At 53.0% G+C, this 57,671-nt stretch carries 48 protein-coding genes and 2 pseudogenes (1 of these 50 running past the window's edge); 32 read left to right on the top strand and 18 right to left on the bottom strand.

Translation table 11 applies throughout. The features are described from left to right. From atpG to glmS, 6 genes are all read left to right on the top strand, one after another. A protein-coding gene (gene atpG, locus ACLJQD_RS21930) for a F0F1 ATP synthase subunit gamma (RefSeq protein ID WP_000896506.1) crosses the window boundary here: on the top strand, positions 1-332 show its end. It extends 532 nt beyond the left edge of the window; the window shows 332 of its 864 coding nt (coding positions 533-864); the start codon falls outside the window, past its left edge; its stop codon occupies positions 330-332. A 26-nt stretch (positions 333-358) separates the two neighbouring features. Then, the gene (atpD, locus tag ACLJQD_RS21925; protein ID WP_000190499.1) at positions 359-1,741 is read left to right on the top strand and encodes a F0F1 ATP synthase subunit beta; all 1,383 of its coding nucleotides are present in this window, start codon (positions 359-361) and stop codon (positions 1,739-1,741) included. Positions 1,742-1,761: 20 nt separating this feature from the next. After that, positions 1,762-2,181 (top strand): F0F1 ATP synthase subunit epsilon, encoded by a 420-nt coding sequence (locus ACLJQD_RS21920; protein WP_001251971.1) that lies wholly within the window; start codon positions 1,762-1,764, stop codon positions 2,179-2,181. A gap of 229 nt (positions 2,182-2,410) precedes the next feature. Next, positions 2,411-3,109, top strand: a complete 699-nt coding sequence (locus tag ACLJQD_RS21915; RefSeq protein ID WP_000009908.1) for a Bax inhibitor-1 family protein — start codon at positions 2,411-2,413, stop codon at positions 3,107-3,109. A 319-nt stretch (positions 3,110-3,428) separates the two neighbouring features. Next, positions 3,429-4,799, top strand: coding sequence for a bifunctional UDP-N-acetylglucosamine diphosphorylase/glucosamine-1-phosphate N-acetyltransferase GlmU (glmU, locus tag ACLJQD_RS21910; RefSeq protein ID WP_001525665.1), 1,371 nt, complete (start codon positions 3,429-3,431; stop codon positions 4,797-4,799). A 188-nt stretch (positions 4,800-4,987) separates the two neighbouring features. Then, complete coding sequence (gene glmS / locus ACLJQD_RS21905) at positions 4,988-6,817, top strand: glutamine--fructose-6-phosphate transaminase (isomerizing) (protein WP_000334059.1); 1,830 nt, start codon at positions 4,988-4,990, stop codon at positions 6,815-6,817. A 149-nt stretch (positions 6,818-6,966) separates the two neighbouring features. On the opposite strand, the gene ACLJQD_RS21900 is transcribed toward glmS, so the two are convergent. Continuing rightward, on the bottom strand, positions 6,967-8,724 hold the full coding sequence (locus ACLJQD_RS21900; protein WP_017442061.1) for an SgrR family transcriptional regulator: 1,758 nt from the start codon (positions 8,722-8,724) through the stop codon (positions 6,967-6,969). 94 nt (positions 8,725-8,818) lie between these two features. Between ACLJQD_RS21900 and ACLJQD_RS21895 the strand changes: the two genes are divergently transcribed. The 7 genes from ACLJQD_RS21895 (at position 8,819) to phoU (ending at position 15,850) form a co-directional block, all read left to right on the top strand. Then, complete coding sequence (locus tag ACLJQD_RS21895) at positions 8,819-9,637, top strand: shikimate 5-dehydrogenase (RefSeq protein ID WP_000166709.1); 819 nt, start codon at positions 8,819-8,821, stop codon at positions 9,635-9,637. A 48-nt stretch (positions 9,638-9,685) separates the two neighbouring features. Then, positions 9,686-11,059: a fructose-specific PTS transporter subunit EIIC gene (locus ACLJQD_RS21890; RefSeq protein ID WP_000162550.1), complete on the top strand. Its 1,374-nt coding sequence runs from the start codon at positions 9,686-9,688 to the stop codon at positions 11,057-11,059. Between the two features lie 165 nt (positions 11,060-11,224). After that, on the top strand, positions 11,225-12,265 hold the full coding sequence (pstS, locus tag ACLJQD_RS21885) for a phosphate ABC transporter substrate-binding protein PstS (protein WP_000867131.1): 1,041 nt from the start codon (positions 11,225-11,227) through the stop codon (positions 12,263-12,265). Positions 12,266-12,400: 135 nt separating this feature from the next. Further along, positions 12,401-13,360 carry a phosphate ABC transporter permease PstC gene (gene pstC / locus ACLJQD_RS21880; protein ID WP_000741630.1) on the top strand — a complete coding sequence of 320 codons (960 nt, stop codon included), beginning with the start codon at positions 12,401-12,403 and terminating at the stop codon, positions 13,358-13,360. Then, positions 13,360-14,250, top strand: coding sequence for a phosphate ABC transporter permease PstA (gene pstA, locus ACLJQD_RS21875; RefSeq protein WP_000212197.1), 891 nt, complete (start codon positions 13,360-13,362; stop codon positions 14,248-14,250). The genes pstC and pstA overlap by 1 nt, the downstream gene beginning before the upstream one ends. A gap of 86 nt (positions 14,251-14,336) precedes the next feature. Beyond that, positions 14,337-15,110, top strand: coding sequence for a phosphate ABC transporter ATP-binding protein PstB (gene pstB / locus ACLJQD_RS21870; protein ID WP_000063118.1), 774 nt, complete (start codon positions 14,337-14,339; stop codon positions 15,108-15,110). A gap of 14 nt (positions 15,111-15,124) precedes the next feature. Then, a complete protein-coding gene (gene phoU / locus ACLJQD_RS21865; protein ID WP_000377800.1) occupies positions 15,125-15,850 on the top strand; it encodes a phosphate signaling complex protein PhoU in 726 nt (241 codons plus the stop codon). A gap of 94 nt (positions 15,851-15,944) precedes the next feature. Here the strand turns inward: phoU and yieH are convergent, their stop codons facing one another. Continuing rightward, positions 15,945-16,610 carry a 6-phosphogluconate phosphatase gene (gene yieH / locus ACLJQD_RS21860; protein ID WP_410967630.1) on the bottom strand — a complete coding sequence of 222 codons (666 nt, stop codon included), beginning with the start codon at positions 16,608-16,610 and terminating at the stop codon, positions 15,945-15,947. A gap of 12 nt (positions 16,611-16,622) precedes the next feature. Further along, a complete protein-coding gene (locus ACLJQD_RS21855) occupies positions 16,623-17,432 on the bottom strand; it encodes a WG repeat-containing protein (protein WP_001805485.1) in 810 nt (269 codons plus the stop codon). Between the two features lie 205 nt (positions 17,433-17,637). Here ACLJQD_RS21855 and adeP point away from each other — a divergent pair, with 205 nt between their 5' ends. Further along, a complete protein-coding gene (gene adeP, locus ACLJQD_RS21850; RefSeq protein WP_001519317.1) occupies positions 17,638-18,975 on the top strand; it encodes an adenine permease AdeP in 1,338 nt (445 codons plus the stop codon). A gap of 44 nt (positions 18,976-19,019) precedes the next feature. Here adeP and ACLJQD_RS21845 read toward each other — a convergent pair whose 3' ends face one another. The 4 genes from ACLJQD_RS21845 to ACLJQD_RS21830 form a co-directional block, all read right to left on the bottom strand. Further along, positions 19,020-19,604: an NADPH-dependent FMN reductase gene (locus ACLJQD_RS21845; RefSeq protein ID WP_077907255.1), complete on the bottom strand. Its 585-nt coding sequence runs from the start codon at positions 19,602-19,604 to the stop codon at positions 19,020-19,022. Beyond that, positions 19,604-20,359: a 4'-phosphopantetheinyl transferase family protein gene (locus ACLJQD_RS21840; protein WP_000190678.1), complete on the bottom strand. Its 756-nt coding sequence runs from the start codon at positions 20,357-20,359 to the stop codon at positions 19,604-19,606. The genes ACLJQD_RS21845 and ACLJQD_RS21840 overlap by 1 nt, the downstream gene beginning before the upstream one ends. Before the next feature lie 157 nt (positions 20,360-20,516). Continuing rightward, positions 20,517-21,476 carry an HTH-type transcriptional regulator YidZ gene (gene yidZ, locus ACLJQD_RS21835; protein WP_017442059.1) on the bottom strand — a complete coding sequence of 320 codons (960 nt, stop codon included), beginning with the start codon at positions 21,474-21,476 and terminating at the stop codon, positions 20,517-20,519. Then, positions 21,445-22,632 (bottom strand): MFS transporter, encoded by a 1,188-nt coding sequence (locus ACLJQD_RS21830; protein WP_017442058.1) that lies wholly within the window; start codon positions 22,630-22,632, stop codon positions 21,445-21,447. Before ACLJQD_RS21830 ends, yidZ begins: the two co-directional genes overlap by 32 nt. Positions 22,633-23,825: 1,193 nt before the next feature. Between ACLJQD_RS21830 and ACLJQD_RS21825 the strand changes: the two genes are divergently transcribed. Together ACLJQD_RS21825 and ACLJQD_RS21820 are read left to right on the top strand one after the other, a co-directional pair. After that, complete coding sequence (locus ACLJQD_RS21825; RefSeq protein WP_000896275.1) at positions 23,826-24,236, top strand: hypothetical protein; 411 nt, start codon at positions 23,826-23,828, stop codon at positions 24,234-24,236. Positions 24,237-24,480: 244 nt separating this feature from the next. Then, a complete protein-coding gene (locus tag ACLJQD_RS21820) occupies positions 24,481-25,044 on the top strand; it encodes a hypothetical protein (protein WP_000400698.1) in 564 nt (187 codons plus the stop codon). Between the two features lie 84 nt (positions 25,045-25,128). Here the strand turns inward: ACLJQD_RS21820 and ACLJQD_RS21815 are convergent. From ACLJQD_RS21815 to rpmH, 6 genes and pseudogenes are all read right to left on the bottom strand, one after another. After that, positions 25,129-26,352 (bottom strand): annotated as a pseudogene (locus ACLJQD_RS21815) (tyrosine-type recombinase/integrase). Positions 26,353-26,607: 255 nt separating this feature from the next. Then, a complete protein-coding gene (mnmE, locus tag ACLJQD_RS21810) occupies positions 26,608-27,972 on the bottom strand; it encodes a tRNA uridine-5-carboxymethylaminomethyl(34) synthesis GTPase MnmE (protein ID WP_000019079.1) in 1,365 nt (454 codons plus the stop codon). A 140-nt stretch (positions 27,973-28,112) separates the two neighbouring features. Beyond that, the gene (yidC, locus tag ACLJQD_RS21805) at positions 28,113-29,759 is read right to left on the bottom strand and encodes a membrane protein insertase YidC (protein ID WP_000378283.1); all 1,647 of its coding nucleotides are present in this window, start codon (positions 29,757-29,759) and stop codon (positions 28,113-28,115) included. A gap of 2 nt (positions 29,760-29,761) precedes the next feature. Next, positions 29,762-30,019 (bottom strand): membrane protein insertion efficiency factor YidD, encoded by a 258-nt coding sequence (gene yidD / locus ACLJQD_RS21800; RefSeq protein ID WP_001307474.1) that lies wholly within the window; start codon positions 30,017-30,019, stop codon positions 29,762-29,764. Continuing rightward, positions 29,983-30,342: a ribonuclease P protein component gene (gene rnpA, locus ACLJQD_RS21795; protein WP_000239725.1), complete on the bottom strand. Its 360-nt coding sequence runs from the start codon at positions 30,340-30,342 to the stop codon at positions 29,983-29,985. The genes yidD and rnpA overlap by 37 nt, the downstream gene beginning before the upstream one ends. 16 nt (positions 30,343-30,358) lie before the next feature. Then, entirely contained in the window at positions 30,359-30,499 is a 141-nt protein-coding gene (rpmH, locus tag ACLJQD_RS21790; protein WP_000831330.1) for a 50S ribosomal protein L34, read from the bottom strand. A 660-nt stretch (positions 30,500-31,159) separates the two neighbouring features. Between rpmH and dnaA the strand changes: the two genes are divergently transcribed. From dnaA to gyrB, 4 genes are all read left to right on the top strand, one after another. Further along, positions 31,160-32,560, top strand: coding sequence for a chromosomal replication initiator protein DnaA (gene dnaA, locus ACLJQD_RS21785; RefSeq protein ID WP_000059093.1), 1,401 nt, complete (start codon positions 31,160-31,162; stop codon positions 32,558-32,560). A gap of 4 nt (positions 32,561-32,564) precedes the next feature. Next, positions 32,565-33,665, top strand: coding sequence for a DNA polymerase III subunit beta (dnaN, locus tag ACLJQD_RS21780; RefSeq protein WP_000673474.1), 1,101 nt, complete (start codon positions 32,565-32,567; stop codon positions 33,663-33,665). Positions 33,666-33,812: 147 nt separating this feature from the next. Beyond that, complete coding sequence (gene recF / locus ACLJQD_RS21775; RefSeq protein WP_000060079.1) at positions 33,813-34,886, top strand: DNA replication/repair protein RecF; 1,074 nt, start codon at positions 33,813-33,815, stop codon at positions 34,884-34,886. A 28-nt stretch (positions 34,887-34,914) separates the two neighbouring features. Then, the gene (gyrB, locus tag ACLJQD_RS21770) at positions 34,915-37,329 is read left to right on the top strand and encodes a DNA topoisomerase (ATP-hydrolyzing) subunit B (protein WP_000072047.1); all 2,415 of its coding nucleotides are present in this window, start codon (positions 34,915-34,917) and stop codon (positions 37,327-37,329) included. Between the two features lie 18 nt (positions 37,330-37,347). Here gyrB and ACLJQD_RS21765 read toward each other — a convergent pair whose 3' ends face one another. From ACLJQD_RS21765 to ACLJQD_RS21755, 3 genes are all read right to left on the bottom strand, one after another. Next, entirely contained in the window at positions 37,348-38,244 is an 897-nt protein-coding gene (locus ACLJQD_RS21765) for a LysR family transcriptional regulator (RefSeq protein ID WP_017442055.1), read from the bottom strand. A gap of 114 nt (positions 38,245-38,358) precedes the next feature. Further along, entirely contained in the window at positions 38,359-39,552 is a 1,194-nt protein-coding gene (locus ACLJQD_RS21760; protein WP_000975837.1) for a mandelate racemase/muconate lactonizing enzyme family protein, read from the bottom strand. Between the two features lie 13 nt (positions 39,553-39,565). Then, positions 39,566-40,828, bottom strand: coding sequence for an MFS transporter (locus ACLJQD_RS21755; RefSeq protein ID WP_017442054.1), 1,263 nt, complete (start codon positions 40,826-40,828; stop codon positions 39,566-39,568). A gap of 305 nt (positions 40,829-41,133) precedes the next feature. Here ACLJQD_RS21755 and yidA point away from each other — a divergent pair, with 305 nt between their 5' ends. From yidA to ACLJQD_RS21725, 6 genes are all read left to right on the top strand, one after another. Next, complete coding sequence (gene yidA / locus ACLJQD_RS21750; RefSeq protein WP_000985570.1) at positions 41,134-41,979, top strand: sugar-phosphatase; 846 nt, start codon at positions 41,134-41,136, stop codon at positions 41,977-41,979. Between the two features lie 260 nt (positions 41,980-42,239). Continuing rightward, the gene (gene dgoR / locus ACLJQD_RS21745; protein ID WP_000174317.1) at positions 42,240-42,929 is read left to right on the top strand and encodes a D-galactonate utilization transcriptional regulator DgoR; all 690 of its coding nucleotides are present in this window, start codon (positions 42,240-42,242) and stop codon (positions 42,927-42,929) included. Next, positions 42,926-43,804, top strand: a complete 879-nt coding sequence (locus ACLJQD_RS21740) for a 2-dehydro-3-deoxygalactonokinase (protein WP_000127129.1) — start codon at positions 42,926-42,928, stop codon at positions 43,802-43,804. The genes dgoR and ACLJQD_RS21740 overlap by 4 nt, the downstream gene beginning before the upstream one ends. Beyond that, positions 43,788-44,405 carry a 2-dehydro-3-deoxy-6-phosphogalactonate aldolase gene (locus tag ACLJQD_RS21735; protein ID WP_001198742.1) on the top strand — a complete coding sequence of 206 codons (618 nt, stop codon included), beginning with the start codon at positions 43,788-43,790 and terminating at the stop codon, positions 44,403-44,405. Before ACLJQD_RS21740 ends, ACLJQD_RS21735 begins: the two co-directional genes overlap by 17 nt. Then, positions 44,402-45,550: a galactonate dehydratase gene (gene dgoD, locus ACLJQD_RS21730; RefSeq protein WP_000704735.1), complete on the top strand. Its 1,149-nt coding sequence runs from the start codon at positions 44,402-44,404 to the stop codon at positions 45,548-45,550. The genes ACLJQD_RS21735 and dgoD overlap by 4 nt, the downstream gene beginning before the upstream one ends. 84 nt (positions 45,551-45,634) lie before the next feature. Continuing rightward, positions 45,635-46,972: an MFS transporter gene (locus tag ACLJQD_RS21725; protein WP_000253524.1), complete on the top strand. Its 1,338-nt coding sequence runs from the start codon at positions 45,635-45,637 to the stop codon at positions 46,970-46,972. A 25-nt stretch (positions 46,973-46,997) separates the two neighbouring features. Here ACLJQD_RS21725 and torS read toward each other — a convergent pair whose 3' ends face one another. Beyond that, positions 46,998-49,733: a TMAO reductase system sensor histidine kinase/response regulator TorS gene (gene torS, locus ACLJQD_RS21720; RefSeq protein ID WP_017442053.1), complete on the bottom strand. Its 2,736-nt coding sequence runs from the start codon at positions 49,731-49,733 to the stop codon at positions 46,998-47,000. Between the two features lie 79 nt (positions 49,734-49,812). Here torS and torT point away from each other — a divergent pair, with 79 nt between their 5' ends. Further along, the gene (gene torT, locus ACLJQD_RS21715; protein ID WP_017442052.1) at positions 49,813-50,853 is read left to right on the top strand and encodes a TMAO reductase system periplasmic protein TorT; all 1,041 of its coding nucleotides are present in this window, start codon (positions 49,813-49,815) and stop codon (positions 50,851-50,853) included. Here torT and torR read toward each other — a convergent pair. Beyond that, positions 50,826-51,518, bottom strand: a complete 693-nt coding sequence (gene torR, locus ACLJQD_RS21710) for a two-component system response regulator TorR (protein WP_001747553.1) — start codon at positions 51,516-51,518, stop codon at positions 50,826-50,828. The genes torT and torR overlap by 28 nt on opposite strands. A gap of 129 nt (positions 51,519-51,647) precedes the next feature. On the opposite strand from torR, the gene torC reads away from it, so the two are divergent. From torC to ACLJQD_RS21685, 5 genes and pseudogenes are all read left to right on the top strand, one after another. Further along, a complete protein-coding gene (gene torC, locus ACLJQD_RS21705) occupies positions 51,648-52,832 on the top strand; it encodes a pentaheme c-type cytochrome TorC (RefSeq protein WP_017442051.1) in 1,185 nt (394 codons plus the stop codon). Then, positions 52,822-55,374, top strand: a complete 2,553-nt coding sequence (gene torA, locus ACLJQD_RS21700) for a trimethylamine-N-oxide reductase TorA (protein ID WP_017442050.1) — start codon at positions 52,822-52,824, stop codon at positions 55,372-55,374. Before torC ends, torA begins: the two co-directional genes overlap by 11 nt. Further along, positions 55,367-55,999 (top strand): molecular chaperone TorD, encoded by a 633-nt coding sequence (gene torD / locus ACLJQD_RS21695; RefSeq protein WP_000595421.1) that lies wholly within the window; start codon positions 55,367-55,369, stop codon positions 55,997-55,999. The genes torA and torD overlap by 8 nt, the downstream gene beginning before the upstream one ends. Before the next feature lie 189 nt (positions 56,000-56,188). Further along, positions 56,189-57,589 carry a cytochrome-c peroxidase gene (locus ACLJQD_RS21690; RefSeq protein WP_000724476.1) on the top strand — a complete coding sequence of 467 codons (1,401 nt, stop codon included), beginning with the start codon at positions 56,189-56,191 and terminating at the stop codon, positions 57,587-57,589. A 5-nt stretch (positions 57,590-57,594) separates the two neighbouring features. Then, positions 57,595-57,671: pseudogene (locus ACLJQD_RS21685) on the top strand (heme ABC transporter ATP-binding protein CcmA); the annotation flags it as partial.

Below are 57,671 nucleotides of genomic sequence, written 5' to 3'. Positions count from 1 at the left end.
CCATGTCTCAGGTGCCGACGATCACTCAACTGCTGCCGCTGCCGGCGTCAGAAGATGATGATCTGAAGCGTAAAGCCTGGGATTACCTGTATGAACCAGACCCGAAAGCGCTGCTGGATACTCTCCTGCGTCGTTATGTGGAGTCTCAGGTTTATCAGGGCGTGGTAGAAAACCTGGCCAGCGAGCAGGCCGCACGAATGGTGGCGATGAAAGCCGCAACCGATAATGGCGGCAGCCTGATTAAAGAGCTGCAGTTGGTATACAACAAAGCTCGTCAGGCCAGCATTACTCAGGAACTCACCGAGATCGTCTCGGGGGCCGCCGCGGTTTAACCAGGTTATTTCGTAGAGGATTTAAGATGGCTACTGGAAAGATTGTCCAGGTAATCGGCGCCGTGGTCGACGTCGAGTTCCCTCAGGATGCCGTACCACGCGTGTACGATGCTCTTGAGGTGCAGAATGGTAATGAGAAGCTGGTGCTGGAAGTTCAGCAGCAGCTTGGCGGCGGTATTGTGCGTACCATCGCGATGGGGTCTTCTGACGGTCTGCGTCGCGGTCTGGATGTAAAAGATCTCGAACACCCGATCGAAGTCCCGGTAGGTAAAGCCACGCTGGGTCGTATCATGAACGTCCTGGGCGAACCGGTCGACATGAAAGGCGAGATCGGCGAAGAAGAGCGTTGGGCGATTCACCGCGCAGCGCCTTCCTACGAAGAGTTGTCAAACTCTCAGGAACTGCTGGAAACCGGTATCAAAGTTATCGACCTGATGTGTCCGTTCGCGAAGGGCGGTAAAGTCGGTCTGTTCGGTGGTGCGGGTGTAGGTAAAACCGTAAACATGATGGAGCTTATCCGTAACATCGCGATCGAGCACTCCGGTTACTCTGTGTTTGCGGGCGTAGGTGAACGTACTCGTGAGGGTAACGACTTCTACCACGAAATGACCGACTCCAACGTTATCGATAAAGTATCCCTGGTGTATGGCCAGATGAACGAGCCGCCGGGAAACCGTCTGCGCGTTGCACTGACCGGCCTGACCATGGCGGAGAAATTCCGTGACGAAGGTCGTGACGTACTGCTGTTCGTCGATAACATCTATCGTTACACCCTGGCCGGTACGGAAGTATCCGCACTGCTGGGCCGTATGCCTTCCGCGGTAGGTTATCAGCCGACTCTGGCGGAAGAGATGGGCGTTCTGCAGGAACGTATCACCTCCACCAAAACCGGTTCTATCACCTCCGTACAGGCGGTATACGTACCGGCGGATGACTTGACTGACCCGTCTCCAGCCACCACCTTTGCGCACTTAGATGCAACCGTGGTACTGAGCCGTCAGATCGCATCCCTGGGTATCTACCCGGCCGTTGACCCGCTGGACTCCACCAGCCGTCAGCTGGATCCGCTGGTTGTTGGTCAGGAACACTACGACACCGCGCGTGGCGTTCAGTCCATCCTGCAGCGTTATCAGGAACTGAAAGACATCATCGCCATCCTCGGTATGGATGAACTGTCTGAAGAAGATAAACTGGTGGTAGCACGCGCGCGTAAAATTCAGCGCTTCCTGTCCCAGCCGTTCTTCGTGGCGGAAGTATTTACCGGTTCTCCGGGCAAATACGTTTCCCTGAAAGACACCATCCGTGGCTTTAAAGGCATCATGGAAGGCGAATACGATCACCTGCCGGAGCAGGCGTTCTACATGGTCGGTTCCATCGACGAAGCCGTGGAAAAAGCCAAAAAACTTTAACGCCTTAATCGGAGGGTGATATGGCAATGACTTACCACCTGGATGTCGTCAGCGCGGAGCAACAAATGTTCTCCGGTCTGGTCGAGAAAATCCAGGTTACGGGTAGCGAAGGCGAACTGGGGATTTACCCGGGGCACGCGCCGCTGCTCACCGCCATTAAGCCTGGTATGATTCGCATCGTTAAGCAGCACGGTCATGAAGAGTTTATCTATCTGTCCGGCGGCATTCTGGAAGTGCAGCCTGGCAGCGTGACCGTTCTGGCGGATACCGCGATTCGCGGTCAGGATCTCGACGAAGCGCGAGCCCTGGAAGCGAAGCGTAAAGCCGAAGAGCACATTAAGAGCTCGCACGGTGACGTGGATTACGCTCAGGCGTCTGCGGAACTGGCCAAAGCGATCGCTAAACTGCGCGTTATCGAGTTGACCAAAAAAGCGATGTAACACCGGCTTGAAAGCATAAAACCAGTCTGATTGCGGACTGGTTTTTTTTTATCCTCTCAATTTTTATTCGATAAACTAGCAACGACAAAAACAAGCGGCTGAAGGCGACGCGTTTTCAGCGACAGCGCTGTTTTCATTAAATCTTTCTTTCTGTCATTGGCATCTGCACATTGTGCGAAGAAGGAAGGAATGGATGCGTTTTTATTGCATAAAATGAGGGATTATTACTATGTCATTTCAGCCATCCTTTGCGGGTCCACAACCCGACTCAAGGATTGATCGTACTACCTTTATTCGTCGCGCTTATCTTCATCTCGCCGTCGCCATCGTCGGTTTTATCGTATTGAGCGCGGCGTGGAGTTTTATAGGGGTCGGGGAGTATGCGCTTGATGTGCTGCTGGCTGGTGGAAGATATAGCTGGTTGGTTGTTCTCGGCGCTTTTATGCTGGTGGGAATGCTGGCAACCCGTCTGGCGGATAATGCGGGGACTAATCAAACGCAACTTATCGGGCTGGGGATTTATGTGTTGGCAGAATCCCTGATTTTTGCCCCCCTGTTAACGGTGGCGGCGTATATTAACCCGTCGAGTATTGGCGCGGCGGCAATAACGACCCTGTTGCTGGTCGGCGGCCTGACGTTTACCGCTTTTTCCATAAAAAAAGACTTTTCTTTTCTGCGCTCGTTTCTGACTATGGCTGGGTTCATTGCTTTTGGCGCGATTATTGCCAGCGTCATCTGCGGCTTCTCGCTGGGCGTCTGGTTTTCTGCGCTAATGGTACTGCTGTGCGCCGGGTTTATACTTTACGATACTTCTAACATTATTCACCATTACCCTACCGATCGCCCTGCTGGCGCGGCATTACATCTGTTTGCTTCTATCGCGACCATGTTCTGGTATATTTTGCGGATTTTTATGTCGCGTAATTAAGTAAAAAATACGCGCAACGGAAAACCAGCGGCCTCTGTCGCTGGTTTTTGCTTTTCTGACTCCCCTGCGCTTTATTACGTTATCTTCTTTATTTATGGAGTAAAAAAACAGCAAAAACATCGGACTACGTTGCCAATACGCGGGTGTTTTTACTTTTCAGGAGACAAGAGGCGCGGTAATGAACGAAAATGATTCATTAGCAGGCGGGGTTTTTATCCCGGTGAGCGTTTTATCCTTCTTCCATTTTACGATGAAAAAAATGTAGTATTTTCAACGTGAAACAGTATAAATTCGTTCTCAAATTACAGTCAGGACGCGTATGTTAAATAGTGCTATGAGCGTAGTGATCCTTGCCGCAGGTAAAGGCACGCGCATGTATTCCGATATTCCTAAAGTGCTGCACACGCTGGCGGGTAAACCCATGGTGCAGCATGTCATTGATGCAGCTACTAAATTAGGGGCCGCACAGGTTCATCTGGTCTATGGCCACGGTGGCGAGTTGTTAAAACAGACCCTGAAAGATGACAAGCTGAACTGGGTGCTTCAGGCGGAACAGTTGGGTACAGGTCACGCAATGCAGCAGGCCGCGCCCTTCTTTAGCGATGATGAAGATATTTTAATGCTTTACGGCGACGTGCCGCTGATTTCGGTTGAAACCTTACAGCGCCTGCGCGATGCCAAACCGCAGGGTGGTATTGGGTTATTAACCGTGAAGCTGGACGATCCGAGCGGCTATGGCCGTATTACGCGTGTAAACGGTAAAGTGACCGGCATCGTTGAACATAAAGACGCCACTGATGAACAGCGTCAGATTCAGGAAATTAACACCGGTATTCTGATCGCCAACGGCGCGGACCTGAAACGCTGGCTGTCTAAGCTGACTAACAATAATGCGCAGGGTGAATATTACATCACAGATATCATCGCGCTGGCTTATCAGGAAGGACGGGAAATCGCCGCGGTGCATCCGGCTCGCATCAGCGAAACGGACGGCGTGAATAACCGTCTACAGCTTTCTCGTCTGGAGCGTATTTACCAGGCCGAACAGGCGGAGAAACTGCTGTTATCCGGTGTTATGTTGCGCGATCCGGCACGTTTTGATCTCCGCGGCACCCTTCATTGTGGAATGGATGTCGAAATTGACGCTAACGTTATCATCGAAGGTTATGTAACGCTCGGTCACCGCGTGAAGATCGGCGCGGGCTGCATTATTAAAAACAGCGTTATTGGCGATGACTGCGAAATTAGCCCATACAGCGTGGTGGAAGATGCGCATCTGGAAGCGGCCTGCACCATCGGCCCGTTTGCTCGCCTGCGTCCCGGCGCGGAGCTGTTAGCGGGCGCTCACGTCGGCAATTTCGTTGAAATGAAAAAAGCGCGTCTCGGTAAAGGTTCTAAAGCCGGCCATCTGACCTACCTGGGAGATGCGGAAATTGGCGACAACGTGAATATCGGCGCGGGGACCATCACCTGTAACTATGATGGCGCGAACAAATTCAAAACGGTTATTGGCGACGATGTGTTTGTCGGCTCCGATACCCAACTGGTGGCGCCGGTTACTGTTGGTAAAGGGGCCACCATCGCCGCAGGGACTACCGTCACCCGTAACGTAGCTGACAATGAACTGGTATTAAGCCGCGTGCCGCAGGTGCATAAGCAAGGCTGGCAGCGTCCGGTGAAGAAAAAGTGATTTTGTAAGCCGGATAAGCGTCAGCGCCATCCGGCAGACCGGAGATGAGAGGATAAAATAATCCTCCGCTCCATGAGCAGTACTTATAAAAATAACCCCACTCTCTACAAGGCTCGGGGCGCCCGCAACGACGGGCATACAGGTCAGCGACAACGCATGGCGTAATGCCATAATCAGGAAATAAAACTATGTGTGGAATTGTTGGCGCTATCGCGCAGCGTGATGTAGCTGAAATCCTTCTCGAAGGTTTACGTCGTCTGGAATACCGCGGATATGACTCTGCCGGTCTGGCCGTGGTGGATGCAGAAGGTCATATGACCCGCCTGCGTCGCCTCGGTAAAGTCCAGATGCTGGCTCAGGCAGCGGAAGAACATCCTCTGCATGGCGGCACTGGTATTGCTCACACTCGCTGGGCGACGCACGGTGAACCTTCAGAAGCTAACGCGCATCCGCATGTTTCTGAACACATTGTGGTGGTGCATAACGGCATCATCGAAAACCATGAACCGCTGCGTGAAGCGTTAAAAGCGCGTGGCTATACCTTCGTTTCTGAAACCGACACCGAAGTGATTGCACACCTGGTAAACTGGGAACTGAAACAGGGCGGTACTCTGCGTGAGGCTGTTCTGCGTGCTATCCCGCAACTGCGTGGTGCGTACGGTACAGTGATCATGGATACCCGTCACCCGGATACCCTACTGGCGGCACGTTCTGGTAGCCCGCTGGTGATTGGCCTGGGTATGGGCGAAAACTTTATCGCTTCTGACCAACTGGCGCTGTTGCCAGTGACTCGTCGCTTTATCTTCCTTGAAGAGGGCGATATCGCTGAAATCACTCGCCGTTCGGTAAATATCTTCGATAACACCGGCGCGGAAGTAAAACGTCAGGATATCGAATCCAATCTGCAATATGACGCGGGCGATAAAGGTATTTACCGCCACTACATGCAGAAAGAGATCTACGAACAGCCGAACGCGATCAAAAACACCCTTACCGGGCGTATCAGCCACGGTCAGGTGGATTTAAGCGAGCTGGGACCGAACGCCGATGAACTGCTGTCGAAGGTTGAGCATATTCAGATCCTCGCCTGCGGTACGTCTTACAACTCCGGTATGGTTTCCCGTTACTGGTTTGAATCGCTGGCAGGTATTCCGTGCGACGTTGAAATCGCCTCTGAATTCCGCTATCGCAAATCTGCCGTGCGCCGTAACAGCCTGATGATCACCCTGTCACAGTCTGGCGAAACGGCAGATACCCTGGCTGGCCTGCGTCTGTCGAAAGAGCTGGGATATTTGGGCTCTCTGGCAATTTGTAACGTGCCGGGATCTTCGCTGGTGCGTGAATCCGATCTGGCGCTGATGACCAACGCGGGTACGGAAATTGGCGTAGCATCTACCAAAGCCTTCACCACCCAGTTAACCGTGCTGTTGATGCTGGTGGCGAAACTGGCGCGTCTGAAAGGTCTGGATGCGTCCATTGAGCATGATATCGTTCATGGCCTACAGGCGCTGCCGAGCCGTATTGAGCAGATGCTGTCGCAGGACAAACGTATCGAAGCCCTGGCGGAAGATTTCTCTGACAAACACCATGCGCTGTTCCTGGGGCGTGGCGATCAATATCCGATTGCGCTCGAAGGCGCGCTGAAGCTGAAAGAGATCTCTTACATTCACGCGGAAGCCTATGCTGCAGGCGAGCTGAAACACGGGCCGTTGGCGCTGATTGACGCCGATATGCCGGTGATTGTGGTGGCGCCGAACAACGAACTGCTGGAGAAACTGAAATCCAACATCGAAGAAGTTCGCGCGCGTGGCGGTCAGTTGTACGTCTTCGCCGACCAGGATGCGGGTTTCGTCAGCAGCGACAACATGCACATCATTGAGATGCCGCATGTAGAAGAAGTGATCGCGCCTATCTTCTACACCGTTCCGCTGCAACTGCTGGCGTATCACGTGGCGCTGATTAAAGGCACCGACGTTGACCAGCCGCGTAACCTGGCGAAATCGGTTACCGTAGAGTAAGTCAAATGTAGTACCAGGCAGAAGGCCGTCGATAGACGGCCTTTTTTTGTGCACCGTGACAGGCGCTGTTCTTTCTCTATGGTGGCTGAAGAGCGACTAAGAGGTGCTACGCCGGCCTGCGCTACGGGCACCCGGTCACATTCTCTTCTTTAAGGTCCTGGCTCAATCCAGGTGTATCGGAAATCAAACCACCCCAGGTTATTCAGGTGGATCCCCCTGGCCCGGTCGGGGCTTTTGAGTCGCATCCAGTGGTGAAAAAGCGGCTGTAGCCAGCCTGAACGGGTGGTTTCCCTGACCAGTTGTTCCGCGCTGATGGTTTCGGCATGCCACTGGGTTTCCCATTGGGCCAGCAGCGCATCATCCCCACCGCTGATGGCGTGGCGCAGTAAAGGGGAGCCCAGTAGCCATGTACCGACGTTCCACTCTTCGGGAATGGGGAAATTGACTGTCCCCAGCCAGAGATCCACATTGGCTTTGCCATTCGCCCAGTCATCATAATTCAGCTCAACGCCCTCAAGTAAAATGCCCTGCTGGCGCATGATCTCTTGCATGATATCCAGGAGCATTGGAAATTCAGGGTGCTGATCGTGATAGGCCAGACGCAGTTTTGCGTAGGGCGACGACGAGATAAAAGGTGAACAGGCCGGGCCCGCCTCAATAGTATGAAACCAGGAGGACAGCAGGCTGCCGCCCGGTACCCAGAAGGGGCGAATTGCCTCACTCAGATGCTGGAGTATGGCGTAAGGGCTGAGTGTTTCCCGCAGCCAGCGGCGATGTTCGGCGGTATGCCAGTGCGGGGAGCGGCTGTCGCATAATAAAAAATAGCCTCCACGCTCAAGAAACATCTCGCGCAGGTTGTCAGAAGGTTTGCCTGATACCTGGCTAAGCCGTCCGGAAACGTAATCCTCATCGCTCAGGCTAGAGCTGAGCCAGGCTGCCGTGTCGTTATCCGACAGCGATTCCGCCAGGTTGTCTGTCTCCGTTAAGTTCGGCCAGATAAAGACCTCCACTTCATCCAGCAGCCCGCGCAGACCAAAGTAGTGGTCAAAGGCCTTCATTTGCAGATGAAAGCCATTGTTTTCCACCACCTCATAAGGGCCAGTTCCCACGGGATGTGCCGGGAAATCAGCGCGTTGTGTATGGTCAGGCGGTAGGATCATGGCATCAATATGGCTGAGCAGTAGCGGCAGTCGGTTATCCGGGTGCGCCAGCGTAATTTCAAGGCTCAGCGGCCCGGTGGCCTGAATGGTCTGCAAGTGCGAGAACAACGGCAGCTTAGCGCTGCGGGTCAGTGAAGCGATAACCGCGTCGATCGTCAGCTCCTGACCATCATGCCAGAGGACGGCGGGGCGCAGATAAAAACGCCAGCGCAGTGGATCAATCTGCCGCCAGTGGTGGGCAAGATCGGCTTCGACTTCACCTTTTTCCTCATTTATGCGCGTCAGGCCGCTAAAAATCTGCCTGACCAGATGCTGTTCAGAGCGGCGCAACGGCGTGCCGGGGCACAGCGACGGCATTGTCCGGTAATAGGGGATGCACAGCCGCTGATAGTCTGCCCGCACGCTATAGCCCAGTTTTGAGCGCAGCAGTTGCGCCACCTGGTGCTTATTTTTACCCAGCAGCTGAATGGCCTGATCAACATGACCAGACTCCAGCAACTGCTCCGCCTTTTCGCTTAACAGCTGTTCTGGTTTATAGCGCAGGTGAAGCCGGGCGCGATGCCCACGCCCGGCCTGTGATTGCCAGATGAGCCACTTTGCCTCCTGCATCTGAAGCAACAGATTACGCATATGCCGCCGGGTGCAGAACAACACATCCGCCAGCTCCTGTAGCGTCACGCTAACAGGCTTGTCGCCATAGTGCTGGAGTAGCTTTAAGTATTTTTGTTCAGTGTGCCGGGTTGCCATAAAAGGTGAAATTTCCCTAACGGGAATGAGCAATTTTTAATATCCCCTTTTTAGCCGATGATTTTCTCTATCGCAACTTCTATGAGGATTCATCATGACAAAGCGCATTAATAAAGATACTCAGGTCTGCATGTCCCTGGCGGCACGCCCGAGTAACTTCGGTACACGCTTTCACAACTATCTGTACGAAGCGCTGGATCTCAATTATCTCTACAAAGCCTTTTCGCCGACCGATCTTACGCAGGCCATTAGCGGCGTGCGCGGTCTGGGGATCCGTGGGTGCGCGATCTCTATGCCATTTAAGGAAGCCTGCATTCCGCTGGTGGATGAACTGGATGCTTCCGCTCAGGCCATTCACTCAGTTAATACCATTGTGAATACCAATGGCCATCTGAAGGCGTACAACACCGATTACATTGCAATAGCTCGCTTGCTGGCGAATTACAAGGTCTCTCCCGACCTGGTGTTTGCTTTGCGTGGCAGCGGTGGTATGGCAAAGGCGGTGGCTTGCGCGCTGAAGGATGCGGGGTTTACCCGTGGTTATATTGTCGCGATTGATGAAGCGTCAGGTAAACAACTGGCCGAACTCTATGGCTATGAATGGCGCCCGGATACCGACGGTATTGAAGCCGATTTGTTAATTAACGCCACGCCTATCGGAATGGCTGGCGGTAATGATGCCGACAAACTCTCTTATTCCGAACAGGAAGTGGATAAGGCGAGCGTTATCTTTGATGTGGTGGCGCTACCGCCCGTCACGCCGCTAATCCGCTACGCCCGTGAACGCGGTAAAACCGTGATTACCGGTTCCGAAGTGTTTGCTATTCAGGCCGTGGAGCAATTTGTCCTTTATACCGGGATTCGCCCGGACGACGCGCTGTTCCAGAAAGCCGCGGCCTGGTCACGTCTGTAACATTTTTTCCCGCTTTTTCTTTAAATTAAAAGAACAGGGTACCCTACTATGACTAAAAAAATTGTTGCTGTGACGGCCTGTCCGACGGGCGTCGCCCATACCTTTATGGCGGCAGAAGCGTTGGAAATTGAAGCCCGCAAGCGTGGTGACTGGATCAAGGTTGAAACCCGCGGTTCCGTCGGGGCGAAGAACACGCTGACCGCGGAAGAGATAGCGCAGGCGGATGTGGTGATTATCGCGGCGGATATTGAACTGGATCTGTCAGGCTTTGTTGGCAAAAGACTCTATCGCACCAGTACCGGCGCGGCGCTAAAAAAGAGTGCGCAGGAAATGGATAATGCTTTCAATAGCGCCGAGGTCTATCAGGGGAGTGCCGGGCGCTCTTCTTCAGCTGGTAAAACAGAGCTACCTGGCGTTTATAAGCATTTAATGACCGGCGTATCCCATATGCTTCCCCTGGTGGTTGCGGGAGGATTGTGTATCGCGCTCTCTTTTGTCTTCGGTATCCAGGCCTTCAATGAGCCGGGCACGCTGGCGGCTGCGCTATTTCAAATTGGTGGTAAGGCGGCCTTTGCGCTGATGGTGCCGGTACTGGCTGGGTTTATTGCCTTTTCAATTGCCGATCGTCCGGGTCTGGCCCCGGGGCTTATTGGCGGGATGTTGGCCAGCCTGTGCGGCGCTGGTTTCCTGGGAGGGATTGTGGCCGGTTTTCTGGCCGGTTACAGCGTACGGTTTCTGGCGCAAAATATTAAGCTGCCGGCGTCAATGGAAGCGCTTAAGCCTGTGCTGGTTTTGCCGCTACTGTCTACGCTGGTTACCGGCCTAATCATGATTTACGTGGTGGGTGGCCCCGTTTCTGCGGTGATGGAAGGGCTGACGACGTTCCTGGGGAATATGACCTCTACGAATGCTATCTTGCTGGGAATGTTGCTGGGCGCAATGCAAGGTTTTGACCTTGGCGGGCCGGTGAATAAAGCTGCGTATACCTTCGGCGTCGGTTTACTGGCTTCTCATTCTTATATGCCAATGGCGGCCATTATGGCGGCAGGGATGGTACCGGCATTAGGAATGGGCGTCGCAACCTGGGCAGCCAGAGCGAAATTCAATGCCGCTGAGCATGAAGCGGGTAATGCATCTTTTATCCTGGGGCTGTGCTTTATCTCTGAAGGGGCGATTCCCTTCGCCGCGCGTGACCCGATGCGCGTCATCCCTTCCACGATGGTCGGTGGCGCAATCGCCGGGGGACTATCCATGTATTTCGGTTGTACGTTGATGGCGCCACACGGTGGCCTCTTTGTCCTGGCGATCCCGCATGCGGTAGAACATGTGATGCAGTACCTGCTCTCGATTGCCCTGGGCACGATTGTCTGCGGCCTGATGTACGCGCTGTTGAAACCGTCTGCGGTTGCGCAAACAGTCTAATTCATCTCCCCCTGCAGGCTGGTCTGGTGTCTCCCCGGGCCAGCTTTTTTATTTCCATTGTCATCAAACCGTCATAATCAAGACATATAACTGTCATCAATTTGTCCTATTTTGCTCATCGTAGCAACTCAAACAACGATTTACCGAAACCGTGCAGGAGACATTATGAAAGTTATGCGTACCACTGTCGCAACTGTTGTCGCCGCGACCTTATCGATGAGCGCGTTCTCTGCCTTTGCAGCAGCAAGCCTGACAGGTGCCGGTGCAACGTTTCCTGCGCCGGTGTATGCCAAATGGGCGGATACCTACCAGAAAGAAACCGGTAACAAAGTCAATTACCAGGGGATAGGCTCTTCCGGCGGCGTGAAACAAATCACCGCGAATACCGTTGATTTTGGCGCTTCCGATGCGCCGCTGTCTGACGAAAAACTGAATCAGGAAGGCCTGTTCCAGTTCCCGACGGTGATCGGCGGCGTGGTGCTGGCGGTGAATATTCCAGGCCTCAAATCCGGCGAACTGGTGCTGGATGGTAAAACGCTGGGTGACATCTACCTCGGTAAAATCAAGAAGTGGGATGATGAAGCCATCACCAAACTGAACCCAGGCGTGAAGCTGCCTTCTCAGAACATCGCTGTGGTGCGTCGCGCTGACGGTTCCGGTACTTCCTTCGTGTTCACCAGTTACCTGGCGAAAGTCAACGACGAGTGGAAATCGAAAGTGGGCGCGGGTTCTACCGTGAACTGGCCAACCGGTCTGGGCGGTAAAGGTAACGACGGCATCGCGGCATTTGTACAGCGTCTGCCAGGCGCTATTGGCTACGTTGAATACGCTTACGCTAAGCAGAACAACCTGGCCTACACCAAACTGGTGTCTGCCGACGGTAAACCGGTAAGCCCGACGGAAGAGAGCTTCTCTAATGCGGCGAAAGGCGCAGACTGGAGCAAAACCTTCGCGCAGGATCTGACCAACCAGAAAGGTGACGATGTGTGGCCAATCACCTCCACCACCTTTATCCTGGTCCACAAAGCGCAGAAGAAACCTGAGCAGGGTGCTGAAGTGTTGAAGTTCTTCGACTGGGCCTACAAAAATGGCGCTAAACAGGCGAATGATCTGGACTACGCCAGCCTGCCGGATAACGTCGTTGAGCAGGTTCGTACTGCCTGGAAGACCAGTATAAAAGACAGCAACGGTAAGGCGCTGTATTAATTAACGAATTGGCGGATGGCGCTACGCTTATCCGCCCTACGGTTTCGACCGCAGGCCCACGTTGTAGGCCGGATAAGCGTAGCGCCATCCGGCAGGGGCAACGTCGTAAAACGCGTTTAATGGAAAGAGTAATTTATGGCTGCAACCAAGCCTGCTTTTAACCCGCCGGGTAAAAAAGGCGACATGATTTTCAGCGCGCTGGTAAAACTGGCTGCGCTGATTGTGCTATTGATGTTGGGCGGTATTATCGTCTCATTGATCATCTCCTCCTGGCCAAGTATTCAGAAATTTGGTTTCTCATTTCTTTGGACTAAGGAATGGGACGCGCCAAACGATATCTACGGCGCTCTGGTGCCCATTTATGGCACGCTGGTGACCTCCTTTATCGCACTGCTGATCGCCGTTCCGGTCAGTTTCGGCATTGCCCTGTTTTTAACCGAGCTGGCGCCAGGCTGGCTAAAGCGTCCGCTCGGCATCGCCATTGAGCTGCTGGCGGCGATCCCCAGTATCGTGTACGGCATGTGGGGGCTGTTTATCTTCGCGCCGCTGTTTGCGACGTACTTCCAGGAGCCGGTCGGCAATATTCTTTCCAACATTCCGTTTGTCGGCGCGCTGTTCTCCGGCCCGGCGTTTGGTATCGGCATTCTGGCGGCGGGCGTCATCCTCGCCATCATGATCATCCCCTACATTGCGGCGGTTATGCGCGACGTCTTCGAGCAAACGCCGGTAATGATGAAAGAGTCCGCTTACGGTATCGGCTGCACTACCTGGGAAGTTATCTGGCGCATCGTGCTACCGTTCACCAAAAATGGCGTGATCGGCGGCATTATGCTGGGACTGGGCCGTGCTCTGGGTGAAACGATGGCGGTCACTTTTATCATCGGCAACACCTACCAGCTCGACAGCGCGTCGCTGTATATGCCGGGCAACAGCATCACTTCCGCGCTGGCGAACGAATTCGCTGAGGCGGAATCGGGTCTGCACGTGGCAGCGTTGATGGAGCTGGGGCTGATCCTGTTTGTGATCACTTTTATCGTCCTGGCGGCGTCTAAGTTCATGATTATGCGTCTGGCGAAGAACGAGGGAGCACGTTAATGGCTACGCTTGATATGCAGAACACCGCGCAGCTCGCGGAATCCCGTCGCAAGATGCAGGCGCGTCGCCGCATGAAGAACCGTATCGCACTAACGCTCTCAATGGCGACGATGGCATTTGGTCTGTTCTGGCTGATCTGGATTTTGATGTCCACCATCACGCGCGGTATTGATGGTATGTCGCTGGCGCTGTTTACCGAAATGACGCCGCCGCCGAATACGGCGGGCGGCGGGCTGGCGAACGCCCTGGCGGGGAGTGGATTGTTGATTCTCTGGGCTACCGTATTGGGTACGCCGCTGGGGATTATGGCCGGGATCTATCTGGCGGAATATGGACGTAAATCCTGGCTGGCGGAAATCATTCGCTTTATTAACGACATTCTGCTTTCCGCGCCGTCAATTGTTGTGGGGCTGTTTGTTTACACCATCGTGGTGGCGCAGATGCAGCACTTCTCCGGCTGGGCAGGGGTGATTGCGCTGGCGCTGTTGCAGGTACCGATCGTTATCCGTACCACTGAAAACATGCTCAAATTGGTGCCGGATAGCCTGCGTGAAGCCGCTTATGCGCTGGGTACGCCGAAGTGGAAGATGATTTCCGCGATTACGCTGAAAGCCTCTATCTCCGGCATTATGACCGGTATCCTGCTGGCTATTGCGCGTATTGCCGGCGAAACGGCGCCATTGTTGTTTACCGCGCTCTCCAACCAGTTCTGGAGCACCGACATGATGCAGCCGATCGCCAACCTGCCGGTGACCATTTTTAAATTCGCGATGAGCCCGTTTGCCGAATGGCAACAATTAGCCTGGGCGGGCGTGCTGATTATTACCCTGTGCGTACTGTTGCTGAATATTCTGGCGCGTGTTGTTTTCGCGAAGAAAAAACACGGTTAAAGACATTGTAGGCCTGATAAGCGTAGCGCCATCAGGCATTATTTTACGGCGTGGCGGATGCGGCGCTGGATGAGGAAAAGAGTGAAATGAGTATGGTTGAAACTGCCCCGAGTAAGATTCAGGTTCGTGATTTGAACTTCTACTACGGCAAATTCCATGCCCTGAAGAACATTAATCTGGATATCGCGAAGAATCAGGTAACGGCATTTATCGGGCCATCCGGCTGTGGTAAATCAACGCTACTGCGTACCTTCAATAAAATGTATTCGCTTTATCCGGAGCAGCGCGCGGAAGGTGAAATTCTGCTGGATGGCGACAATATTCTCACCAACACCCAGGATATCGCGCTGCTGCGCGCAAAAGTGGGGATGGTATTCCAGAAGCCGACGCCGTTCCCGATGTCCATCTATGACAATATCGCCTTTGGCGTGCGTCTGTTTGAGAAGCTGTCTCGTGCCGATATGGACGAACGCGTGCAGTGGGCGTTGACCAAAGCCGCATTATGGAACGAAACCAAAGATAAATTGCACCAGAGCGGGTACTCTCTCTCCGGTGGTCAGCAGCAGCGTCTGTGCATTGCGCGCGGTATCGCCATTCGCCCGGAAGTGTTGCTGCTGGATGAGCCATGTTCAGCTCTGGACCCGATCTCTACCGGGCGTATTGAAGAGCTGATCACCGAGCTGAAACAGGATTACACCGTGGTGATCGTGACCCACAACATGCAGCAGGCGGCACGTTGTTCCGATCATACGGCGTTTATGTACCTGGGCGAGTTGATTGAGTTCAGCAACACGGACGATCTGTTCACCAAGCCCGCGAAGAAACAAACAGAAGACTATATCACCGGTCGTTACGGTTAATTCAGGAGTGCGTAATGGACAGTCTGAACCTTAATAAACATATTTCCGGCCAGTTCAACGCCGAACTGGAAAGCATCCGCACTCAGGTAATGACCATGGGCGGCATGGTGGAGCAGCAGCTTTCTGACGCTATCACCGCCATGCACAACCAGGACAGTGAGCTGGCGAAGCGCGTGGTAGAAGGCGATCATCAGGTTAATATGATGGAAGTCGCCATCGATGAAGCCTGCGTGCGTATTATCGCCAAGCGCCAGCCGACGGCGAGCGATCTGCGTCTGGTAATGGCGATTATCAAAACCATCGCCGAACTGGAGCGCATTGGCGACGTGGCGGATAAAATCTGCCGTACCGCGCTGGAGAAATTCTCCCAGCAGCACCAGCCGCTGTTGGTGAGTCTGGAGTCACTGGGCCGCCACACCGTGCAGATGCTGCACGACGTGCTGGATGCGTTCGCGCGCATGGATCTCGACGAAGCGGTGCGTATCTACCGTGAAGACAAGAAAGTTGACCAGGAGTACGAAGGTATCGTGCGTCAGCTGATGACCTACATGATGGAAGACTCGCGCACGATTCCCAGCGTGCTGACCGCGTTATTCTGCGCGCGCTCTATCGAGCGTATCGGTGACCGTTGCCAGAATATCTGTGAATACATCTTCTACTTCGTGAAGGGGCAAGACTTCCGTCACGTCGGCGGCGATGAGCTGGATAAGCTGCTGGCGGGGAAAGATCCGAAAGAGTAAATCTCATTCTTTTGCCCGGTGGAGCTGCGCTTACCGGGCCTACAGGTACAGATGCTGTAGGCCGGATAAGCGTTAGCGCTATCCGGCATTTCAGTTAACGCGTAATCTCCCACCCGCGCGCTTTCCACAATCCCGGCAACTGCGCCAAATCGGTAAATGTCGTCACGTTAGGGTGATCGATCGGCTTGTTATGCGGATCGGCGCAGAAATAAAACACTTCCATTCCCGCCGCAATTCCTGACTGCGCGCCTGCGCTGGAATCAACCACCAGAATACACTTCTCAACATTGACCTTCATGGCGTTCGCCGCGTGGAGCATCAGCGCCGGATCGGGCTTCCAGCGTTGAATATCGTAACCGCTAAACAGCAAATCGGGAAAATGATGCAACATGCCCAGTTTACCCAGCGAATGCTGCATCTTACTGACCGGCCCGTTGGATACCACGCACATGGGCGTCTTAATGCTCTCCAGCAGGGTATTTGCGCCCGCGATCGCTTCCAGTTCGGTATCGAACAGACGCGCCACTTCCGCGCGGTACACCGGCTCCAGAACGTCGCGTCTTAGTGTAACACCGTACTCCTTGCTGATAGTTTCGATAATTTCGTAGAGTTTTACGCCCTTAAAGCGTTTAAATACCGTTTCGAGATCGAGCGTGATGCCAAATTCCTGAAACATTGCGACATAGGCACGCGAGCAAATCACTTCACTATCGACCAGCGTACCGTCGCAATCGAAAAATACCGCTTCTATCATGGACATGATGTTTCCTGTTTAGTCGCCAAACCGTGGACGCGCGCCGCGTTGCGTTAACCATTTTTCTGTGTCATCCCGGCTGTAGCGCAGCGGCCTGACCAGGTTGCCTGTTTTATCGATCACTCCCCAGCGCCCGTTTTTAGCAACGGCGATGAAGTTGATATTGTACCGATAATCTGTATTAGAGACAGTATCGTAGCGAAAGGGAATAATGATGTTTCCTGAAAAATCAAGAAGGCCGTATAAAATCTTGTCGTTCATCCGCTTTCCCGCGACAAACGCATCGGGTCGCTGGTTTATCATCTGTATCGACGAAAATTGCGGCGCAATAATCACATTGCCGTAAGCATCGCCCATGCCGCTTAGCTGAGCGCTATTCTGGTAAGTCGAGAGAAAAACTATGGCGCTGCTTTCGGCTAACTCAATGCTGGAATAGACGGGCGGGTAGATAAATTGCTGCTGGCGGGCGCTATACAAACCGGTATGGTTACCGGTGAACGATGTTGAGACGTAAAACAGATCTGTTTCGCTGTCATAATGCTCAATATAGATTTTTTGCCACGGAATGATTGCCTGCCCAGCGGCGTTGTAGAGTCCACAAAACTCATCCTGACAGATGACGTAAAAGCGCGTTACTGGCAGTCTTAAGCCGTCGGCGCTAAAAGAAACGTCAGATATTTCTACCTGGTCAGGTTTTAGCGGTAACGGTACAGGTGCGTTCAGATAAGTTTTTGGTTGAATAGTGTTGATAAGACTCAGAATGGATGAGCCTGCCGCCCCGGATGTTGAAGAAACCAACGCGAGTAAGAAAAACAGACGGGTAAACATAAAAATCCTTTTCATATCCTGGTCGCTGCCTCAGTATTTCCTGTCTCATATCGCTAGTTTAACGTTTACGTAATGCTGAATGAGGGGACGCAATCGTTGCCGTACTAACAAATTGAGTGAAAAAAATTACCACACAACTGCGCCAGGTGTCGCATTTTGGTATAGGATAACGGCGAATTTTCCCTCCTTTCTCCGGAAATTGATAATGAGTCAACAACACACCACCCAGGCTTCTGGTCAGGGTATGCTGGAACGCGTGTTTAAACTGCGCGAACATGGCACGACGGCACGAACCGAAGTGATCGCCGGTTTTACCACTTTCCTGACGATGGTTTATATCGTTTTTGTTAACCCGCAAATTCTGGGCGTAGCTGGCATGGACACCAGCGCCGTCTTTGTGACCACCTGTCTGATTGCGGCCTTTGGCAGTATTCTGATGGGCCTGTTCGCTAACCTGCCGGTGGCGTTGGCGCCCGCGATGGGGCTGAATGCGTTCTTTGCCTTCGTGGTTGTGCAGGCAATGGGACTGCCGTGGCAGGTAGGCATGGGCGCCATTTTCTGGGGCGCTGTTGGTCTTTTATTGCTGACTATCTTCCGCGTGCGTTACTGGATGATCGCCAACATTCCGGTCAGCCTGCGCGTGGGCATCACCAGCGGCATCGGCCTGTTTATCGGCATGATGGGGCTGAAAAACGCCGGAGTGATCGTCGCTAACCCGGAAACGCTGGTCAGCATCGGCAACCTGACCTCGCACAGCGTGCTGCTGGGGGTTCTCGGATTCTTTATTATTGCGATTCTCGCTTCGCGCAACATTCATGCGGCGGTGCTGGTGTCCATTATCGTCACGACGCTGCTTGGCTGGATGATGGGTGATGTGCACTACAACGGCATTGTCTCCGCGCCGCCAAGCGTCACCAGCGTGGTAGGGCATGTCGATTTGGCAGGCTCGTTCAATCTTGGCCTGGCAGGGGTTATTTTCTCCTTCATGCTGGTAAACCTGTTTGACTCCTCCGGTACGCTGATTGGCGTGACCGATAAAGCCGGGCTGGCGGATGAGAAAGGTAAGTTCCCGCGCATGAAGCAGGCGCTGTTTGTTGATAGTATCTCTTCCGTCACTGGCGCATTTGTCGGAACGTCTTCTGTGACCGCTTATATTGAATCCTCTTCCGGCGTTTCGGTGGGCGGTCGCACCGGTTTGACGGCGGTGGTGGTCGGTATTTTGTTCCTGCTGGTTATCTTCCTGTCGCCGCTGGCGGGCATGGTGCCGCCTTACGCGGCGGCGGGCGCGCTGATTTATGTCGGCGTGCTGATGACCTCCAGCCTGGCGCGGGTAAACTGGCAGGATTTAACCGAATCGGTCCCGGCGTTTATTACGGCGGTAATGATGCCGTTTAGCTTCTCGATCACCGAAGGTATCGCGCTGGGCTTTATCTCTTACTGCGTGATGAAGATTGGTACCGGTCGCCTGCGCGACCTTAGCCCGTGCGTAGTGATTGTCGCGCTGTTATTTGTGCTGAAGATTGTGTTTATTGACGCCCACTGATGAAATGAACCCTCGCCCCATCGGGGGGAGGGTTTTTAACGAACTTACGCTTTAACCCGCTGAATATACTCGCCAAATGCGGTCAGCTGACCGGTCAAATGATCTAACGTTCCCTGATCCACCACTTCTCCAGTCTGCGGATCGACTTTATTCTGAATCACGCCGCCCATAAATTCCGGTTTATTCATCACCATCGCATCAAGGAACACCAGAATCTGGCGCAGATGATACTGGCAGCGCGCGCCGCCAATCGCCCCCATTGAGCTGGTCTGGATAAGAACGGGCTTACCCGCCAGCGGCTGCTCAGGCAGACGGGATAGCCAGTCGATGGCATTCTTCAGGCCGCCGGGAACGGAATAGTTATATTCCGGCGTCACAATGACGACGCCGTCAGCGTTGCGAATCTGCTCCGCCAGCGCCTCTACGCTGGCTGGAAATCCCTCTTCCTGCTGGATATCGGCGTCATACAGCGGAATATCCCCGATTGAAGGCAGCGGCGATATCGTCATTCCTGCCGGCGCGACTTTAGGCAGCGTACGCGCCACCATCCCGTTAAAGGAACCTTTGCGTAAACTTCCCAGCAATGTAACCACATTCAGCGTTTCAGACATACGTGCCCCTTTTTTCATTATGAACGATTAAGCGTATACGATTTGGCGGCGGGGAGTTGGGCGAATCGCATCAGACGCCCGGTTGGCTCATTGGCGCGCGTCTGGATATCGGGCAGGCTTTTCCAGCCCAGTTTGCCATCGAACTCCCACACTTTTAATTTTTCTATCGCTGGCGTAACGGTTACGGACCATACCAGCACATCTTCCGCATCGCATACGGCTTCAAGCTGCGTGACATGCGCGCACTTCAGGCGTCCGGCAACGGGTAAAAGTTGCAGCTCCCGCGGATCGTCATTCATGACATCGCCGGTGAGTTTTAACACGCTCTGGCGCAATGTGATGAGTTGCGCTCGCGCTTCGTTGGGATCGTTTTGATTGGCTACCCATAAGTTTTCATTACGGGAGAAAGGGTGGCGTTCGAGCGAATGCGGATGGTGAAAGCCGCGGGAGGTGCGCTGTAATTCCATATCCAGCCCGCACTCTCCTTCGGTGGTCAACGCCACGCCAACCATATTTCCAGCGTAGGAGATAGAAAAACCTGGCAGATTTTTGTCACGAAACGCGGGTTTACCTTTCGCCTGAATAATGATTTCCGGCAGCTCGCTAATTCCGTACAGCATAAACATCAGTTCGGCAAGAAGGCCTCTGGAGGCGAGAAAACGCGTTCGTCGGTGAGCAGGCAGGTTTCTGGCTTCAATATGGCAAGACGAAGAGAGACGAATTGAAACCAACTGTCCTTCCGTAAGTATCCCTCTGGCAAAGTGAGTCGCCATTTTTCGCTCCGTGATTAATGGGCCGTGATAATGACGAGAGTAACATTAACGTAAATTATGGACAGGTTTTACGCGCTAAAAATTCAATTTCAGAAGGTTCTTTAATCAGACGGTGACATTTCTGGTAAGAGGAAGGTTAATTTATCAACGCAGGTGGTCAGATAAGGCGACGGCAGAGCGTGTTGATAGCCTGTCGTAGCCACACAATCTTGGGATTATGACTATTACGTTTGTGCCATAATAGGGTAAACGGCACCATCAGCTTTTCCTGCTGTTGCGCATCAAAAGGCAGGGGGCGCGCCACTAGCGGTAGCTGGTGGAGCTGATTGTAGTGCTGGCAATAGCGCGGCGCGGTTGCTATTAGGGTGTGATCCGGCTGGGCGGCCATAAAGAGCGACTGCTCGAACCCCGGCAGGCTCAACGCGATATGGCGTTTGCGTCCCATTTCTTGCAGGACATCATCCAGCGCCCAGGTATCGCTTTGCTCCCAGCAAATACTGATATGCGGGTAGCGCAGAAAAGTGTCCAGATCCCACGTTTCGCGCAGCGCCGGATGATCTTCCCGCAGCCAGACCCACGGTAAATCGCTAAACAACACCTCAAAATCAATCGCGAGCGGCAACAGACTGAGCAATTCTCGCGAGCGGGGATGGCTTTCGCGTCCGGTAAATCCGATATCGACTTCCCCGCGCGTAATCGCCTCCAGCGAGTCATAATCCCAGTTGCGAACCTTAATGGTAGCCTGCGGATAGCGCTGATAAATCTGCTGCGACAGTGAATTAAACATAATCATCATCAGCGGCGACTCTGCCGCCAACTCAAATTTTAAACCGCGCGGCGTTTGATGATGTGGCTTATCAAGCAGTTGATTCCCCATCTGCATCCAGTCCGCCAGACTTTGCTCCATACTGACCATCAGCGGCGTCGGCGCCAGGCCCAGCGGCGTATTGACGAACAGCGGATCGTCAAACCATGCCCGGAGTTTCGCCAGCGATTTGCTGACCGCCGAGGGCGTTACGTTCATCCGTTTTGCAGCTTTAGTGACGCTGCGCTCCTGCATGAGTAACTGTAGGCATAACAGCAAATTAAGGTCGAGATTGGTAAGGAATTTCTTCATGCTCGGCTACGGACCTGTTGGGCGTGACGGAGAAGATCAGCAGAATACTCACTATGCTACAACCAATCAGAATCCCGATCAGCATATTCATCGCGCTGATACCGAGTATTGCCGCCAGCCAAATCCACAGTGATGAACCGCAAACCTGCGCGATACCCAGCGTGGAACTGGCCACTCCGGCGCGCAGCGAAAACGGCCCCAGCGCCTGGCTCATCGCGACGCCAAAACCAACCGAGAATCCGGCGCAGATAAGCGTCAGGCCAAAGAGCGTGACGGTATTGGTATGAGCAAGGCTTAACGTCATGCCAGCCGTCAAAAACAGCCCCTGTGAGACGAGCATTAAGGTTCGCGGCTTAAATAACCCAAGCGCAAAAGGGGTAGAAAAAGAGACGACCATGCTGACGCCTGCGGTGAGCGCCATGGTAATGGCATAGTCGCCACGGCTAAATCCCATCACCTCCATCAGCAGCACTGGAGAGGCATTGACGAAGGTCAGGATCACCGACACGCTAAGGGTGGTGATCGCCAGTCGACTAACGAAAAAACGGTTAACCAGCGACTCGGCGGCGGGCGACGATCGTGATAAATTGCGTGGAGCCAGCCTTGCCGGGCGCGTCTCGCGCAGGATAAACAGTGATAACAGGCCCACAATAATGCCCATCGCGGACATCGTATAGAACAGACTTTGCCAGGGGAAACGAAGCATAATCAAATGCCCCATCACCGGGGCGAGTACCGGCACAATACAGGTAATCCCATTCAATAATGACAGCACTTTCGCCCGACGATGCTCGTCGAGCGTGTCGCGCAGAATGGCTAACGCCACCACATAGCAGCCGCCTGCTCCTACCCCCTGAAGAAAACGCCCACTCAGAAATAGCGAGCCTTCCGACGCCCGTGAACAAAGCAGTGAGGCCATCATAAAGACGAGCGCGCCGACGATCGCGACCGGCTTGCGGCCTGACTGGTCGGCTATCTTCCCGGCAAACAGCATGGCCGTCGCCATTCCGGCCAGGTAAACGGAGAAGGCGATATGCAACTGCGCCTCGCTGGCGTTCAGATCGGCGGCTATACGCGGTAAACCGACCAGATACATATCAATACCGGCAGGATAGAGTAAAACCAGGGCAAAACTACACAGTAGAAAACGTTTCATAGCGGCCTCACGAAAAGTGTGGCGCTAAGAATACGGGGCGACGTTGCGCGAGACGAGTTGCCATTTGGACAACAGTGATTTCCTATGAGGCAATGAGATATCACCCCGGCAGTGACGTAAGCCGGATGGCGTCACCCGACACCAATACAGAAACTGGAAAATCTAGATAATTCGTTGATATATAATCTATAATTTGCCTTGAAAACATGGCTATGGGCACATTAAAGGACACAAAAACCAAGTAGCTGGTGAAACTGTAAATAGACCCGTTTTAGTTCCATGCATTTTTTGAGATCCCGGCCAGATTGACCCTGGTAAGTGAATTTCTGACATCTGTTTGAGTGTCAGCCAGTTTGTTGCAGTGGATTTGCAGGCAGTAGCCGGGTTGAAGCTGATCTGCGCGCTGGCGTCACTTTCACTCTCTTACGCTCTTAAAAGTGACGCCGCGTTTTGCACATTCAGCAGGAAGTACGGACGGAAAACCTTCGGCAATGCCGTCCGACTTCTCTACAGCGTTCTGTCTGCCGCTACGCTTGCAACAGGGTAGCGATAAAGGGTGTGGTCACCTGCATCGAGACAGGAGGTCAGTTTCGGGTCACGCTTCGTTCCCTGGGTGACCGGGGGCTGACCGCCAAAGGCGCTTCTTACAGGTTGCAGTTCGTCTTAGAACAGGAAGCTTTTAGGGGTACTGCTATGAGTTGGGGGTAGGATAGAACGGGGGAGGAGGGAAAGCTGCGGGAAATTGTTTGTGGGATTTGAAAATTTTTCCTAGTTGAGCCAAGAAGTAACTTTGTTATGAAAATGAAGTTCAACTCTAACGGTTACAGGGATGCTTCTTTAAGTTGGAGTAAATCTTATGATACCACCAACTAAAAATGTTGGTAAGTGTCCACTTACAATATGTGTATAACAAAAGTTAAGTTATCTCACTTTCAACAAAAATTTTGCCGTCAGGGGATTCCATCATTTTTTGCTAGATAGAGAAAATTTTTAGTATCTTCCGGATTCAGGAAACTAACGCATAAAACTGTGTGTTATGATATGCCGCGAAACGAAGAACAATAATAATTGAGTCATCTAAATTTTTTGGTTATTGGTTGTGATTTAAGGGAGCAAAAACAAATAAAAAATTATTGTGATTGCAACCTGATCGATCGTACAATGCGATAACTTGAATATCTCAGGAGGTTGTTATGGCTTTCGTATCTCTATCAACGATGGCTGCGAAAACTGGCCGTATGGTACAAAGCAACCACGTTACTGTTACTCAAACTAAACGCGCCACTGGTGCTGTGGAACTGGGATTCAGAATTGGTCGCACTGCTATGGATGCAACTGGTATCGAAACAGGTGACCGTGTTGATATCCTTTACGACAGTGAATCATCATTGTGGATGATAAAAAAAATCCCAGAGGGTGGTTTTGGAGTTGCAGGACAAAAGAATAAAGCAGGTGAGTATTCATCCTGTGCAATCAGAATCACACTACGGCCAGGGTTTCCTCGCCTGTCTGATGATGATGATGCATCGGTGAAACAGTTTTCACAGGATTCAGACACTCAGATGGAGAAAGGACAAATTATCTTCAAGTTGGGTGATGAGTAGGAAGGCAGCAAAAGGAAAAGGCGAAGATCAGATCTAAAGTTTGGCGACTCTTTCTGATCTCCGCCTACAGTAACCAGTGTTGCACTGTTTGGCGTGCAATTGGCTGTGCATAATATTATGCATATCCGCGCACCGTATCCAGCTTTTTTGGTTTTTTTGACCGAACGTAGCTGCTACCAATAGTGTTTCCTGTGGTTCCCTTCTGCGTCTTATTGTTTATATATCAATAGATAAGGTGCTTTTTATGGAACACTTGACCATTCCTCCAGCAGTCGCTCGTAATGAGCTTGCGTTAAAATTTTCGGCTCATCCAGCAGTTTTGGTGATGCTCAATCGTATGAAGAATTCACAGATTGTTGTTTTGTGCTCACTTCTTCGGGGTGACCGTTTGACTTCTGCTGGAAACAATATCACGGCTGATTTTGAAGTAACTCGGCTCCCTGCGATCATTGAGATTCTTGAGAAGAAATACTTCATCCCTGTTCAGCACTGTAATGTCATTACGACATCGGTTACAGCGCGGAGTGCAACAACTCAAACATTCTATGTAATGGACAAGGACACTATCTCTCAGATTGTTTCTGAGCCTGAAGCAGTTTTTCAGGAGAAGCGGAGAGCCTTGGTTAAAACCGAAGCCTTGAAAGCTCAGAAAAAATTAGATGGCTTAATTAAGAAACATGGCGGAGTCACCGAAACCTTACTGTATCTCACTCATCATGCTTACAAGGATAAAATGTTAAGTAATGAAGAGTGGAGGGAGCTAGATGAGAAGTTCATTGAGATTCTGAATGAACTGAACGCTGCGTAGGTATTGATTATATCATCGATAGTTCCGGCATTTGCCGGAACTATTCTTTATATATTACTAAGCTGTTAATTTGATTTTGATGCGTCAATTGGTATTGATTTCATAAGCCTTCCCAAACTTCCCGATAACCACCTTCCGCTCCTCCTCAATCTGCGCATCAACAAAATCAGCCTAGGACTGAAGCATCTTCCGACGCTGATTCAGGTATTCCGCATGATTGTAGACACCGCGAACGCCGCCGATTTTATGCGCCAGGCATTTCTCCACCCAGTCTGAGTTGTAGCCCTGCTCATGTAGCAATGTGCTGGCAGTACGCCGGAAGTCATGAATAACAAAATCCCTGACGTTCAGATCCAGCGTACGCACCGCACAGTTCAGCGTTGTTTTGGAGATCGGGCGTCGGTGGTCGTTTCGGCTGGGGAAGACGTAAGGGGAATCTCCGGCCAGAAATTTTAGCTCTTCGAACATCGCCAGCGCCTGCTTTGACAGCGGAACAATATGTGGATTATCCATCTTCATTCTTTCGCCGGGGATACGCCATTCCAGCGCGTTGAAGTTAACTTCACTCCATGTTGCTTCAATCAATTCCGATTTACGCACCATGCAGATGATCAGCAGGTGCAGGGCCAGCTTGTGGCGTCGGTTCATGTTAGAGGTGTAGATCCCCCGTAACAGGATGCCGATCTCTTCTGCGGTCAGCGCCACATCACGACTTGTTGCTTGTGCGATATAACGAGCCTCGATAGCCGCTGCCGGGTTGTTGAAGATGATTCCCCTGGAAATTGCATAGGCCAGCATGCGTTTAAGCACGTTTCACGTCAGTAATGCGACGTGATCCGAACCTCGTTGCTTGATGCGGTCGAGCACGACCTGAATGTGGGCAGTAGTGAGTTCTTCGAGTTCCAGCTTCCCGATGATGGGAATGATGTCCTTCTCGATAACGCGAGTGATGTTGCGCGGATCGCGGTTACTTTTTTCAAGGATATCGGTCAGCCAGCGTTTGGCGAATGTTTTGACTGTCGTTGGGTCTTTCTGTTTAAGCTTTTCTTCCTGCTTTTTCTGCGCGGGATTGATGCCATGGGCAACCAGTGAGCGGCACTTTTCACGCCAGAGCCGCGCTTCTGCAAGTGAGAAAGCTGGGTATTCGCCCAGCGTGATCTGTTGCGATTTGTTGTCAAAGCGGTAGCGGAAACGCCAGATTTTTCGTCCGGTGGGAAGAACTTCAATCACCAACCCGTCATGATCGGCAAGTTGCCAGGGGCGGTTTCTGGGAGCAAGTGTGCGTAATTTGGTATCTGAAAGTGCCATATCTCACCTCTATAGTGTGTCCATGAGAAGGGATATTTGAGCGTTTTTTATACCGTTTTTGGTGTTCATTTGATGTAATTTTTAGATCAAAAAGTAAACAATGGTACACGAGGGATTTAAAGATGGGGACAATTCAGGACACAAAAATCGCGGATGAACCCGCACGACTATGGACGAGTATGGAAAGTAAAAACCCGCATTAACAGGCAGTTAATGCGGGTTAGTGAACGTTCACGGACGAGGATGGACTAAAACTTACTTACCAATACAGAAGCTGGAGAAAATCCGTCCCAGCAGGTCGTCGGAGGTAAACTCGCCGGTAATCTCGCTTAAGCTTTGCTGCGCCAGGCGCAACTCTTCCGCCAGCAGTTCCCCCGCCCATGCGCCTAATAGCTGCGCTTTGCCCTGTTCAAGATGGTCAGCGGCTTCCGCCAGCGCCTGTAGGTGACGGCGGCGGGCCAGGAAGCCGCCTTCCATATTGGTATCAAACCCCATGCTCTGCTTGAGGTGGTTACGCAACACGTCGACGCCTTCGCCGGTACGCGCCGAGAGGCGAACCAGTGAGTGACCGTTTACTTCACTAATACCCAACGTTTCGCCGGTGATATCCGCCTTGTTACGTACCACGGTAATCGGTAGATTTTTGGGCAGACGGGCGATAAAGTCCGGCCAGATGTCGGCAGGGTCAACGGCGTCCGTCGTGGTGCCATCCACCATAAACAGCACGCGATCGGCCTGTTCAATCTCCTGCCAGGCGCGTTCGATGCCGATACGCTCAACTTCGTCGCTGGCGTCGCGCAGTCCGGCGGTATCGATGATATGCAGCGGCATCCCGTCGATGTGAATATGCTCGCGCAACACGTCGCGCGTGGTACCGGCGATATCGGTAACAATGGCCGCTTCACGGCCTGCCAGCGCATTCAGCAGGCTGGATTTCCCGGCATTCGGGCGTCCGGCAATCACTACCTTCATCCCTTCGCGCAGCAGGCTGCCCTGGCGCGCTTCGGTTCGCACGGCGTCAAGATCGGCGATGACGCCATTGAGCTGCGCTTCAATTTTGCCGTCAGAGAGAAAGTCGATCTCCTCATCCGGAAAATCGATAGCCGCTTCGACGTAGATTCGCAGGTGAGTAAGTGCTTCCACAAGGTGGTTAACGCGGGCGGAAAATGCCCCCTGTAACGAGTTTAGCGCCGAACGCGCCGCCTGTTCGGAACTGGCATCGATCAGGTCGGCAATGGCTTCCGCCTGGGCTAAATCGAGCTTATCGTTGAGGAACGCTCGCTCGGAGAACTCGCCAGGTCGGGCAATGCGCACGCCTGGAAGCGTCAGGATACGTTTTAACAGCAGGTCCAGGATCACCGGACCGCCGTGCCCTTGTAGCTCCAGCACATCTTCACCGGTGAAGGAGTTCGGGCCGGGGAACCACAGCGCAATACCCTGATCCAGCGCGCTGCCGTCAACGTCTTTAAACGGCAGGTAGTCGGCATAGCGCGGCTTCGGCAGCTTGCCCAGCACCTCTTGCGCAACGTCGCGCGCTTTCAGACCAGAGATACGCAGGATACCCACGCCACCGCGTCCCGGTGGGGTTGCCTGGGCGACGATAGTGTCGTTATGGCTCATGGTTAGTCTCAACTTTGTTGCAATAAAAAAGGCGGTCATATGACCGCCTTTTGATTGTAGGCCTGATAAGCGTTAGCGCCATCAGGCTGACCGGCGCGCCTTGCCGGATGGCGGCTTCGCCTTATCCGGCCTACACCGAATCAGGATTTTTTCTTCTCGCGGCTATGCAGGCCACGCTTCTCCAGACCACGGTAAATCAGCTGCTGCTGAATGATGGTGACCAGGTTGCTGACGATATAGTACAGCACCAGACCTGACGGGAACCACAGGAAGAACACCGTAAAGATGACCGGCATAAAGGTCATGATCTTCTGCTGCATCGGGTCGGTCACGGTGGTCGGCGACATCTTCTGAATGAAGAACATCGTTACGCCCATCAGGATCGGCAGAATGTAGTACGGGTCCTGTGCGGACAGGTCATGAATCCACAGCGCGAACGGCGCATGACGCAGTTCAATGGAACCCATCAGCATGTAGTACAACGCCAGGAAGATAGGCATCTGGATGATCAGCGGGAAGCAGCCGCCCAGCGGGTTAACCTTCTCCGCTTTGTACAGGGCCATCATCTCCTGGCTTTGGCGCTGTTTATCATCGCCAAGACGTTCGCGCATCGCCTGAATTTTCGGCTGCAGCATACGCATCTTCGCCATTGACGTGTACTGCGCTTTGGTCAGCGGGTACATGATACCGCGAACGATAAAGGTAATGATGATAATGGAGAAGCCCCAGTTGCCCACAAAGCTGTGGATCCACTTCAGCAACTTGAACAGTGGCTGAGAGATGAACCACAACCAGCCGTAGTCCACGGTCAAATCCAGGTGCGGTGCAACAGCCGCCATTTTATCCTGAATTTCCGGGCCGACCCACAGGGTGCTGGTCATCGCGCCAGTCTGGCCTGGCTGTACCAGTACCGGCTGCGCTTTATAGCCGATAGCGACAATGCCGTTACCCAGATTGGCGGTGTAGAAATTGTTGGTGCCGTCGTTACGCGGAATCCATGCGGTGGCGAAATACTGCTGCAACATTGCCACCCAACCGCCTTTGGAGCTGACGTTGAGGTTTTCGTTATCGGCAATGGTGTCGAATTTGTATTTCTCATACTTCTCATCCGGCGTGGAGTACGCTGCGCCGCGGAACGTATGCAGCGCAAAGTTGCTGCTGCCGGTGTCGCGATGAGGAGGCAGGTTGACGGATTGTTTTAACTGACCAAAGGTGGAGACTTCCAGCGGTTTTTCGCCGGTGTTCTGCACGCTATAGTTCACGTTAACCGCATAATCGCCACGCTTAAAGACAAACGTTTTGGTAAACGTGTTGCCTGCGGCGTCAGTATAAGTCATCGGAACCTGCAGTTCGTTCTGACCGTCGGCCAGTACAAACGCCTCTTTCTCGACGTTGTACAGCGGACGCGGGCCGTTCGCCGGGTTATCCGGGCCGTCGCGGCCTGTCAGGCCGCTTTGCGCCTGATAGATAAACTGCGGGGTGGTTTCCAGCAGCTGGAACGGTTCGTTGGAACCCAGTTCTTTCGGGTAAGCCGGGAGCAAGGCCTGCTCGACATCACCACCACGGGTGTTGATAGTCAAATCAAGCACATCGGTTTTCACCGTAATCATTTTCCCCTGGCCACTGGCTGGTACGCCCTGGTCGGCGGCGCTACCCGCTGCGGTGGTCGTTGTCTGCGTGGTCTGTTGAGTCTGAGGTTGCGGATTTTTATCCTGCTCCCAGGCTTGCCAGATCATGAAAGACACGAACAGCAAAGCGATGACTAAAAGATTGCGTTGCGAATCCATCGTTAGTGTTCTCTGGTATCAAATGGTCCGGGCGGGACGGGATCGTCACCACCAGGGTGTAAAGGGTGGCATTTTAATACGCGTTTCACCGTCAACCAACTGCCTTTTATCACTCCAAACCTGCGCAATGCCTCAATTCCGTAGCTTGAGCACGTTGGCGTGAAACGACAATGCGGCCCAAGCAGCGGACTGATCAGGCGTTGATAGACCCGAATAAGGGCTATCAGGACCCGCGAGCCAGGCGACAGTGGCGGCGCCATAATTTTTCCAACGCTTCCGAGAGAGCACGGTTATCGAGGTCGGCAACCCCTTTTTTCGCCACCACCACGAAATCCATTGCAGGAAGTTCATGCTGGCGCAGACGGAAGCTTTCACGCGTCAGACGTTTAATCCGGTTGCGTTCATGCGCACGTCGAACATTTTTCTTGGCGACGGTAAGACCGATACGGGGATGCCCCAGCGAATTCAGGCGGCCGAGGATGGTGATTTGCGGCGTGCCAGCCCGTTGAGGTTGCTGGAAGACGAATGTGAAATGAGCGGGAGTTAACAAACGTAACTCCCTGGGAAATGCGAGCTTAACCACTCAGGGGTTAGCTTTATTACTTGGAAACGGTCAGACGAGCGCGGCCTTTAGCACGACGACGTGCCAGAACCTGACGACCATTTTTAGTAGCCATACGAGCACGGAAGCCGTGAGAACGGTTGCGCTTCAGTACAGACGGTTGAAAAGTGCGTTTCATGGCGATTTCTACCTAAACTTGAATAAATTCACTGACTTTTGCGTATACCCGAACAAACTTTGAACGACTTACGCCACAGTGTGGGTGATTAAAGAGGCCGGATTGTAATAATTGTACACTCCGGAGTCAATTCTCTTTCCTTATTTTCCCGCGATTTTCCACGCCTTTTTGTGCGGAAAATAAGCAGCGTTGACGCCATATGACGGGCATTGCGCGACGGGTGGAGAATTATACGGACTGCCAGGTAAAGCGCAAGGATCGCCCTGGATCTTTATGCGATCTTTTAGGCGTCTGCTCACCTTTACCTATTAATTTTTTCAATATGCGCGCGAAAGCGTACAGGAGTTCCCCAGGATCGATTACACTTATACTTTCCTGGAAAGTCCTGTGGATAAATCGGGAAGAATCTGTGAGAAACAGAAGATCTCTTGCTCAGTTTAGGCTATGATCCGCGGTCCTGATCGTTTCAAACGATCCTGGTCAGGCATGAACACGAAATCTTTCAGACTGCGTGAAGTCGCGATCGTTTGAAAGATCCGTGAAAACCGCAGACAGCGGTTCGTGCGTCACCCTTCATGCAGGGTCTTATCGACGTGCGCCAACAATCATTAATGTATCAGCCTTTGTCATTTATCGACTTTTGTTCGAGTGGAGTCCGCCGTGTCACTTTCGCTTTGGCAGCAGTGTCTTGCCCGATTGCAGGATGAGTTACCAGCCACAGAATTCAGTATGTGGATACGCCCGTTGCAGGCGGAACTGAGCGATAACACGCTGGCTTTGTATGCGCCAAACCGTTTTGTGCTCGATTGGGTAAGAGATAAGTACCTCAACAATATCAATGGATTACTCAACACATTCTGCGGCGCGGATGCCCCACAACTGCGTTTTGAAGTGGGAACAAAGCCCGTTACGCAAACGCTAAAAACGCCTGTGCATAACGTTGTCGCGCCTGCGCAGACAACGACGGCGCAGCCGCAGCGCGTAGCGCCTGCGGCCCGTTCGGGCTGGGACAACGTACCAGCGCCGGCGGAGCCGACCTACCGCTCCAACGTCAATGTTAAACATACATTTGATAACTTCGTCGAAGGTAAATCCAACCAACTGGCGCGCGCGGCGGCACGTCAGGTGGCGGATAATCCTGGCGGCGCCTATAACCCGTTATTCCTCTATGGCGGCACCGGTCTGGGTAAAACTCACCTGCTGCACGCGGTGGGTAACGGCATTATGGCGCGCAAACCCAATGCGAAAGTCGTGTATATGCACTCCGAGCGCTTTGTGCAGGACATGGTAAAAGCCCTGCAAAATAACGCCATCGAAGAGTTTAAACGCTACTACCGCTCCGTTGACGCATTGCTGATCGACGATATTCAATTCTTCGCCAATAAAGAACGATCCCAGGAAGAGTTTTTCCATACCTTTAACGCTCTGCTGGAAGGCAATCAGCAGATCATTTTGACGTCGGATCGCTATCCGAAAGAGATCAACGGCGTTGAGGATCGTCTCAAGTCCCGCTTTGGTTGGGGGCTAACAGTGGCGATCGAACCGCCAGAACTGGAAACCCGCGTGGCGATCCTGATGAAAAAAGCGGACGAAAATGATATTCGTCTGCCAGGCGAGGTCGCGTTCTTTATCGCCAAGCGTCTACGCTCTAACGTACGTGAACTGGAAGGCGCGCTGAACCGGGTGATCGCCAATGCCAACTTTACCGGCCGGGCGATTACTATCGACTTTGTGCGCGAAGCGCTGCGCGATTTACTGGCGTTGCAGGAAAAACTGGTCACCATCGACAATATTCAGAAGACGGTGGCCGAGTATTACAAAATCAAAATTGCGGATCTGCTTTCTAAGCGTCGATCTCGCTCGGTAGCACGTCCGCGCCAGATGGCTATGGCGCTGGCAAAAGAGCTCACCAACCACAGTCTGCCGGAAATCGGCGATGCGTTTGGCGGGCGCGACCACACTACCGTACTTCATGCCTGTCGTAAAATTGAGCAACTGCGTGAAGAAAGCCACGATATCAAAGAAGATTTTTCGAATTTAATCAGAACATTGTCGTCGTGATCCTATGAAATTTACCGTTGAACGTGAACATTTATTAAAACCGCTTCAGCAGGTCAGCGGCCCGCTGGGCGGTCGTCCTACGCTGCCGATTCTCGGTAACCTGCTCCTCCAGGTAGCGGACGGTACGCTTTCTCTGACCGGCACCGATCTTGAAATGGAGATGGTCGCGCGCGTTACGCTTTCTCAGCCGCATGAGCCGGGCGCCACTACCGTGCCGGCGCGGAAATTCTTTGATATCTGCCGCGGCCTGCCGGAGGGCGCGGAGATTGCCGTTCAGTTGGAAGGCGATCGGATGCTGGTGCGTTCTGGCCGTAGCCGCTTCTCGCTGTCTACACTGCCTGCCGCCGATTTCCCGAATCTTGACGACTGGCAAAGCGAAGTTGAATTTACGCTGCCGCAGGCCACGATGAAGCGCCTGATTGAAGCGACCCAGTTTTCGATGGCCCATCAGGATGTGCGCTACTACTTAAACGGTATGCTGTTTGAAACGGAAGGTAGCGAACTGCGCACTGTCGCGACCGACGGCCACCGTCTGGCGGTGTGCTCAATGCCGCTGGAAGCGTCCTTACCCAGCCACTCGGTGATTGTGCCGCGTAAAGGCGTGATTGAACTGATGCGTATGCTCGACGGCGGCGAAAACCCGCTGCGCGTGCAGATCGGCAGTAATAATATCCGCGCGCACGTCGGCGACTTTATCTTTACCTCGAAGCTGGTGGATGGTCGCTTCCCGGACTACCGTCGCGTTCTGCCAAAGAATCCGGATAAGCATCTGGAAGCGGGCTGCGATATCCTCAAGCAGGCGTTTGCCCGGGCGGCAATCCTCTCGAATGAGAAATTCCGCGGCGTGCGTCTGTACGTCAGTGAGAATCAGCTCAAAATCACCGCCAATAACCCGGAACAGGAAGAAGCGGAAGAGATTCTGGACGTGAGCTACGGCGGGACGGAGATGGAAATCGGCTTTAACGTCAGTTATGTGCTGGACGTGCTCAATGCGCTGAAGTGCGAAACCGTGCGCATTATGCTGACGGATTCCGTATCCAGCGTACAGATTGAGGATGCGGCGTCACAGAGTGCTGCCTACGTTGTTATGCCAATGAGGCTGTAGAATCTGAAAAGGGGCTGGTTTACTTGCCATTTCGCCTCCCGGCAGTGCTCGAAATGCTCACGTACTTCGTGTACGCTCCGCTTTCTGCGCGCTGGCGGTAGACGAACTGGCTGCGACACACACGCCCCTGGACGAATGTACTAATATATGTCACTGACGCGCCTTTTAATCAAAGACTTCCGCAACATAGAAAATGCGGATCTCGCTTTATCCCCCGGCTTTAACTTCCTGGTTGGCGCCAACGGTAGCGGCAAAACCAGCGTGCTGGAAGCTATCTATACGCTTGGCCACGGTCGGGCGTTTCGCAGTTTGCAGCCTGGCCGCGTGATTCGTCATGAGCAGGAAGCGTTTGTTCTCCACGGGCGATTACAGGGCGAAGAGCGTGAGACGTCGATTGGCTTAACCAAAGATAAGCAGGGCGACAGCAAAGTCCGTATCGACGGTACCGACGGTCACAAGATCGCGGAGCTGGCGCATTTAATGCCGATGCAGTTGATTACGCCGGAGGGGTTTACTTTACTCAACGGCGGCCCCAAATACAGAAGAGCGTTCCTTGACTGGGGATGCTTTCACAACGAAGCCGGATTCTTCACCGCCTGGAGTAACCTGAAACGATTGCTGAAACAGCGTAATGCTGCGCTGCGCCAGGTGAGTCGTTATGAGCAATTGCGCCCGTGGGATAAAGAGCTGATCCCGTTGGCGGAACAAATTAGTACCTGGCGGGCGGAGTACAGCATCGCTATCGCACAGGACATGGCGGATACCTGTCAGCAGTTTTTACCTGAATTTTCCCTGACGTTCTCTTTCCAGCGCGGCTGGGAGAAAGAGACAGACTATGCGGACGTGCTGGAGCGAAGCTTTGAGCGTGACCGTATGTTGACCTACACCGCGCACGGGCCGCATAAAGCGGACTTTCGCATTCGCGCTGACGGCGCGCCGGTGGAAGATACCCTGTCGCGCGGGCAGCTAAAGTTATTGATGTGCGCCTTACGTCTGGCGCAGGGCGAGTTCCTCACCCGCGAAAGCGGGCGGCGCTGCCTGTACCTGATAGATGATTTTGCCTCTGAACTTGACGATGCGCGTCGCGGACTGCTGGCCAGCCGCTTAAAAGCCACGCAATCGCAGGTCTTTGTCAGCGCAATTAGCGCTGAACACGTTATAGACATGTCGGATGAAAATTCGAAGATGTTTACCGTGGAAAAGGGTAAAATAACGGATTAACCCAAGATTAAATGAGCGAGAAACGTTGATGTCGAATTCTTATGACTCCTCCAGTATCAAAGTCCTGAAAGGGCTGGATGCGGTGCGTAAGCGCCCGGGTATGTATATCGGCGACACGGATGACGGCACCGGTCTGCACCACATGGTATTCGAGGTGGTAGATAACGCTATCGACGAAGCGCTCGCAGGTCACTGTAAAGATATCGTCGTGACTATTCACGCCGATAACTCCGTGTCCGTAACGGATGATGGCCGTGGCATTCCGACCGGGATTCACCCGGAAGAAGGCGTCTCGGCGGCGGAAGTGATCATGACCGTTCTGCACGCGGGCGGTAAATTTGACGATAACTCCTATAAAGTCTCCGGTGGTCTGCACGGCGTGGGCGTCTCGGTAGTCAACGCTCTGTCGCAAAAACTGGAACTGGTTATCCAGCGAGATGGCAAAATTCACCGTCAGATCTACGAGCACGGCGTGCCGCAGGCACCCCTGGCCGTCACTGGCGATACCGATAAAACCGGTACGATGGTACGTTTCTGGCCGAGCCACGAAACCTTCACCAACGTCACTGAATTTGAATATGAGATCCTGGCGAAACGCCTGCGTGAACTGTCATTCCTGAACTCAGGCGTCTCCATCCGTCTGCGCGACAAGCGCGATGGCAAAGAAGATCATTTCCACTACGAAGGCGGCATCAAGGCGTTTGTTGAATATCTGAACAAGAATAAAACGCCGATCCACCCGAATATCTTCTACTTCTCCACCGAAAAAGACGGTATCGGCGTGGAAGTAGCGCTGCAGTGGAACGACGGTTTCCAGGAAAACATCTACTGCTTTACCAACAACATTCCGCAGCGCGACGGCGGTACCCACCTGGCAGGCTTCCGTGCGGCGATGACCCGTACGCTGAACGCCTATATGGACAAAGAAGGTTACAGCAAAAAAGCTAAAGTCAGCGCTACCGGCGATGATGCCCGTGAAGGTCTGATTGCGGTGGTTTCCGTAAAAGTACCGGACCCGAAATTCTCCTCACAGACCAAAGATAAGCTGGTCTCTTCCGAGGTGAAATCGGCGGTAGAACAGCAGATGAACGAACTGCTGAGCGAATACCTGCTGGAAAACCCATCTGACGCGAAAATCGTCGTCGGCAAAATTATCGACGCCGCGCGTGCGCGTGAAGCGGCGCGTCGCGCCCGTGAAATGACCCGTCGTAAAGGCGCGCTGGATTTAGCCGGTCTGCCGGGCAAACTGGCGGACTGCCAGGAACGCGACCCGGCGCTGTCCGAACTGTACCTGGTGGAAGGGGACTCCGCGGGCGGCTCTGCGAAGCAGGGGCGTAACCGCAAGAACCAGGCGATTCTGCCGCTGAAAGGTAAAATCCTCAACGTCGAGAAAGCGCGCTTCGACAAGATGCTCTCCTCTCAGGAAGTGGCGACGCTGATCACCGCGCTGGGCTGCGGTATCGGTCGCGACGAGTACAACCCGGACAAGCTGCGCTATCACAGCATCATCATCATGACCGATGCGGACGTCGACGGCTCGCACATCCGTACGCTGCTGTTGACCTTCTTCTATCGTCAGATGCCGGAAATCGTCGAGCGCGGCCACGTTTACATTGCCCAGCCGCCGCTGTACAAAGTGAAGAAAGGCAAGCAGGAACAGTACATTAAAGACGATGAAGCGATGGATCAGTACCAGATTTCCATCGCGCTTGACGGTGCGACTCTGCACGCGAACGCTCATGCGCCGGCGCTATCCGGCGAAGCGTTAGAAAAACTGGTCTCTGAATATAACGCCACGCAGAAAATGATTGGTCGTATGGAGCGTCGCTTCCCGAAAGCGCTGCTCAAAGAGCTGGTGTATCAGCCAACTCTGACCGAAGCCGATCTTTCTGATGAGCAGACTGTAACGCGCTGGGTGAATGCGCTGATTACCGAGCTGAATGAGAAAGAGCAGCACGGCAGTCAGTGGAAGTTCGATGTTCATACTAATACGGAACAGAATCTGTTCGAGCCGATTGTTCGCGTGCGTACGCATGGCGTGGATACCGATTATCCGTTGGATCACGAGTTTGTGACCGGCGCGGAATATCGTCGTATCTGCACGCTGGGCGAGAAGCTGCGCGGTCTGATTGAAGAGGATGCGTTTATTGAACGCGGCGAGCGTCGCCAGCCGGTAACCAGCTTCGAGCAGGCGCTGGAGTGGCTGGTGAAAGAATCACGTCGCGGTCTGGCTATCCAGCGTTATAAAGGTCTGGGTGAAATGAACCCGGATCAGCTGTGGGAAACCACCATGGACCCGGAAAGCCGCCGTATGCTGCGCGTGACCGTTAAAGATGCGATTGCTGCCGACCAGCTGTTCACCACGCTGATGGGTGATGCCGTTGAGCCGCGTCGTGCCTTTATCGAAGAGAACGCCCTGAAAGCAGCGAATATCGATATTTAACCTGCCTTAATCCCCGGCCTACCGCTGGTTGGCCGGGGCATCATGATGTTCATCGACATAGCTGAATAAAAAATCTCTAAAGCGCTGAGTGGCGGGCGTTTGTGCGCGCCACGCATGGAAATAAAGGTTCATATTGCGCCGCAGCGGAGGCGTGAGCGAACAGGTCGCTAATTGGTAGCTTTTGGCGTAATGGCGGGAAAAGGTTCCGGCGATCACCACGCCTTCACACTGCGCCGCCAGCGACATGGCGGTCGCCATATGCTCCACCGTCATTTTGGGCTTAATGCGCACACCAGCGGTCGCGGAGATCATCGGAATGGATTCGTTGCCAACGGCGATCAGCTCTTCGCTTTGAATCTCTTCCCAGCGAACCGTTTTTTTATGCAGCCGATAGTCCGGATGGCAGTACAGGGCGATTTCCGTTGTGAACAGCGTTTGTTTGTCGATTTCCGGTTCCAGCGGCCGCTCCGGGCCGATACCAAAATCGGCTTCTCCCAACATAATGCTTTTTTGTAATTGCGACATGGGCTTATCAATAAGCTGTACATGGGTATGCGGGTGCTGCCGCTTAAAGGCATGGATAATTTTCGGCAAAAAGGCACAGGCTATTAATGGTGCGCCAACAACCCGCACCAGGGATTTTTTGATCTCTTTCAGGTCGCGGGCATAATTTTCGGCCCGTTGAAACTCTTCAACAACCCGCATGGCGGCGGGTAAAAACTTTTCGCCGTCGGGCGACAGCTTCACCACGCGCGAAGTGCGGTCGAAAAGGGAAACCTCCATCTGGCTTTCCATTTCGTTGATTAAACCGCTAACGGCGCCCTGCGTGATGCACAGATATTTGCTGGCGGCGGTAAAACTACGCAAATCCGCGACGGCCAGAAACGCGCGAAATTGCCGGATAGTTAAATTCATTTGCCACCTGTGTTACCCCTTTACAGAGAGGATTTTATCTCAGGCTGGATAAGGTCGTGTTGATACGACTCGCAAATACAGGGGGTCTGCCTGCGGCGCAGGCAGACAGTTGGCTTATTTTACGGTGATGGTTGGTGATTTTTTCATGGTTTCCTCGGTCAGCTCCTGGCCGATACCAGGAAGCTCCGGGACTTCGTACATGCCGTTCTTGGGTAGATAGTTGTATTTACAGGTCTGTGTATTCGGTTCCAGCAGCGCATACCGGTGCAGTTCGTGGATGACGAAGTTGGGGATTGCGGTTTCCATATGCAGCGCCACCGCTGTGGAAATCGGCCCGCCGCAAACGTGGATTTGCACCGTTTTGTCGTAAACGTGCGCCATATCGCAGATTTTCTTCACTTCGGTAATGCCGCCGCAGGTGCAGATATCGGGCTGAATCACGCTCAGGCTGCCGTTTTCCAGGAAAGGACGGTATCCCCAGCGCCAGTAAATGCGTTCGCCAGCCGCCAGTGGAATATTAACTTTATCAGCTACTTGTTTCATTTGTCCGGGGTTTAACGGCATGACTGGTTCTTCGTAGTAGAAAATACCCAGTTCTTCTATCATGCGACCAAACTGAATTGCGGATGTAGTATCCGTAAAGGCGTGCATTTCGGCGATGATATCCACGTCCGGGCCGACCGCATCACGAATGGCGGCCATACGGTCGTAGCCCAGACGCAGGATTTTATCGGTGAGAGGCCCGTTGAGGTTTTGCTGGTTCCAGTTGCCGTGGCGATCCATTGCGACGGTATCCACTTTTATTGCGTCATAGCCTTCGCTGACGGCGGTCAGCGCCGCCTGTGCATACTGCTCCGGCTCGGTCAGCATATCTTTATCGCTGCCGTCCCCCCAACCAAACTGTAGCTGACTGGCGTAGGTTCTTATTTTCTCGCGGCTTTTGCCGCCAAGCATTTTATACAGCGGCACGCCCCACGCTTTGCCTTTGATATCCCACAGCGCGATATCGATGCCGCTCATCGCCGCGGAAAAAATGCCGCCGCCGCCCTGCCCCCAGAAGGTTTTTTTGAGCATCTTTTCCCAGATAGCTTCGTTATTCATCGGGTCCATGCCGATGATAATGGCGGCTAAATCTTTTGCCATGCCGATGCCCGCAGAGGCGCCGACGCCGTAAGCCAGCCCGACTTCGCCAAAACCGGAAATGCCCTCGTCGGTATTAATTTTTACCACCACCGGACGCCATTTGCTGGTGGCGGACGCAAAATCGTTCGCCACATCAATAATATCAACGCTGGTAATTTTCATCATTTACTCCTCGTAATTAATATTTTTTAATCGTTAAGATTAATGCCGATACCACGGCGATAGCGCTGATAAAAACCAGGCATAGTAAGCCGCCGGTATAAGTTCCAGTGATAGAAATAAATAAGCCGATAAATACGGGAGATAATGAAGAGAGTCCATTGGCGACGCCGTTCATTACGCCGCTGGCGGCGGAAATAGATTTTCCGGGTATCATTCCCTGTAATAACGTCCAGGCAACGGGCGTACCCATCGTACAGAAAGCAACAGCAAAGGAGAGGAGTACCGCTGACATATATTTATGTTCGGTTATGGTACCGAAATAGATACTGACGCCAGCGAAAAACATTAATACCATTAATATGGGGGCGCTGCGTCCTATTTTATCGACGAAGATCCCCGCAGCGGCTTTAGAAAATATTGACAGGACAAAGGGAAGCGACGCCAGCCAGCCCATTTCCGCCCAGCTAAATCCCCTGGCTGATTTAAGATAGGTCGGCAGCCAGGTAATCATCCCCCAGTACAGGCATTGCAGGCACAGGTACCACAGCACCAGCAACCAGTAGCAATAGTTGGTGATCACCGGTTTGACCCGCAACATAAAACTTTCGCTGTTGCCTGCGCTTTCCGTTTCCTGCCCGGCTTTGATATAAGCCAGTTCCTGCTCGCTGATACTTTTATGTTGTTCTGGTTTATCAGCAACATATCGCCAAAGTAGCCAGAGTGGGATTAACCCAAGAGCGGCGCATAAAAAGAAGTTGGAGCGCCAGCCGTGGGTGCCTATCCACCAGGTGAAAAAAGGCATCGCAATGGCGGGTGCCACCGACTGGCCGACGATCCACGCCGCGTTTGCTCTGCCGCGCTCCTGCTTCGGGAACCAGTTTTTAATAAATACGCTTTGCAGCGGATAATAAAAACCCTCCCCAACGCCCAGTAATATACGGCAAATAATAATTAGAGCGAATGATGTTGCTACGCCGCCAATCATTAAAGCGATAGTCCAGATCAGAATACAAAGCATCATTGCTTTTCTGGGGCCGAGATAATCGCCAAGCGGTGATAATACAACGTTAGCGATACCATAAGCGGCCAGAAAGACGGTCATCATCATGCCGATTTGCAATGGCATACCTTCAATACCCATATAGGCTAAGAAGGGTTCATTCGCGGCTAATACCGAAACATTAACGCGATCGAGATAAGCAATAAATATTCCAATAAACAGACAGGCAACGATTAAAAATCTTTTCCTGGTTGGGGGGGCGGTAAGGGCCATCGACATTAGCGATCTCCTTCTCATCGGATAAGGTTATTTTAAAATATAAGTTTTTGTTGATTTTTACTGATTAAGAGCCAATCCCATTAGGCTCTAAGTGATGATGTCCAAAGTAGCAATACACATTCTTTTAGAAAAACGGTATTTTCTGTTTGATTAATGAGGTTATCTAATACATCAGGATGGGAGAATACGGCCTGAAAAGGGGAATCCCGTTTGTGAATCTTATCCCCCTTTCTCTTGGATTCTTTACTGTTTTTTGAGCGGAATCGCGTTAGCATGAGTCAGGACTCATTTAATGCGGGGATTTCATGGCTATCAAACTTATTGCTATCGACATGGATGGCACCCTTCTGCTGCCCGATCACACCATTTCTCCGGCGGTTAAAAACGCGATTGCCGCTGCGCGTGAAAAAGGGGTAAACGTGGTGCTGACCACAGGCCGTCCGTATGCGGGTGTGCACAGTTACCTGAAAGAACTTCACATGGAACAGCCCGGTGATTATTGCATCACCTATAACGGGGCGCTGGTGCAGAAAGCAGGGGACGGCAGTACGGTTGCGCAAACGGCGCTCAGCTATGATGACTACCGTTACCTGGAAAAACTGTCCCGTGAGGTGGGTTCTCACTTCCACGCATTAGACCGAAATACGCTTTATACCGCTAACCGCGATATCAGCTACTACACGGTGCATGAGTCGTATGTGGCGACCATTCCGCTGGTATTTTGTGAAGCGGAGAAGATGGACCCGAACACCCAGTTCCTGAAAGTTATGATGATCGATGAGCCTGCCGTTCTCGACCGGGCGATTGCGCGTATACCGGCAGAGGTGAAGGAAAAGTACACCGTGCTGAAAAGTGCGCCGTACTTCCTTGAAATCCTCGATAAACGGGTTAATAAAGGCACTGGCGTAAAATCACTGGCCGAGGCGCTGGGTATTAAGCCAGAGGAGGTGATGGCGATTGGCGATCAGGAAAACGACATTGCGATGATCGAATACGCCGGTATGGGCGTGGCAATGGACAACGCCATTCCGTCGGTCAAAGAGGTGGCTAACTTTGTGACTAAATCGAACCTTGAAGATGGTGTTGCCTGGGCGATTGAAAAATTTGTGCTGAACCCCGATCACTCATCCGGCCATTTCCCCGCCCGATAAGGCATAGTCGCCATCGGGCAAATACGCGCTTAACGACCCGCACTTGCTGCGGGTTTTTTTATGTCTTTCGTTTACGTCTTATAACGTTCCCATAACCAATTGTCGTTTTTGTGATCTAAATTGTAGTACAACATAATTGTGTTGTACTACATTAATGACATGATAACGACGGTTGATATCACGCTAGTACTACAAAATTGCGGCGTAATTCAGCTATCGCGGTAAAGTAAGAGAGTTCACATCGAGCACAAGGACTCTCTATGACTCTCAATAAAACCGATCGCATCGTTATCACGCTGGGCAAACAGATTGTCAGCGGTAAATACGTACCCGGTTCGGCGCTGCCAGCGGAAGCGGATCTGTGCGAGGAGTTTGAAACGTCTCGCAACATCATTCGCGAAGTGTTTCGTTCGCTTATGGCGAAGCGGCTAATTGAAATGAAGCGCTATCGCGGCGCGTTTATCGCACCGCGTAACCAGTGGAATTATCTCGATACCGACGTGCTGCAATGGGTGCTGGAAAACGACTACGACCCGAGGCTTATCAGCGCGATGAGCGAAATACGAAACCTGGTGGAGCCAGCAATAGCACGCTGGGCGGCGGAACGGGCAACATCAAGCGATCTGGCTGAAATTGAGTCGGCGCTAAACGACATGATTGCCAACAACCAGGACCGGGAAGCGTTTAACGAGGCGGATATTCGCTATCACGAAGCAGTGTTGCAGTCGGTGCATAACCCGGTACTGCAACAGTTAAATGTAGCGATCAGCTCGCTACAGCGAGCGGTATTTGAACGGACCTGGATGGGCGATGCGGCCAATATGCCGAAAACGCTCCAGGAACATAAGGCGCTATTCGATGCGATACGGCATCAGGATGGCGATGCGGCAGAGCAGGCGGCATTAACCATGATCGCCAGCTCGACACGAAGGTTAAAGGAAATCACATGACAGCTCGCTACATCGCAATTGACTGGGGATCGACCAATCTGCGCGCCTGGCTTTACCAGGGCGACAAATGCCTGGAGAGCAGGCAATCAGAAGCAGGCGTTACACGCCTGAACGGTAAATCTCCTGACGCGGTGTTAGCAGAAGTCACAACACACTGGCGCGACAGCGCCACCCCCGTGGTAATGGCGGGCATGATCGGCAGTAACGTAGGCTGGCAAAATGCGCCTTATCTGCCGGTTCCCGCCCTGTTCTCCGCTATTGGCGAACAGTTAACCGCCGTTGGCGACAACATCTGGATCATCCCCGGATTGTGTGTCTCACGCGAGGATAACCACAACGTGATGCGCGGCGAAGAGACGCAACTGCTTGGCGCCCGCGAACTTTCTCCTTCTTCTGTCTATGTCATGCCCGGCACGCATTGCAAATGGGTACAGACTGATACGCAACAAATTCATGATTTTCGTACTGTGATGACAGGCGAACTCCATCACTTGTTGCTGCGTCACTCGCTGGTCGGGGCTGGTTTGCCGGAACAGGAAGCTTCTGGCGACGCCTATGCCGCGGGGCTGGAGCGCGGTCTTAATTCTCCTGCCGTCCTGCCTTCTCTTTTTGAGGTTCGCGCCTCGCACGTGTTGGGACATCTTGCGCGTGAGCAGGTCAGCGACTTCCTCTCCGGCCTGTTGATTGGCGCGGAAGTCGCCAGCATGAGCGAATCCTTCGCGGCGCAACAGGCTATCACTCTCGTCGCTGGACCCGCGCTGATCTCACGTTACCAACAGGCGTTTCGTGCTATTGGGCGTGATGTTTCAACCGTGGATGGCGATATGGCATTTCAGGCTGGAATAAGGAGCATCGCTCATGCAGTGGCAAACTAATCTCCCTCTCATCGCTATCTTACGCGGTATTACGCCCGATGATGCCCTGGCGCACGTTGGCGCGGTGGTGGATGCGGGATTTGACGCTATAGAAATTCCGCTTAACTCCCCACAGTGGGAAAAAAGCATTTCTTCCGTGGTGAAGGCGTATGGCGGCAGGGCGCTTATTGGCGCTGGTACCGTACTGAAACCGGAACAGGTAGACCAGCTTGCCGGGATGGGCTGCAAGCTGATCGTCACGCCGAATATCCAACCGGAGGTGATCCGCCGGGCGGTGAGCTATGGCATGACCGTGTGTCCGGGCTGCGCCACGGCAACGGAAGCCTTTTCTGCGCTGGATGCAGGCGCACAGGCGTTAAAAATTTTCCCGTCGTCGGCGTTTGGTCCGGGCTACATCAGCGCGCTGAAAGCGGTACTTCCGCCGGATGTTCCGCTATTTGCCGTCGGCGGTGTGACGCCGGAAAACCTGGCGCAATGGATTAAAGCCGGCTGTGTGGGCGCGGGACTGGGTAGCGATCTCTATCGCGCCGGGCAATCCGTTGAACGCACCGCGCAGCAGGCTGCGGCATTTGTTAATGCGTATCGAGAGGCAGTGAAATGAAAATAACTCACATCACCACGTACCGTTTACCTCCACGTTGGATGTTCCTGAAAATCGAAACGGATGAAGGCGTGGTTGGCTGGGGAGAGCCGGTCATTGAAGGTCGGGCACGTACTGTAGAGGCGGCAGTACATGAGTTTGCCGACTACCTGATAGGGAAAGATCCGGCGCGTATCAACGACCTGTGGCAGGTAATGTACCGGGCCGGTTTTTATCGCGGCGGCCCGATTATGATGAGCGCCATCGCCGGTATTGACCAGGCATTGTGGGATATCAAAGGCAAGGTGTTGAATGCGCCGGTCTGGCAGCTCATGGGCGGCCTGGTGCGCGACAAAATCAAGGCCTATAGCTGGGTGGGTGGCGATCGTCCGGCAGACGTCATTGACGGTATTGAAAAATTGCGCGGTATTGGTTTTGACACCTTCAAGCTGAACGGCTGTGAAGAGATGGGCGTGATTGATAACTCCCGTGCGGTGGATGCGGCGGTCAATACCGTGGCGCAAATCCGCGAAGCTTTCGGCAGTGAAATTGAGTTTGGGCTCGATTTCCACGGTCGCGTTAGCGCGCCGATGGCGAAGGTGCTGATTAAAGAACTGGAACCCTATCGTCCGCTGTTTATTGAAGAGCCGGTGCTGGCGGAACAGGCGGAATATTATCCGCGCCTGGCGGCGCAAACGCATATTCCGATTGCCGCAGGCGAGCGTATGTTCTCGCGTTTTGAATTTAAACGCGTGCTGGACGCGGGCGGGCTGGCGATTCTACAGCCGGATTTATCCCACGCGGGCGGCATTACCGAATGCTATAAAATCGCCGGAATGGCGGAAGCATATGACGTGGCGCTGGCACCGCATTGCCCGCTGGGTCCAATCGCCCTGGCTGCCTGCCTGCATATCGATTTTGTTTCGCGCAACGCGGTATTCCAGGAGCAGAGCATGGGCATTCACTATAACAAGGGCGCGGAACTGCTCGACTTTGTGAAAAACAAAGAAGACTTCAGCATGGACGGCGGCTTCTTTAAACCCTTAACCAAACCGGGTCTTGGCGTAGACATTGACGAGGCCAGGGTGATTGAACTTAGCAAAAGCGCGCCGGACTGGCGTAATCCGTTGTGGCGGCACGCTGACGGATCGGTAGCTGAGTGGTGATCGCCACGCTGTAGGCTCAACAAACGTCGCCCTCCGGGCAACCCAATTTAAATATAAAAACACACCCTCTGTAATTTACAGGGCATGGTGAGCGGCCTCGCTATGCCCAGAATCTGGAGACAGATGACGATGGATATTTCAGTTACAGCTGCACAGCCGGGGCGTCGCCGCTATCTGACGTTGGTGATGATCTTTATTACCGTGGTGATTTGCTACGTCGATCGCGCCAACCTTGCCGTGGCTTCCATGCATATTCAAAAAGAATTCGGCATTACCAAAGCGGAAATGGGCTATGTCTTCTCCGCTTTTGCCTGGCTCTATACGTTATGCCAGATCCCTGGCGGCTGGTTTCTCGACCGTATTGGGTCCCGGCTGACCTATTTTATCGCTATCTTCGGCTGGTCAGTCGCGACGCTATTGCAGGGGTTTGCGACGGGACTATTGTCGCTTATCGGCCTGCGCGCTATTACCGGGATTTTCGAGGCGCCGGCCTTTCCGGCAAATAACCGGATGGTCACTAGCTGGTTTCCGGAGCATGAGCGCGCATCCGCAGTCGGGTTCTACACCTCCGGACAGTTCGTCGGACTGGCATTCCTTACGCCGCTGCTGATCTGGATTCAGGAAATGCTGAGCTGGCACTGGGTCTTTATCGTCACCGGCGGTATCGGGATTATCTGGTCATTGGTCTGGTTTAAGGTTTATCAACCGCCGCGTTTGACGAAAAGCCTTAGCCAGGCGGAGCTGGAGTATATTCGCGATGGCGGCGGTCTGGTGGATGGCGATGCGCCAGCGAAAAAAGAGGCCCGCCAGCCGTTGACGAAAGCCGACTGGAAACTGGTGTTCCATCGTAAGCTGGTGGGCGTCTACCTCGGTCAGTTCGCCGTAAACTCTACGCTATGGTTCTTTCTGACCTGGTTCCCTAATTATCTGACCCAGGAAAAAGGCATTACCGCGCTAAAAGCGGGCTTTATGACGACCGTACCGTTCCTGGCTGCCTTTTTTGGCGTACTGCTCTCCGGTTGGCTGGCGGATAAACTGGTGAAAAAAGGCTTCTCGCTGGGCGTGGCGCGCAAAACGCCGATTATTTGCGGTTTGCTCATCTCCACGTGCATTATGGGCGCTAACTACACTAACGATCCGTTGTGGATTATGGCGTTGATGGCGATAGCTTTCTTCGGCAATGGATTTGCGTCCATTACCTGGTCGTTAATTTCTTCCCTTGCGCCGATGCGGTTGATTGGCCTTACCGGCGGTATGTTTAACTTTATCGGTGGGTTGGGCGGGATTAGCGTACCGTTAGTGATTGGTTATCTGGCGCAAAGCTACGGTTTTGCTCCGGCGCTGGTCTATATCTCCGTTGTGGCCCTGCTGGGTGCGCTGTCTTACATCCTGTTAGTGGGCGATGTGAAACGCGTCGGATAAGTTGGCCGTGGCGAGCCGGAAGCTATTATGGCGAAGGATGACCGGCTATCCATGCGTCGAGCGCCGTCACTCCCTGCGTCACGATAGTTTTAATATCTATATCGCTAAGCGGTTGCAATTCCAGCTCCCGACAGGCTTCGGTTGCCTGCGTCATCCCCAGGCTGGCGCAGCCGCTTTTTAATTTATGCGCCAGCCGCTTAATGTTAACGTCGTCATTCATGGCGCGCGCCGCCTCGATCTCCTCGACTAAAGGCAGCGCGCTGTCTTTGAATAACGCGACCCATTGCCGGAGTTTTTCCGGGCCGACAGACGCCATATCGCCGGCAAGCTGATGTTCATTCAGCATCGCCCGCGCGTTGTGAGATTTGCCCTGTAAATAGTGCGCTATCATACGGTAAAGCTCCTCGCGGGGAACGGGCTTTTGAATAATCCCGCAAAAAAGACCGGCGGTACGCTGACGAAGATTATCGTCTATCACATGCGCGCTAAAACCAATGCGTTTCATGGCGGGATACTGACTCATCAACTGCTGCGCCAGGGTTAAGCCGTCATAATCCGGTAAATCAAAATCCACCAGCGCCACATCAAAGGACTCGCCTTCGGCTAAACAGCGTAGCGCGTCATTCGCGCTTTCAGCTACTGAGACCTTCACCCCTTTGCCCATGAGCATTTCAGCGGTAATACGCTGCGTCAGCATATTATCTTCAATCAGCAACAGGCGTAGTCCGTTAAGATTTATCGGTTCCCTGAACGCATTTTTGCTTGCGGGTTTGGGGTGGCGAACCGGCAGTTGTAAACGAAAACAACTGCCAACATGAAGCGTACTGGTGACGGTTAGCGTCCCGCCCATTGCCTCTGCCAGGCTGGCGCTGATAGCCAGCCCCAGGCCCGTCCCGCCCCGGCGTCCTGTCGCCTGCACAAACGGTTTGAAAATAGCCGTCAGCTTCGCTTCAGGGATACCGCATCCGGTATCTTCAACCTCAATAAACCAGCTCTGATCGTCGCAAAACGTGCGCAGCACTATGCTGCCGCGATCGGTAAATTTCGCCGCATTACTTAAAAGATTAATCACAATTTGACGTATCCGGCGCGGATCGCCTTGTAGCGTGGAGGGGAGTTGCTCGCTAAAGTCGGCGATGAGCGCCACCTGCACGCGGCTGTGCATTAAATGCAGCGCGCTATTCAACAATTGTCGCGGTTCAAACGGCTCCTCGCTAATAGAAACGTTGGTGCCGCCTACTTCAATCGCCGAGTAATCCAGAATATCGTTAAGAATCGCCAGTAGCGATTCGCCTGAATCATTAATGGCCTGTAAGTCGTCGCGGTAGTTTGCCATGAGCGGTTTATCGGCCAGCAATTGTACCGTACCGAGAATGCCGTAAAGCGGCGTGCGAATTTCATGGCTCATGGCGGCAAGGAACGTCGATTTCGCCTCGTTGGCCTTTTCCGCTTCGGCGCGCGCCTGCCGGTGTTCCAGCACCAGCGCATGAAGCTCCGCCGTTTGCGATCGCACCTGTTCCGCCAAATCCTCACGATGGCGGTTTAATTTGCGCACGTTGGCGCGAAACGCTTCCATCAGACGGCTGATGGTATCCAGTTCGCTGACGCCAGCCGCCTCCGGAAACGGCGAATCAATATCGCCCTCCAGTAACCGCTGTAAGGCCTGCGTTTGTTGCGCCAGCGGGCGGGATACGGAACGGTAAACCACTCGCCAAAGAATAAAACTTAATGAGCACAGCGCCAGGATACCTAAGATCACTAACCCTATTTGCCCACGCTGACTGGCGTGTGTAAGACGCGCTAACCCAGCCTCGTTTCGTTTTTCGATGGCGTTCACCAACTGCGACACTTCCGTACTGAAGCGGGTAAACTGAAAGAGGTTATTGGCCATAAGCGTTTGAAGCTGGTCGCGGATGGCGTTTTCCTTACGAAACAGGGTAACCAGTGTGGTGTACTGGTTTATTTTCTCCAGCGCGTCGGCGATTTGGGCGCGAACGGTAGGATCTTCTATACGCTGCTGGCGGCGGGATAAAATTTTAACCAACTGATTAAGTTTTTCATCGGTGTCCTCGGCATCGCTCAGCCCTTGCGCGTCTTTTAAGGTCACAATGAGCTGCTTAAACCGCAGGGCATTGACCCGCAACTCATTCATCTGATTCACATACTCAAGGTCGATATCAATCAATCGGTCAAGCGCGCGTTCAGCCTGGTCCCCTTTACCGCTTTCGATAAGATCGTAAATACCGGCCTGGGTGGCGCCCGCAGATGTCGCGGCATTATTGGCCTGGCCGTGAGCCTGGGCGGCAATGCTTTCCGCCGCCTCCGCAATCTGGCGGCTTAACTGCTGTTGCTGTGCGCGCAGCGTGAGAATTTCACCGACCAGCGTTCCCTGTTGCCCAAGCGTTTGCGCAATCTCTTTTTCTTGCCGGGCGATGGCCGAGGTATTAAATCCCTGCTCGCTTAATGCCTGCAAAAGATGGTTAATTTTAAGGCTTTGCGCTTTCAGCATCTTCCCCTGCGCCAGCCAAACGCCCTCACTGTCGGCATTGGTCAGATTTTGCGCGGAGAAGAGCTCGTAAGCGCTGGCTTCGCTTAACTGCCTGGCCATATTCATCGTGGGGAGCAGCGCTTGCGTATTGGTTTGCTCCACCTGACTAATGACGCGCAGGCTTATCCAGCCGATCACGGTGCTGAGCAGGGTGAGTGCCGCCATCAGGGCGAAGGCCAGCCATAATCTGCGGGTCAGTGAAGGCGTTGACATTTATGCGCCGCGGGTGAAATGGGTTGAGTTGCCGCCGGAAAAACCATTAGGATAAAACCTTATTGCTGGTGGGGCTATCATGCGCGCGCTTATTTCGTTCTTTTTTTTGATAATCATCGTCTCGAATGTAGAAACGGCGTCAGCCGAAACCGGACTGCTACACTGGACGCGCGCCGATCGGGCGATTCCCTGGCGGCAAACGTCAGTCAATGCGAGTAAACCCTGGAAACTGTGCGCATTATACCCCAGCCTGAAAGATTCTTACTGGTTGTCCGTCAACTACGGGATGCAAAAAGCGGCCAAATTGTATGGCGTTGATTTAAAAGTGCTGGAAGCGAATGGCTATCGGCAACTGGCGACGCAACAACAGCAAATGATGCAGTGTCGGGAGTGGGGCGCCGACGCTATTCTGCTTGGCAGCAGTACCGATCGTTTCCCGGAACTGGAACGGTATGCCGGTAATGTGCCGGTTATTGAACTGGTGAACATGATTCACGATGCCAGCGTCGCAACCCGCATTGGTCTGCCGTGGTTTCAGATGGGTTATCTGCCGGGACGTTTCCTGGTGCAGTGGAGCAAAGGAAAAGCCCTTAACGTTTTACTCTTCCCGGGGCCGGAAGAAGCCGGCGGCAGTCAGGAGATGGTGGCGGGTTTTCGTCAGGCAATTAAAGGCAGCGCCATCAACATTGTGGATATCGCCTGGGGCGATAACGACATTGAAGTGCAACGAAACTTACTCCAGGAAATGCTGGAGCGCCATCCGGACGCCAATGTGGTCGCCGGGTCGGCGATAGCGGCGGAGGCGGCGATGGGCGAAGGGCGAAATTTGACGACTCCGCTCACGATCGTCTCATTTTATCTGACGCATCAGGTTTATCGCGGTTTAAAACGCGGCCATATCCTGATGGCGCTCAGCGATCAGATGGCCTGGCAGGGAGAATTAGCGATAACGCAGTCGATTAAGGTCTTACAGGGGCAACCGGTGCCTGAAAATATCAGCCCGCCGGTGCTTATTTTGACGCATAACAACGCCGACAGCGCGCGCGTTCGCCGTTCGCTATCGCCTCCGGGATTTCGGCCCGTCTATCTGTATCAATACACCTCCGAGGCTAAAAAGTAGCCTTCGCCATGCTGTGTGACCAGCAGTTCCGGTGTAATTTTATGACGTAAGCGGCGAACCAGGACATCAATCGTGCGGAGATCCGGGGTCTCTACGCGGCGGGCGGAAAGCATTCGCAGCAGGCGTTCGCGATGCAGTACTTTGCCTGGGTTGGTCACAAAGGCCAGCAGTAGCTCGTACTCCGCGCGCGTAAGCTTAATGGCTTCACCGTTGTACTCCAGCGTGTGATTCATCACGTTCAGGCAGTAACCGGAAAACATATAGCAGTTTTCACTGGCATTTTGCGGCGTGGGGCGGGCCAGATCGATGCGCCACAAAAGGTTTTTCACCCGCACTACCAGCTCGCGCAGTTCCAGCGGCTTGGTGACGTAGTCGTCCGCGCCCATCTCCAGCCCGACGATGCGGTCTATTTGGTCGCAACGCCCCGTCACCAGAATAATGCCCACCGTGGAGCGTTCGCGTAGCGCCCTGGTCAGCATCAACCCGTTTTCGTCGGGGAGGTTGATATCCAGCAGGATCAGCGAAACGTGCTCATGCTCCATGATGTCGCGCAGGCCCGCGCCGCTGTCGGTCACCGAAACGCGATACCCCTCCTGCTCAAAATAGGCCTGTAATCTGGCCTGAGTAACAGGTTCATCCTCAACAATAACAATGTGATGTGACATCCTGCGCGCGGTCTCTTTCTGTTCATATCTGTTCATATATTGCCGTATCCCGTTCATCCTGACCAGTGACGCTGTTCATATTTGCGGAATAAGATCTGCGCATTAAACCATATAATTACAGGGGCTATTATGCGAAAACTCTGGAGAGAGCTACTCAGGCCAAGCGCCCGTTGGTCGATACTGGCGCTGGTCATTGTCGGGATTGTGATCGGCGTTGCGCTGATCGTGTTACCTCACGTCGGTATCAAACTGACCAGTACGACAGAGTTTTGCGTCAGCTGCCATAGTATGCAGCCGGTGTATCAGGAATATAAACAGTCCGTACATTTCCAGAACGCTTCCGGCGTACGCGCGGAATGCCACGATTGCCATATCCCCCCTGATATTCCAGGCATGGTGAAACGTAAGCTGGAAGCCAGCAACGATCTTTACCAGACATTTATCGCCCACTCGATTGATACCCCGGAAAAATTTGAAGCCAAACGCGCCGAGCTTGCCGAGCGTGAATGGGCGCGCATGAAAGAGAATAACTCCGCGACCTGTCGTTCCTGCCATAACTACGATGCGATGGATCACGCGAAACAGAACCCGGAAGCGGCGCGGCAAATGAAAATCGCCGCGAAAGAAAATCAGTCCTGCATCGACTGCCATAAAGGGATTGCCCACCAGCTACCGGATATGAGCAGCGGTTTCCGCAAACAGTTTGATGAACTGCGCGCCAGCGCCAGTACGCATAATGACGGCGATACGCTCTATTCGCTGGATATCAAGCCGATTTACGCCGCTAAAGGCGATAAAGAACCGGCAGGTTCGCTGTTACCTGCTTCTGAAGTGAAAGTCCTTAAACGGGACGGTGACTGGCTGCAAGTGCAAATCGAAGGCTGGACGGAGACGGACGGTCGCCAGCGCGTGCTGACGCAGTTGCCCGGTAAACGTATTTTTGTCGCCTCGATTCGCGGCGATGTGCAACAGCATGTGAAAACGCTGGAAGAGACCACCGTCGCGGCGACCAATACTCAGTGGAGCAAATTACAGGCAACTGCGTGGATGCAAAAAGGCGACATGGTAAATGACATTAAACCGATTTGGGCCTATGCCGACTCCCTCTATAACGGCACCTGTAATCAGTGTCACGGCGCGCCGGACAAAGCGCACTTTGACGCTAACGGCTGGATCGGCACGCTCAACGGCATGATCGGTTTCACCAGTCTGGATAAGCGTGAAGAACGTACCTTGTTGAAATATCTCCAGATGAATGCGTCTGATACCACCAACACGCCGCACAGCGATAAGGGAGAAAACAATGAAAAATAAGGACACGCTACACGTCTCTCGTCGACGTTTTCTGGCGCAGCTTGGCGGTTTGACGGTGGCAGGAATGCTGGGGCCGTCACTGCTGACGCCCCGTAGCGCCCGCGCGGCGGATGCCGTTGCGCCAGGCGCCGCGACGAAAGAGGGTATCCTTACCGGTTCTCACTGGGGGGCGATTCGCGCCACGGTGGTTGACGGTCGATTTGTGGCGGCAAAACCGTTTGAACAGGATAAATACCCGTCCAAAATGATCGCTGGTCTGCCCGATCACGTCCACAACGCGGCGCGTATTCGCTATCCGATGGTGCGCGTCGACTGGATGCGCAAAGGTCATCAAAGCGACACCTCGCAGCGCGGCGATAATCGTTTTGTGCGCGTCTCCTGGGATGAAGCGCTGGATCTGTTCTATCAGGAACTGGAGCGGGTGCAAAAAACCTACGGGCCGAGCGCGTTACTGACGGCGAGCGGCTGGCAATCTACCGGCATGTTCCATAATGCCTCCGGGATGCTGGCGCGCGCGATTGCGCTACATGGCAATAGCGTTAGCACGGGAGGGGACTATTCGACCGGCGCGGCGCAGGTGATTCTGCCGCGCGTGGTGGGTTCAATGGAAGTGTACGAGCAGCAAACGTCATGGCCTCTGGTTTTACAGAACAGTAAAACGATTGTGCTATGGGGTTCTGATATGGTGAAAAACCAGCAGGCAAACTGGTGGTGCCCGGATCACGATGTCTATCAGTACTATGAACAATTAAAAGAGAAGGTTGCCAGCGGCGCTATCTCGGTCATCAGCATCGACCCGGTTGTTACCTCCACGCACGATTATCTGGGGCGCGATAAGGTCAAACATATCGCCATTAACCCGCAGACGGATGTCCCGTTACAACTGGCGCTGGCGCATACCCTGTACAGCGAGAAACTGTACGATAAAAATTTCCTCGATAACTACTGCGTCGGTTTTGACCAGTTCCTCCCCTATTTGCTGGGCGAAAAAGATGGACAGCCCAAAGATGCCGCCTGGGCGGAAAAACTGTGCGGTATTGACGCCGACACCATCCGCGCGTTGGCGCGGCAGATGGCGGGCGACAGAACGCAAATCATCGCTGGCTGGTGCGTGCAACGTATGCAGCATGGCGAACAGTGGTCATGGATGGTCGTCGTGCTGGCGGCAATGCTGGGACAGATTGGTTTACCGGGCGGCGGCTTTGGTTTTGGCTGGCACTACAACGGCGCCGGGACGCCTGGCCGTAAAGGGATCATTTTAAGCGGCTTTTCCGGTTCGACGACCGTTCCGCCAGTACACGACAGCACGGATTACAAAGGCTACAGCAGTACCATTCCTATTGCGCGTTTTATGGATGCCATTCTTGAACCGGGCAAGGTCATTAACTGGAACGGCAAATCGGTTAAATTACCGCCGCTGAAGATGTGCGTGTTCGCCGGGACCAACCCGTTCCACCGACACCAACAAATTAACCGCATAATTGAAGGCTGGCGCAAGCTGGAAACGGTCATCGCTATTGATAACCAGTGGACGTCGACCTGCCGCTTTGCGGATATCGTTTTGCCGGCTACCACCCAATTTGAGCGTAACGACCTCGATCAGTTCGGCAATCACTCTAACCGCGGCATTATCGCCATGAAACAGGTGGTGTCGCCGCAGTTTGAAGCGCGTAACGACTTTGATATTTTCCGCGATCTCTGCCGACGCTTTAACCGTGAAGCGGCATTCACGGAAGGTCTTGATGAAATGGGCTGGCTGAAACGCATCTGGCAGGAAGGGAGCCAGCAGGGAAAAGGTCGCGGTATCCACTTACCGACTTTCGAGGTGTTCTGGAATCAACAGGAGTACATCGAGTTTGATCATCCGCAGATGTTTGTGCGCCATCAGGCTTTCCGTGAAGATCCGGACCTGGAGCCGTTGGGCACGCCAAGCGGCTTGATCGAGATTTACTCCAAAACGATCGCCGACATGCAATACGACGATTGTCAGGGCCATCCCATGTGGTTCGAAAAAATCGAACGCTCGCATGGCGGGCCGGGATCGCAGCGCTGGCCGTTGCACTTACAGTCCGTCCACCCTGATTTCCGTCTGCATTCCCAACTGTGCGAGTCGGAAGCGCTGCGTCAGCAATATGCCGTTGGCGGCAAGGAGCCGGTCTTTATTAACCCACAGGATGCCAGCGCACGCGGGATCCGCAACGGTGACATCGTGCGGGTATTCAATGCACGCGGGCAGGTACTGGCGGGGGCGGTAGTTTCCGATCGCTATGCGCCGGGCGTGGCGCGAATTCATGAAGGCGCCTGGTACGATCCTGATAAAGGCGGCGATCTCAACGCGTTATGTAAGTACGGCAACCCTAACGTATTAACGCTGGATATCGGTACATCACAGCTCGCGCAGGCGACCAGCGCGCATACGACGCTGGTGGAAATTGAAAAATATACCGGCCCTATTGATAACGTCACAGCGTTTAACGGTCCGGTCGAGATGGTCGCGCAGTGTGAATATGTACCCGCATCGCAGGGGAATCCGCATGATTAAGCAGCCAGCGCTTGCTCAGGAACAGTACGCCTGCGTATATGCATGGCTGGCGTTACTCTTTTTCCGGGAAGTGGATGATGAAGGGTTAATACAATTACAGTCCGCGGAAATCGCGGACTGGCTGGCGCTGTTAAAGCGTCAGCCTGCGCTGGCGGCGTCGGTGGCGTTACTCGAACAAAAAATTGCCGCGCTTAGCCTACGCCAGGATGCGCAGCTGGAGCTGGCCGCAGATTTTTGCGGATTGTTCCTGATGACGGATAAAAAATCGGCCTTGCCCTACGCCTCGCAATACCCGCAGCAGGAACCCGGCATGATTAAACATTTATTGCTTGAAGCCGGGATGGAAGTCAACGACGATTTTAAAGAGCCGACCGACCACCTGGCGATTTATCTGGAATTACTCAGCCATTTACATTTTTCATTGGGTGAATCGTTCCAACAACGGAGAATGAATAAATTACGCCAGAAAACATTGTCGTCATTACTGGAATGGCTTCCGGAATTTACAAATAATTGCCTTAAGCATGATCCCTATGGTTTTTATGCTGCGTTAAGTCAATTATTGTTGGCTATCGTTCGTTTTGATGACGGAAAAGAGGATTTATCCATTGTTGCGGCTGAATAAACCCTGTGACGGGCATCGCAAAATAAATCTTACGATAGTCGGGGGTTATCATATCTATAGGTTTAGCCAATTGTAATTATTGATACCAATCAATATCCATGATGGGTTTGTATTTAGTATTGACGGGCCTCATGAGTAAAAAAATAAAATTTAATTAATCATGCCGCAATACCCCATAAGGATAGTGATATGAAAAAAATTACCCTCTATGCGACAACGGTTATCACCGTTGGGCTGTTATGTTATTTAGGCTTGTCCGGGTATGTATGGTATTACGACAAACAGCGCAGTAAAAAAAGCGATGTGCAGGCCTCGGTTGTGGGTGAAAATAATAAAATACTGGGTTATTTCAGGGAGAAAGGATGTGATTATTGTCATACGCCTTCCGCTGAATTACCTTTTTATTCCTCTTTTCCGGTGGCAAAGCAGCTAATGGATTACGATATCCAGCTTGGCTACAAATCGTTTAACCTGGAGGCGGTACGGGCCGCCCTGATTGCGGATACGCCGGTGCCGCAAAGCGAACTGAATAAAATTGAATGGGTTATGCAACATCAGACTATGCCGCCAACCCGCTATGTCGCGCTGCACTGGGCGGGGGGCGTCAGTGATAAAGAGCGTACTGACATCCTGAACTGGATAGCCGATCAGCGTGAGCGCAACTATGCCAGCGCCGATACCGACCCCGCGCACCGGAATGAACCCGTTCAGCCTATTCCGCGCAATATTCCCGTCGATGCGAAAAAAGTCGACTTAGGTTTCCGGCTTTATCATGATGAACGTTTATCCGGCGACAGCACAATATCCTGTGCGCATTGTCACGCGTTAAATGCGGGCGGTGTCGATGGCAGAAAAACCTCAATTGGCGTTGGCGGTGCGGTAGGACCAATAAATGCGCCGACGGTATTCAACTCCGTATTTAATATCGAACAATTTTGGGATGGTCGTGCTGCAACTCTGCAGGAGCAAGCAGGCGGACCGCCGTTAAATCCTATTGAAATGGCTTCTAAATCCTGGGATGAAATTATTAGCAAGCTTGATAAAGATCCTGTCCTGAAAAAAGATTTCCAGGCGGTTTATCCGCAAGGATTTACCGGGGAAAATATTACTGATGCGATCGCCGAATTCGAAAAAACGTTGATAACGCCGGATTCCGCCTTTGATAAATGGCTACGTGGAGATGAAAATGCGCTGACCGCGCAACAGAAACACGGTTATCAATTATTTAAAGAGAATAAATGTGCAACCTGTCACGGCGGTATCATTTTAGGCGGGCGCTCTTTTGAACCATTGGGATTAAAGCGAGACTTTAATTTTGGCGAAATTACCGCAGCGGATATTGGTCGTATGAACGTCACCAAAGAGGTTCGCGATAAATTACGGCAAAAAGTCCCGGGCTTACGCAACGTCGCGTTAACGGCACCTTATTTCCATCGGGGCGACGTACCGACGCTGGATGGCGCGGTAAAACTGATGCTGCGTTATCAGGTTGGCACCGATCTGCCGCAAAACGATATTGACGATATCGTCGCCTTCCTGGAAAGCCTGACCGGTGTTTATACGCCATATCAACCTGAATATGCGCAATGACGATGATGCTTGAAGCCAGAGATCTGTACTGCGAGCGGGACGAGAGGACGCTGTTTCGCGGGCTGTCGTTCACCGTGGAGGC

Origin of the sequence: Salmonella sp. SAL04214 (assembly GCF_046550615.1) — a bacterium.
GTDB classification, from domain to species: domain Bacteria; phylum Pseudomonadota; class Gammaproteobacteria; order Enterobacterales; family Enterobacteriaceae; genus Salmonella; species Salmonella enterica.
This window is presented reverse-complemented; position numbering and strand designations above follow the sequence as displayed.

Excerpts from the sequence above, each read along its gene's own strand:
- atpD (WP_000190499.1), top strand. The coding sequence starts at position 359 with ATGGCTACTGGAAAGATTGTCCAGGTAATCGGCGCCGTGGTCGACGTC.
- ACLJQD_RS21920 (WP_001251971.1), top strand. The coding sequence starts at position 1,762 with ATGGCAATGACTTACCACCTGGATGTCGTCAGCGCGGAGCAACAAATG.
- ACLJQD_RS21915 (WP_000009908.1), top strand. The coding sequence starts at position 2,411 with ATGTCATTTCAGCCATCCTTTGCGGGTCCACAACCCGACTCAAGGATT.
- glmU (WP_001525665.1), top strand. The coding sequence starts at position 3,429 with ATGTTAAATAGTGCTATGAGCGTAGTGATCCTTGCCGCAGGTAAAGGC.
- glmS (WP_000334059.1), top strand. The coding sequence starts at position 4,988 with ATGTGTGGAATTGTTGGCGCTATCGCGCAGCGTGATGTAGCTGAAATC.
- ACLJQD_RS21900 (WP_017442061.1), bottom strand. The coding sequence starts at position 8,724 with ATGGCAACCCGGCACACTGAACAAAAATACTTAAAGCTACTCCAGCAC.
- ACLJQD_RS21895 (WP_000166709.1), top strand. The coding sequence starts at position 8,819 with ATGACAAAGCGCATTAATAAAGATACTCAGGTCTGCATGTCCCTGGCG.
- ACLJQD_RS21890 (WP_000162550.1), top strand. The coding sequence starts at position 9,686 with ATGACTAAAAAAATTGTTGCTGTGACGGCCTGTCCGACGGGCGTCGCC.
- pstS (WP_000867131.1), top strand. The coding sequence starts at position 11,225 with ATGAAAGTTATGCGTACCACTGTCGCAACTGTTGTCGCCGCGACCTTA.
- pstC (WP_000741630.1), top strand. The coding sequence starts at position 12,401 with ATGGCTGCAACCAAGCCTGCTTTTAACCCGCCGGGTAAAAAAGGCGAC.
- pstA (WP_000212197.1), top strand. The coding sequence starts at position 13,360 with ATGGCTACGCTTGATATGCAGAACACCGCGCAGCTCGCGGAATCCCGT.
- pstB (WP_000063118.1), top strand. The coding sequence starts at position 14,337 with ATGAGTATGGTTGAAACTGCCCCGAGTAAGATTCAGGTTCGTGATTTG.
- phoU (WP_000377800.1), top strand. The coding sequence starts at position 15,125 with ATGGACAGTCTGAACCTTAATAAACATATTTCCGGCCAGTTCAACGCC.
- yieH (WP_410967630.1), bottom strand. The coding sequence starts at position 16,610 with ATGTCCATGATAGAAGCGGTATTTTTCGATTGCGACGGTACGCTGGTC.
- ACLJQD_RS21855 (WP_001805485.1), bottom strand. The coding sequence starts at position 17,432 with ATGTTTACCCGTCTGTTTTTCTTACTCGCGTTGGTTTCTTCAACATCC.
- adeP (WP_001519317.1), top strand. The coding sequence starts at position 17,638 with ATGAGTCAACAACACACCACCCAGGCTTCTGGTCAGGGTATGCTGGAA.
- ACLJQD_RS21845 (WP_077907255.1), bottom strand. The coding sequence starts at position 19,604 with ATGAAAAAAGGGGCACGTATGTCTGAAACGCTGAATGTGGTTACATTG.
- ACLJQD_RS21840 (WP_000190678.1), bottom strand. The coding sequence starts at position 20,359 with ATGGCGACTCACTTTGCCAGAGGGATACTTACGGAAGGACAGTTGGTT.
- yidZ (WP_017442059.1), bottom strand. The coding sequence starts at position 21,476 with ATGAAGAAATTCCTTACCAATCTCGACCTTAATTTGCTGTTATGCCTA.
- ACLJQD_RS21830 (WP_017442058.1), bottom strand. The coding sequence starts at position 22,632 with ATGAAACGTTTTCTACTGTGTAGTTTTGCCCTGGTTTTACTCTATCCT.
- ACLJQD_RS21825 (WP_000896275.1), top strand. The coding sequence starts at position 23,826 with ATGGCTTTCGTATCTCTATCAACGATGGCTGCGAAAACTGGCCGTATG.
- ACLJQD_RS21820 (WP_000400698.1), top strand. The coding sequence starts at position 24,481 with ATGGAACACTTGACCATTCCTCCAGCAGTCGCTCGTAATGAGCTTGCG.
- mnmE (WP_000019079.1), bottom strand. The coding sequence starts at position 27,972 with ATGAGCCATAACGACACTATCGTCGCCCAGGCAACCCCACCGGGACGC.
- yidC (WP_000378283.1), bottom strand. The coding sequence starts at position 29,759 with ATGGATTCGCAACGCAATCTTTTAGTCATCGCTTTGCTGTTCGTGTCT.
- yidD (WP_001307474.1), bottom strand. The coding sequence starts at position 30,019 with ATGGCGCCGCCACTGTCGCCTGGCTCGCGGGTCCTGATAGCCCTTATT.
- rpmH (WP_000831330.1), bottom strand. The coding sequence starts at position 30,499 with ATGAAACGCACTTTTCAACCGTCTGTACTGAAGCGCAACCGTTCTCAC.
- dnaN (WP_000673474.1), top strand. The coding sequence starts at position 32,565 with ATGAAATTTACCGTTGAACGTGAACATTTATTAAAACCGCTTCAGCAG.
- recF (WP_000060079.1), top strand. The coding sequence starts at position 33,813 with ATGTCACTGACGCGCCTTTTAATCAAAGACTTCCGCAACATAGAAAAT.
- gyrB (WP_000072047.1), top strand. The coding sequence starts at position 34,915 with ATGTCGAATTCTTATGACTCCTCCAGTATCAAAGTCCTGAAAGGGCTG.
- ACLJQD_RS21765 (WP_017442055.1), bottom strand. The coding sequence starts at position 38,244 with ATGAATTTAACTATCCGGCAATTTCGCGCGTTTCTGGCCGTCGCGGAT.
- ACLJQD_RS21760 (WP_000975837.1), bottom strand. The coding sequence starts at position 39,552 with ATGATGAAAATTACCAGCGTTGATATTATTGATGTGGCGAACGATTTT.
- ACLJQD_RS21755 (WP_017442054.1), bottom strand. The coding sequence starts at position 40,828 with ATGTCGATGGCCCTTACCGCCCCCCCAACCAGGAAAAGATTTTTAATC.
- yidA (WP_000985570.1), top strand. The coding sequence starts at position 41,134 with ATGGCTATCAAACTTATTGCTATCGACATGGATGGCACCCTTCTGCTG.
- dgoR (WP_000174317.1), top strand. The coding sequence starts at position 42,240 with ATGACTCTCAATAAAACCGATCGCATCGTTATCACGCTGGGCAAACAG.
- ACLJQD_RS21740 (WP_000127129.1), top strand. The coding sequence starts at position 42,926 with ATGACAGCTCGCTACATCGCAATTGACTGGGGATCGACCAATCTGCGC.
- ACLJQD_RS21735 (WP_001198742.1), top strand. The coding sequence starts at position 43,788 with ATGCAGTGGCAAACTAATCTCCCTCTCATCGCTATCTTACGCGGTATT.
- dgoD (WP_000704735.1), top strand. The coding sequence starts at position 44,402 with ATGAAAATAACTCACATCACCACGTACCGTTTACCTCCACGTTGGATG.
- ACLJQD_RS21725 (WP_000253524.1), top strand. The coding sequence starts at position 45,635 with ATGGTGAGCGGCCTCGCTATGCCCAGAATCTGGAGACAGATGACGATG.
- torS (WP_017442053.1), bottom strand. The coding sequence starts at position 49,733 with ATGTCAACGCCTTCACTGACCCGCAGATTATGGCTGGCCTTCGCCCTG.
- torT (WP_017442052.1), top strand. The coding sequence starts at position 49,813 with ATGCGCGCGCTTATTTCGTTCTTTTTTTTGATAATCATCGTCTCGAAT.
- torR (WP_001747553.1), bottom strand. The coding sequence starts at position 51,518 with ATGTCACATCACATTGTTATTGTTGAGGATGAACCTGTTACTCAGGCC.
- torC (WP_017442051.1), top strand. The coding sequence starts at position 51,648 with ATGCGAAAACTCTGGAGAGAGCTACTCAGGCCAAGCGCCCGTTGGTCG.
- torA (WP_017442050.1), top strand. The coding sequence starts at position 52,822 with ATGAAAAATAAGGACACGCTACACGTCTCTCGTCGACGTTTTCTGGCG.
- torD (WP_000595421.1), top strand. The coding sequence starts at position 55,367 with ATGATTAAGCAGCCAGCGCTTGCTCAGGAACAGTACGCCTGCGTATAT.
- ACLJQD_RS21690 (WP_000724476.1), top strand. The coding sequence starts at position 56,189 with ATGAAAAAAATTACCCTCTATGCGACAACGGTTATCACCGTTGGGCTG.